The 57,671-nt window shown below is 45.3% G+C and carries 50 protein-coding genes and 2 tRNA genes (1 of these 52 running past the window's edge); 38 read left to right on the plus strand and 14 right to left on the minus strand.

Annotation, left to right across the window (positions count from 1 at the left end; translation table 11 throughout):
* Positions 1–201: 201 nt before the first annotated feature.
* From dnaA to A1sIIB60_RS00055, 10 genes are all read left to right on the plus strand, one after another.
* Positions 202–1,614, plus strand: coding sequence for a chromosomal replication initiator protein DnaA (gene dnaA, locus A1sIIB60_RS00005; RefSeq protein ID WP_095688704.1), 1,413 nt, complete (start codon positions 202–204; stop codon positions 1,612–1,614).
* A gap of 387 nt (positions 1,615–2,001) precedes the next feature.
* Entirely contained in the window at positions 2,002–3,132 is a 1,131-nt protein-coding gene (gene dnaN / locus A1sIIB60_RS00015) for a DNA polymerase III subunit beta (RefSeq protein ID WP_095688706.1), read from the plus strand.
* Positions 3,133–3,142: 10 nt separating this feature from the next.
* Entirely contained in the window at positions 3,143–4,246 is a 1,104-nt protein-coding gene (recF, locus tag A1sIIB60_RS00020; protein ID WP_095688707.1) for a DNA replication/repair protein RecF, read from the plus strand.
* Positions 4,239–4,691, plus strand: a complete 453-nt coding sequence (locus A1sIIB60_RS00025; protein ID WP_095676893.1) for a DciA family protein — start codon at positions 4,239–4,241, stop codon at positions 4,689–4,691. Before recF ends, A1sIIB60_RS00025 begins: the two co-directional genes overlap by 8 nt.
* 180 nt (positions 4,692–4,871) lie before the next feature.
* Positions 4,872–6,833 (plus strand): DNA topoisomerase (ATP-hydrolyzing) subunit B, encoded by a 1,962-nt coding sequence (gene gyrB, locus A1sIIB60_RS00030; RefSeq protein WP_095688708.1) that lies wholly within the window; start codon positions 4,872–4,874, stop codon positions 6,831–6,833.
* Entirely contained in the window at positions 6,834–9,362 is a 2,529-nt protein-coding gene (gyrA, locus tag A1sIIB60_RS00035) for a DNA gyrase subunit A (RefSeq protein WP_095688709.1), read from the plus strand.
* Positions 9,363–9,457: 95 nt separating this feature from the next.
* A tRNA-Ile gene (locus tag A1sIIB60_RS00040) sits at positions 9,458–9,532 on the plus strand.
* Positions 9,533–9,545: 13 nt separating this feature from the next.
* Positions 9,546–9,618, plus strand: a tRNA-Ala gene (locus A1sIIB60_RS00045).
* Between the two features lie 88 nt (positions 9,619–9,706).
* On the plus strand, positions 9,707–10,219 hold the full coding sequence (locus A1sIIB60_RS00050; protein WP_095688710.1) for a peptidylprolyl isomerase: 513 nt from the start codon (positions 9,707–9,709) through the stop codon (positions 10,217–10,219).
* Between the two features lie 9 nt (positions 10,220–10,228).
* Entirely contained in the window at positions 10,229–10,768 is a 540-nt protein-coding gene (locus A1sIIB60_RS00055) for a rhomboid family intramembrane serine protease (RefSeq protein ID WP_223298685.1), read from the plus strand.
* 130 nt (positions 10,769–10,898) lie between these two features.
* Here A1sIIB60_RS00055 and A1sIIB60_RS00060 read toward each other — a convergent pair whose 3' ends face one another.
* Entirely contained in the window at positions 10,899–12,944 is a 2,046-nt protein-coding gene (locus A1sIIB60_RS00060; protein WP_095688712.1) for a (Fe-S)-binding protein, read from the minus strand.
* A 177-nt stretch (positions 12,945–13,121) separates the two neighbouring features.
* On the opposite strand from A1sIIB60_RS00060, the gene dnaK reads away from it, so the two are divergent.
* The 4 genes from dnaK to A1sIIB60_RS00080 are packed head-to-tail and all read left to right on the plus strand — an operon-like array spanning position 13,122 to position 16,785.
* The gene (gene dnaK / locus A1sIIB60_RS00065) at positions 13,122–14,954 is read left to right on the plus strand and encodes a molecular chaperone DnaK (protein WP_095688713.1); all 1,833 of its coding nucleotides are present in this window, start codon (positions 13,122–13,124) and stop codon (positions 14,952–14,954) included.
* Complete coding sequence (gene grpE / locus A1sIIB60_RS00070) at positions 14,954–15,460, plus strand: nucleotide exchange factor GrpE (RefSeq protein WP_095688714.1); 507 nt, start codon at positions 14,954–14,956, stop codon at positions 15,458–15,460. Before dnaK ends, grpE begins: the two co-directional genes overlap by 1 nt.
* 9 nt (positions 15,461–15,469) lie before the next feature.
* Complete coding sequence (locus A1sIIB60_RS00075) at positions 15,470–16,393, plus strand: DnaJ C-terminal domain-containing protein (RefSeq protein ID WP_095688715.1); 924 nt, start codon at positions 15,470–15,472, stop codon at positions 16,391–16,393.
* Positions 16,390–16,785 (plus strand): heat shock protein transcriptional repressor HspR, encoded by a 396-nt coding sequence (locus tag A1sIIB60_RS00080; protein WP_095676902.1) that lies wholly within the window; start codon positions 16,390–16,392, stop codon positions 16,783–16,785. The genes A1sIIB60_RS00075 and A1sIIB60_RS00080 overlap by 4 nt, the downstream gene beginning before the upstream one ends.
* Here A1sIIB60_RS00080 and A1sIIB60_RS00085 read toward each other — a convergent pair.
* Positions 16,782–18,050, minus strand: coding sequence for a DUF1501 domain-containing protein (locus A1sIIB60_RS00085; RefSeq protein ID WP_223298686.1), 1,269 nt, complete (start codon positions 18,048–18,050; stop codon positions 16,782–16,784). The two genes, A1sIIB60_RS00080 and A1sIIB60_RS00085, sit on opposite strands and share 4 nt — an antisense overlap.
* A complete protein-coding gene (locus tag A1sIIB60_RS00090) occupies positions 18,047–19,339 on the minus strand; it encodes a DUF1800 domain-containing protein (protein ID WP_095688716.1) in 1,293 nt (430 codons plus the stop codon). Before A1sIIB60_RS00090 ends, A1sIIB60_RS00085 begins: the two co-directional genes overlap by 4 nt.
* A 44-nt stretch (positions 19,340–19,383) precedes the next feature.
* On the opposite strand from A1sIIB60_RS00090, the gene pyrE reads away from it, so the two are divergent.
* Positions 19,384–19,917: an orotate phosphoribosyltransferase gene (gene pyrE / locus A1sIIB60_RS00095; RefSeq protein WP_095676904.1), complete on the plus strand. Its 534-nt coding sequence runs from the start codon at positions 19,384–19,386 to the stop codon at positions 19,915–19,917.
* Positions 19,918–19,921: 4 nt separating this feature from the next.
* On the opposite strand, the gene A1sIIB60_RS00100 is transcribed toward pyrE, so the two are convergent.
* Positions 19,922–20,578: a DedA family protein gene (locus A1sIIB60_RS00100; RefSeq protein ID WP_095670477.1), complete on the minus strand. Its 657-nt coding sequence runs from the start codon at positions 20,576–20,578 to the stop codon at positions 19,922–19,924.
* A 23-nt stretch (positions 20,579–20,601) separates the two neighbouring features.
* Here A1sIIB60_RS00100 and A1sIIB60_RS00105 point away from each other — a divergent pair, with 23 nt between their 5' ends.
* The 9 genes from A1sIIB60_RS00105 (at position 20,602) to galE (ending at position 34,526) form a co-directional block, all read left to right on the plus strand.
* Positions 20,602–21,990: a glycoside hydrolase family 32 protein gene (locus A1sIIB60_RS00105; RefSeq protein ID WP_095688717.1), complete on the plus strand. Its 1,389-nt coding sequence runs from the start codon at positions 20,602–20,604 to the stop codon at positions 21,988–21,990.
* A gap of 163 nt (positions 21,991–22,153) precedes the next feature.
* On the plus strand, positions 22,154–23,485 hold the full coding sequence (locus A1sIIB60_RS00110; RefSeq protein WP_095688718.1) for an ABC transporter substrate-binding protein: 1,332 nt from the start codon (positions 22,154–22,156) through the stop codon (positions 23,483–23,485).
* A gap of 109 nt (positions 23,486–23,594) precedes the next feature.
* Positions 23,595–24,464, plus strand: a complete 870-nt coding sequence (locus A1sIIB60_RS00115) for a carbohydrate ABC transporter permease (RefSeq protein WP_223298687.1) — start codon at positions 23,595–23,597, stop codon at positions 24,462–24,464.
* Positions 24,461–25,285: a carbohydrate ABC transporter permease gene (locus A1sIIB60_RS00120; protein ID WP_095688720.1), complete on the plus strand. Its 825-nt coding sequence runs from the start codon at positions 24,461–24,463 to the stop codon at positions 25,283–25,285. The genes A1sIIB60_RS00115 and A1sIIB60_RS00120 overlap by 4 nt, the downstream gene beginning before the upstream one ends.
* Positions 25,286–25,311: 26 nt before the next feature.
* Entirely contained in the window at positions 25,312–27,006 is a 1,695-nt protein-coding gene (locus A1sIIB60_RS00125; protein WP_095688721.1) for a glycoside hydrolase family 13 protein, read from the plus strand.
* A 116-nt stretch (positions 27,007–27,122) separates the two neighbouring features.
* Complete coding sequence (locus A1sIIB60_RS00130) at positions 27,123–29,408, plus strand: sodium-translocating pyrophosphatase (protein ID WP_190279206.1); 2,286 nt, start codon at positions 27,123–27,125, stop codon at positions 29,406–29,408.
* A gap of 41 nt (positions 29,409–29,449) precedes the next feature.
* The gene (topA, locus tag A1sIIB60_RS00135; protein ID WP_095688722.1) at positions 29,450–32,230 is read left to right on the plus strand and encodes a type I DNA topoisomerase; all 2,781 of its coding nucleotides are present in this window, start codon (positions 29,450–29,452) and stop codon (positions 32,228–32,230) included.
* Positions 32,231–32,232: 2 nt separating this feature from the next.
* The gene (locus A1sIIB60_RS00140) at positions 32,233–33,540 is read left to right on the plus strand and encodes a hypothetical protein (protein WP_095688723.1); all 1,308 of its coding nucleotides are present in this window, start codon (positions 32,233–32,235) and stop codon (positions 33,538–33,540) included.
* Between the two features lie 17 nt (positions 33,541–33,557).
* Complete coding sequence (galE, locus tag A1sIIB60_RS00145) at positions 33,558–34,526, plus strand: UDP-glucose 4-epimerase GalE (protein ID WP_095688724.1); 969 nt, start codon at positions 33,558–33,560, stop codon at positions 34,524–34,526.
* Here galE and A1sIIB60_RS00150 read toward each other — a convergent pair whose 3' ends face one another.
* Positions 34,527–34,922, minus strand: a complete 396-nt coding sequence (locus tag A1sIIB60_RS00150) for a type II toxin-antitoxin system VapC family toxin (RefSeq protein ID WP_190279207.1) — start codon at positions 34,920–34,922, stop codon at positions 34,527–34,529.
* Positions 34,919–35,263, minus strand: coding sequence for a type II toxin-antitoxin system Phd/YefM family antitoxin (locus A1sIIB60_RS00155; RefSeq protein ID WP_095688726.1), 345 nt, complete (start codon positions 35,261–35,263; stop codon positions 34,919–34,921). The genes A1sIIB60_RS00150 and A1sIIB60_RS00155 overlap by 4 nt, the downstream gene beginning before the upstream one ends.
* A gap of 108 nt (positions 35,264–35,371) precedes the next feature.
* Between A1sIIB60_RS00155 and tmk the strand changes: the two genes are divergently transcribed.
* The 5 genes from tmk to A1sIIB60_RS00180 are packed head-to-tail and all read left to right on the plus strand — an operon-like array spanning position 35,372 to position 42,066.
* Positions 35,372–37,417 carry a dTMP kinase gene (gene tmk / locus A1sIIB60_RS00160; RefSeq protein WP_095688727.1) on the plus strand — a complete coding sequence of 682 codons (2,046 nt, stop codon included), beginning with the start codon at positions 35,372–35,374 and terminating at the stop codon, positions 37,415–37,417.
* Positions 37,418–38,572 (plus strand): DNA polymerase III subunit delta', encoded by a 1,155-nt coding sequence (locus tag A1sIIB60_RS00165; RefSeq protein WP_095688728.1) that lies wholly within the window; start codon positions 37,418–37,420, stop codon positions 38,570–38,572. It begins immediately after the preceding gene.
* Positions 38,572–40,095, plus strand: a complete 1,524-nt coding sequence (locus tag A1sIIB60_RS00170; protein WP_095688729.1) for an alpha/beta hydrolase — start codon at positions 38,572–38,574, stop codon at positions 40,093–40,095. The genes A1sIIB60_RS00165 and A1sIIB60_RS00170 overlap by 1 nt, the downstream gene beginning before the upstream one ends.
* A 58-nt stretch (positions 40,096–40,153) precedes the next feature.
* A complete protein-coding gene (locus tag A1sIIB60_RS00175; RefSeq protein WP_095688730.1) occupies positions 40,154–40,918 on the plus strand; it encodes a class I SAM-dependent methyltransferase in 765 nt (254 codons plus the stop codon).
* Positions 40,867–42,066 carry a glycosyltransferase family 2 protein gene (locus A1sIIB60_RS00180; protein WP_095688731.1) on the plus strand — a complete coding sequence of 400 codons (1,200 nt, stop codon included), beginning with the start codon at positions 40,867–40,869 and terminating at the stop codon, positions 42,064–42,066. The genes A1sIIB60_RS00175 and A1sIIB60_RS00180 overlap by 52 nt, the downstream gene beginning before the upstream one ends.
* On the opposite strand, the gene A1sIIB60_RS00185 is transcribed toward A1sIIB60_RS00180, so the two are convergent.
* Positions 42,042–43,418: an NAD(P)-binding protein gene (locus A1sIIB60_RS00185; protein ID WP_095688732.1), complete on the minus strand. Its 1,377-nt coding sequence runs from the start codon at positions 43,416–43,418 to the stop codon at positions 42,042–42,044. The two genes, A1sIIB60_RS00180 and A1sIIB60_RS00185, sit on opposite strands and share 25 nt — an antisense overlap.
* Before the next feature lie 50 nt (positions 43,419–43,468).
* Positions 43,469–44,278, minus strand: coding sequence for a class I SAM-dependent methyltransferase (locus tag A1sIIB60_RS00190; protein ID WP_095688733.1), 810 nt, complete (start codon positions 44,276–44,278; stop codon positions 43,469–43,471).
* A 114-nt stretch (positions 44,279–44,392) separates the two neighbouring features.
* On the opposite strand from A1sIIB60_RS00190, the gene A1sIIB60_RS00195 reads away from it, so the two are divergent.
* Together A1sIIB60_RS00195 and A1sIIB60_RS00200 are read left to right on the plus strand one after the other, a co-directional pair.
* Entirely contained in the window at positions 44,393–45,037 is a 645-nt protein-coding gene (locus A1sIIB60_RS00195; RefSeq protein WP_095688734.1) for a VOC family protein, read from the plus strand.
* A gap of 70 nt (positions 45,038–45,107) precedes the next feature.
* Complete coding sequence (locus A1sIIB60_RS00200; protein WP_095688735.1) at positions 45,108–46,463, plus strand: hypothetical protein; 1,356 nt, start codon at positions 45,108–45,110, stop codon at positions 46,461–46,463.
* 36 nt (positions 46,464–46,499) lie between these two features.
* On the opposite strand, the gene A1sIIB60_RS00205 is transcribed toward A1sIIB60_RS00200, so the two are convergent.
* Together A1sIIB60_RS00205 and A1sIIB60_RS00210 are read right to left on the minus strand one after the other, a co-directional pair.
* Entirely contained in the window at positions 46,500–47,099 is a 600-nt protein-coding gene (locus tag A1sIIB60_RS00205) for an FkbM family methyltransferase (RefSeq protein ID WP_190279208.1), read from the minus strand.
* A gap of 140 nt (positions 47,100–47,239) precedes the next feature.
* Positions 47,240–48,193 (minus strand): hypothetical protein, encoded by a 954-nt coding sequence (locus tag A1sIIB60_RS00210; protein WP_095688737.1) that lies wholly within the window; start codon positions 48,191–48,193, stop codon positions 47,240–47,242.
* A gap of 238 nt (positions 48,194–48,431) precedes the next feature.
* Here A1sIIB60_RS00210 and A1sIIB60_RS00215 point away from each other — a divergent pair, with 238 nt between their 5' ends.
* From A1sIIB60_RS00215 to A1sIIB60_RS00230, 4 genes are all read left to right on the plus strand, one after another.
* The gene (locus tag A1sIIB60_RS00215; protein WP_190279209.1) at positions 48,432–49,157 is read left to right on the plus strand and encodes an FkbM family methyltransferase; all 726 of its coding nucleotides are present in this window, start codon (positions 48,432–48,434) and stop codon (positions 49,155–49,157) included.
* Positions 49,154–50,194: a hypothetical protein gene (locus tag A1sIIB60_RS00220; RefSeq protein WP_095688739.1), complete on the plus strand. Its 1,041-nt coding sequence runs from the start codon at positions 49,154–49,156 to the stop codon at positions 50,192–50,194. The genes A1sIIB60_RS00215 and A1sIIB60_RS00220 overlap by 4 nt, the downstream gene beginning before the upstream one ends.
* 61 nt (positions 50,195–50,255) lie before the next feature.
* Positions 50,256–50,933: a methyltransferase domain-containing protein gene (locus A1sIIB60_RS00225; RefSeq protein ID WP_190279210.1), complete on the plus strand. Its 678-nt coding sequence runs from the start codon at positions 50,256–50,258 to the stop codon at positions 50,931–50,933.
* Positions 50,933–51,535 carry a methyltransferase domain-containing protein gene (locus A1sIIB60_RS00230; protein ID WP_095688741.1) on the plus strand — a complete coding sequence of 201 codons (603 nt, stop codon included), beginning with the start codon at positions 50,933–50,935 and terminating at the stop codon, positions 51,533–51,535. Before A1sIIB60_RS00225 ends, A1sIIB60_RS00230 begins: the two co-directional genes overlap by 1 nt.
* Here A1sIIB60_RS00230 and A1sIIB60_RS00235 read toward each other — a convergent pair.
* From A1sIIB60_RS00235 to A1sIIB60_RS00245, 3 genes are read right to left on the minus strand one after another with little or no spacing between them, the layout of a single operon-like run.
* Positions 51,532–52,338, minus strand: a complete 807-nt coding sequence (locus A1sIIB60_RS00235) for a hypothetical protein (protein WP_095688742.1) — start codon at positions 52,336–52,338, stop codon at positions 51,532–51,534. The genes A1sIIB60_RS00230 and A1sIIB60_RS00235 overlap by 4 nt on opposite strands.
* Positions 52,325–53,857 (minus strand): glycosyltransferase family 61 protein, encoded by a 1,533-nt coding sequence (locus A1sIIB60_RS00240; protein WP_095688743.1) that lies wholly within the window; start codon positions 53,855–53,857, stop codon positions 52,325–52,327. The genes A1sIIB60_RS00235 and A1sIIB60_RS00240 overlap by 14 nt, the downstream gene beginning before the upstream one ends.
* A gap of 2 nt (positions 53,858–53,859) precedes the next feature.
* A complete protein-coding gene (locus tag A1sIIB60_RS00245; protein ID WP_095688744.1) occupies positions 53,860–54,720 on the minus strand; it encodes a sugar nucleotidyltransferase in 861 nt (286 codons plus the stop codon).
* Positions 54,721–54,738: 18 nt separating this feature from the next.
* Here A1sIIB60_RS00245 and A1sIIB60_RS00250 point away from each other — a divergent pair, with 18 nt between their 5' ends.
* The 3 genes from A1sIIB60_RS00250 to A1sIIB60_RS00260 are packed head-to-tail and all read left to right on the plus strand — an operon-like array spanning position 54,739 to position 57,440.
* Positions 54,739–55,278 (plus strand): dTDP-4-dehydrorhamnose 3,5-epimerase family protein, encoded by a 540-nt coding sequence (locus A1sIIB60_RS00250; protein WP_095688745.1) that lies wholly within the window; start codon positions 54,739–54,741, stop codon positions 55,276–55,278.
* 16 nt (positions 55,279–55,294) lie between these two features.
* Positions 55,295–56,215, plus strand: coding sequence for a dTDP-glucose 4,6-dehydratase (locus tag A1sIIB60_RS00255; RefSeq protein WP_095688746.1), 921 nt, complete (start codon positions 55,295–55,297; stop codon positions 56,213–56,215).
* Between the two features lie 34 nt (positions 56,216–56,249).
* Positions 56,250–57,440, plus strand: coding sequence for a glycosyltransferase (locus A1sIIB60_RS00260; RefSeq protein ID WP_095688747.1), 1,191 nt, complete (start codon positions 56,250–56,252; stop codon positions 57,438–57,440).
* On the opposite strand, the gene A1sIIB60_RS00265 is transcribed toward A1sIIB60_RS00260, so the two are convergent.
* Positions 57,425–57,671, minus strand: the final stretch of a protein-coding gene (locus A1sIIB60_RS00265) for a hypothetical protein (protein ID WP_095688748.1). It continues 719 nt past the right edge of the window; the window shows 247 of its 966 coding nt (coding positions 720–966); its start codon lies off the right edge, out of view; it ends in the stop codon at positions 57,425–57,427. The genes A1sIIB60_RS00260 and A1sIIB60_RS00265 overlap by 16 nt on opposite strands.

A 57,671-nucleotide genomic window follows, 5' to 3' on the forward strand; every position in this document is an offset into this window, starting at 1 on the left:
AACGGTAGAGGTGTGGATAGAGTCGGGTCAAACTGGATCCTGGGTTGAGGGTTGTGGATAACCGCTTGCTTTTCTTAGGAAAGAGCCTTACTTTTCACCTCTGTCCACAGGCATCCGTCAAAGTGGCTCTAAATGAAGGCTAAAGCCCTACTTTAGACCACAGCCTGTGGATAACATTGTGGATAGTCCAAGGGGGCAATTATGGCAGTAGTTGAGATCGAACTCGCCGACCTCTGGGACCGGGTTATCGAGCATGTCTCACTCGGAGAGCCACAACACCGCGCCTTTCTAACAATGACTAAGCCTCTCGGGTTAATCCAGAGCGATGGTGGAATCACAAACCTACTTGTCGCAGCCCCAAATGTTTTTGCAAAAGATGTTCTCGAGTCCCGACTTCGCGTTGTTGTAAATGAAGTCCTTACTCGCGAGCTCGGCGATAAAACAAATATTGCAGTGATGGTCGATGAATCACTTGAACTCGCAGATCACCCAGCGCCGGCGGTTGTTATTGAAGCTGCGCCATCACGTCCTGGCACCGGCCGCGACAACACCGAAACTGGCACTCGTAAAAACGATGAGCCTTCGCAATTAAATCCTCGTTATATTTTTGAAACTTTTGTTATTGGTGCATCAAACCGTTTTGCTCACGCCGCTGCTGTTGCAGTAGCAGAAGCTCCAGCGAAGGCTTACAACCCGTTGTTTATCTACGGGGAATCCGGTCTTGGAAAAACCCACTTGTTGCACGCTATTGGCGCTTATGCGAAAGAGCTTTATGGCAGCGTGCGAGTTCGCTACGTTTCATCTGAAGAATTTACCAACGACTTTATTAACTCTATTCGCGACGATAAGGCATCAGCTTTCCAGCGCCGTTACCGCGACTTAGATGTTCTACTTGTCGACGATATTCAATTCTTGGAAAATAAAGAACGTACCCAAGAAGAGTTCTTCCATACTTTTAATACGCTTTATAACGCCAATAAACAAATAGTTATCTCATCTGATCGCCCGCCAAAACAATTAACAACTTTGGAAGATCGTCTGCGTTCACGTTTTGAGTGGGGTTTGATTACAGATATCCAGCCACCTGAACTAGAAACCCGTATTGCTATTCTGCGCAAGAAAGCTGCGCAAGATAAATTAAATGCACCGGATGATGTTCTTGAATACATCGCAAGTAAAATTTCTACAAATATTCGCGAGCTAGAGGGCGCACTTATTCGCGTTACCGCTTTTGCAAGCCTCAACCGTCAGGGCGTTGATTTAGGTTTAGCGGAGATCGTTCTTAAAGATTTGATTCCAAGTGGCGCAGGTCCAGAAATCACGGCGCCGACAATCATGGCCCAGACCGCCGCTTACTTCAGTTTGACGATCGACGACCTTTGCGGAACTTCACGTTCTCGGGTTTTGGTAAATGCGCGCCAGATCGCGATGTATTTGTGCCGCGAGTTAACTGAGCTTTCACTACCTAAAATCGGCCAGACATTTGGCGGCCGCGATCACACAACTGTTATGCACGCCGACCGAAAGATCCGCCAACTGATGGCTGAACGCCGGTCTATCTATAACCAAGTAACCGAGCTAACCAACCGGATCAAATCTCAAAATAGGGGTTAGGTGGTTTGTCCGATTTCTTACGCTTTGGGGTGCTTACCCCCAACTGTGGAGAAATTGTGGATAACTGTGGATTTCAACGGGAAATCTGTGGTTAAAGCCGAGTTAAAGAAGTTTCGTTTTTAGGAAAAGGGAGTTTGCGATGAGAGAAGCGCTCAATACACACAGAAAAGCTGGGTTTGTCCACAACTTTCCAACAGGTAAAAACGCCTCTAAGCAGGACTTTTCGTCGTTATCCACAGATATCCACGGTGGTTACTACTACTACCTATATATACAAGAAACCCGCCCCCAAGCGAACCCCACAGCTTTTAGATCTTTAAAAACCCAACTAACTAAAAACCTACCTGCTGTGCAAGACTTTCAACTAAAGAAAAAGAGGGTTACGGCGTGAAATTCACTGTAGATCAAGGCGCGCTCACAGATGGCGTCAACTGGGTATCCCGGAGCCTTTCAACCCGCCCAATTAAAACCGAGCTTCTTGGAATCGTTATCGACGCCACTGGCGATGAGGTAATTCTCTCCGGTTCCGATTTAGAAACATCAAGTAAATCTTTCTTTAAAGCAGATATCGCACAACCCGGAAAAGTATTGGTTCCCGGAAAGTTACTCGCGGAAATCTCTCGCTCCCTTCCAAATAAACCAATCACAATCACCTTAGATGGTTCTCGTGTTCTTGTTACTTCAGGTTCAGCAAAGTTCACGCTGCCAACCCTTTCAATCTCTGAATACCCAAACTTGCCTGAACTTCCAGAAACAACCGGAGTTGTTGCAAGTGATGTTTTCGCAACCGCAGTTGCACAAGTTGCAATTGCAGCAGGGCGTGATGATTCACTACCAACACTCACCGGTGTTCATATCGAAATCAACGAAGAGACTGTCACGCTAGCTGCAACAGATCGCTACCGTTTAGCAGTCCGCGAATTTAACTGGCAACCAACTTCACCCGGAGTCTCAACAACATCACTGTTGCGCGGTCGCACAATTGCAGACGCCGCTAAATCTTTAACTGGTTCAAAGAACGTTTCACTATCTTTCGCACCGGCAACTAGCAACGATCGCCTAGCTGGTTTCTCAGGCGAAGGTAAGTCGATGACATCGCGCATGTTAGATGGAACATTTCCCCCATACCGCCACCTATTACCACAAGAGATAACAACCACTGCAATCGTTGAAGTTGCACCTTTCTTAGATTCAGTTCGCCGCGTTGCACTCGTTACCGATAAAACAGTTCCACTTCGCCTCGAGTTTGCAAACAACTCTGTCTCCCTCGAAGCTGGCGCCGGTGAAGAAGCGCAAGCAACCGAAGCAATTGAAATTCTATTAAATGGCGAAGCGATCTCAATCGCCTTCAACCCAGTCTTTTTAGCGGATGGCCTGCAAGCCGTCGGAACTTCATTTGTACAAATTTCATTCACTGGTTCAAATAAACCAGCGATCCTCATGGGCAAATCAGAGCGCGATGGCAAGGTAATCGAAAACTATCGCTACCTCTTGATGCCGATGCGCTACGCCTCTTAAGGCCACTTAAGTGCGCGTTAAAAAATTAGCGCTGACTAATTTCCGCTCATATAAATCTCTCGAGCTTGAGCTAGCTCCTGGGCCAACCACCTTTATCGGCAATAACGGCTCCGGCAAAACAAATATCGCTGAAAGTTTGATCTACCTTGCATACCTTTCTTCACACCGCGTTTCTCAAAACCTTCCACTTCTACACCTCGGCACCAATCAAGCAATCATTCGTGCTGAGATCGAGCGGGATGATCGCACCCTGCAGGTAGACCTAGAGATAAATGCCAGTAAAGCTAACCGCGCGCGGTTAAATCAAAACCCAACTAAATCGCAACGCGAAATTCTGGGCGCCCTGCAGGTTATTTACTTCTCACCTGAAGATTTAGATCTAGTGCGTGGTGAACCAACCCACCGCCGTGATTTTCTAGACAAACTTTTAATTATGCGCAGCCCTCGTCTTGCGGGAGTTATCTCTGATTACGACCGCGTTGTTAAACAACGCAACACCTTGCTAAAAACTCGCGCTCCCGAAAATGCGCTGGCGCCTTGGACAGAACAGTTAATCACTTTAGGTGCTCAATTAAGCGCTGAAAGAATTGCCTTGGTTGAAGAGTTAAGCCCATATGTAACCGCAAACTACGCCAATTTAAATGAAGTAAAACTTGCGTCAATTGCTTATAAATCAGCAACTGATGGCTTAACCACAAATACCGATGAAAACATCCAAACCTTAACCGCGCGCCAACTAGAAGTAGCCCGCCAAGAAACCGAACGCGGGGCTTCACTAATTGGCCCGCACCGTGATGACCTGCACCTACAGCTCGGCGATTTTCCAGCAAAAGGTTATGCCAGCCACGGCGAATCCTGGTCGATGGCTATTTCACTTCGCATTGGATCTTTTAACTTACTGAAATCTGAGGGCGCAGAACCAATTTTAATCCTCGACGATATCTTCGCCGAATTAGATACCGCTCGCCGTGCACAGTTAACTTCAGTTACAAAAATGGCTGAGCAAACAATTATTACCGCCGCAGTTGAAAGTGATCTGCCCCCAGAGTTATTATCAAGTAAGTACTACGTATCTCCAGGTGCAGTAAGTAAAGAAAGGGCGACCGATGTCTAAACGCGACCTTGCCCTGGATTTATTTCGTAGCTACAAAACCGGATTTATAAAGAAAACAAAAGTTGTTGAAGAGCGCACCTCAAAACCCGGCGACCCAACTCTTATCAATGAAGTAATTGAAGATTTAATAACGCAGCGCGATTGGCATTTAGGTATCGCCGAAGGAACGCTCTTCTCAAATTGGAAATCAATTGTTGGCGACGAGATCGCATCTCACACAACACCGCTCTCACTTCTTGAAGGCGCACTACTTGTGCAATGTTCATCAACTGCATGGGCAACACAATTAACTGCTGTTGGTTTAGATCTTCTGCACTCGGTTCAAAAAAGCGCTCCTGATGCCGGCGTGGAATCTTTAAATTTCATCGGGCCACAAGCGCCTTCCTGGAAGCGCGGACTTCGGACCATCAAAAACGAACGCGGCCCGCGCGACACCTACGGCTAGAAAAAACCCCCACCCACTAGGAACCCTCACCCCTGCGCGGAAAACGGCGCATTACCCACACCTAAGGCTTATTGTGGCTAGCGCCTTTTCTTTTTACCGATAGGATTAGAGCGCTTAGTTAAGGAATTCCCCTTCTAGGTGCCTTTTAAGACCAGAACCTGATTTTGTGAGGAGCCTTTAGTGTCCGAGAAGTCCGGCGGTTACGACGCCAGCTCGATCACCGTCCTTGAGGGCCTCGATGCTGTCCGCAAACGCCCCGGCATGTATATCGGCTCAACTGGCGAACGCGGCCTCCACCACCTGGTCTACGAAGTCGTAGATAACTCGGTAGATGAAGCTCTCGCAGGTTATTGCGATGAAATCAATGTGACTTTGATGCCTGATGGCTCACTGCAATGTATCGACAACGGTCGCGGTATCCCAGTTGATATCCACCCAGTTGAAAAGAAGCCAGCGCTCGAAGTTGTTCTTACAGTTTTACACGCCGGCGGAAAATTCGGCGATGGTGGTTACTCAGTCTCTGGCGGTCTACACGGTGTAGGTATTTCTGTAGTTAACGCGCTTTCTACCGATCTTTCAGTTGATGTACAACGCGATGGTTTCTTCTGGTCGCAAAGTTACAAACTTGGTGTTCCAACCGCGCCAGTTAAAAAAGGCGAAGCATCAACCAAAACCGGTACAACAGTTCAATTCTGGCCATCTACCGAAATCTTTGAAACTACAGATTTCTCATTTGAAATTTTATCTACCCGTTTCCGTGAAATGGCTTTCCTAAATAAAGGCTTACGTTTAACCCTCACCGATATGCGTCCTGGCCACGTTGACGATAAAGGCGAGCCTTTATATGTAAATTACAAATACGACGGCGGTATTGCAGATTTCGTAAAACACCTCAATTCAACTCGTGGCGAAACCCATAAATCAATCATCTTCTTTAACGCCGAAGATAAGAAAGCAAAACTCTCACTTGAGATCGCTATGCAATGGAACGCCGGATTCTCTGAATCTGTCTACACCTTCGCAAACACTATTCACACCCACGAAGGTGGAACTCACGAAGAAGGTTTCCGTACCGCACTTACATCAGTTGTAAACAAGTTTGGCGAAGAAGCCGGATTCATTCGCAAGAAAGAAGATCGCCTAACTGGCGATGATGTTCGCGAAGGTTTAACTGCAATTGTTTCTATCAAACTTGGCGAGCCACAATTTGAAGGCCAGACAAAAACCAAACTCGGCAACACTGAAGCAAAGTCATTTACCCAAAAGGCTGTAAACGAATTTTTAACCCAATGGTTTGAACAAAACCCACAAGAAGGTAAAGACATTGTTCGCAAGAGCATCGATGCCGCTGCAGCTCGTGTTGCAGCGCGCAAAGCGCGCGATCTATCCCGTAACCGCAAAGGTTTACTCGAAGGCCGTGGCATGCCCGGCAAGCTCGCAGATTGCCAATGGACCGATCCATCAAAGTGTGAGCTCTACATCGTCGAAGGTGACTCAGCGGGTGGTTCCACAAAAGGTGGACGCGATTCGCGTAACCAAGCAGTTCTGCCAATTCGCGGCAAAATTCTTAACGTTGAGAAAGCACGCATCGACCGCGTACTACAAAACAACGAAGTGCAAGCTTTAATTACTGCACTCGGCACTGGCGTTCACGAAGATTTCGATATTGAAAAACTTCGCTATCACAAGATTATTTTGATGGCCGATGCTGACGTCGATGGACAGCACATCCGTACATTGCTTTTAACTTTGTTATTCCGCTTTATGCGCCCACTTATTGAAAAAGGCTTTGTTTACTTGGCGCAACCACCACTTTATAAAATTAAATGGGGCGGTAAAGATCCGATTGAATACGCATTCTCTGATCGCGAACGTGATGGCATGATCAAGATCGGTCTTGATGCCGGAAAGCGTTTACCAAAAGATGACGGTATCCAACGCTTTAAAGGCCTTGGCGAAATGCCAGCGAAAGAACTTTGGGATACAACAATGGATCCCGAACACCGCGTGCTAATTCAAGTAACTCTTGAAGATGCATCTGCAGCTGATGATCTCTTCTCCGTTCTTATGGGTGAAGATGTAGAACAACGCCGCGCATTTATTCAACGTAACGCTAAAGATGTTAGATTTTTGGATATCTAAATGGCTGACGATAAAAAACCTAAAGATGTAACTCCAGTCGATCGCACTGGCATGGTTAACCCTGGTGATGATTTCGATCGTATTGAAACCGTTGATCTACAAGTCGAAATGGCGCGTTCGTACCTCGACTATGCAATGTCAGTCATTGTTGGCCGTGCTTTGCCAGATGTGCGAGATGGATTAAAGCCTGTTCACCGCCGCGTTTTATATGCGATGTACGACGCTGGTTATCGACCAGATAAGGGTTACTACAAATCTTCACGTATCGTCGGTGATGTCATGGGTAATTACCACCCACACGGTGACACCGCGATCTATGACACCGTTGTTCGCTTAGCCCAGCACTGGTCACTTCGTTATCCATTAGTAGATGGCAACGGAAACTTTGGTTCTCCCGGCAACGATCCAGCTGCAGCAATGCGTTATACCGAAGCCCGCCTGTCTCCTATCGCGATGGAGATGATGCGCGATATCGATGAAGACACCGTTAACTTCTCACCAAACTACGACGGCCGTTCACAAGAACCAGATGTTCTACCAAGTCGTTTTCCAAACCTGCTTGTAAACGGTTCTGCCGGTATCGCAGTTGGTATGGCGACAAATATTCCGCCCCACAACTTACGTGAAATCACCGAAGGCGTTATCTACGCTCTTAAAAATCCCGATATCAAACCTGAAGAGTTATTAACCGAACTTCTAAAAATTGTTAAAGGCCCAGATTTCCCAACCAAGGCTTTAATTGTTGGACGCACTGGCATCGAAGAGGCTTACCGCACAGGCCGTGGTTCAATCACGATGCGCGCAGTTGTGCAGGTTGAAGAAATCAATAAGCGCACCTGTCTTGTAGTTTCCGAACTTCCTTACCAAGTTAACCCAGATAACTTAGCCCTTAAGATCGCCGAACTTGTTAAAGATGGCAAGATCAAAGGCATCGCCGATGTGCGCGATGAAGGCAACGAGCGTCTTGGCCAACGTCTAGTAATTGTTCTTCAATCTTCTGCAATTCCTAAAGTTATTTTAAATAACCTTTATAAACAGACTCAATTACAAGATACCTTCGGCGCAAATATGTTGGCACTTGTCGACGGCGTGCCACGCACCCTGCGTTTAGATGAATTCATCAAGTTCTACATCGAACACCAAGTAGAAGTAATCATCCGACGTACTAAATATCGTTTGGCCGAAAAAGAAAAACGCGCCCACATCTTGCAGGGCTACCTCAAAGCACTCGATGCTCTTGATGCGGTTATCGCTTTAATCCGTGCATCTACCACCCCTGAAGAAGCGCGCACCGGTTTGATGAAATTACTTGATGTCGATGAAGTGCAAGCAAATGCAATTCTCGATATGCAACTTCGCCGCATCGCAGCGTTGGAACGCCAGAAGATCAACGACGAATACAACGGGCTTATGACCGATATTGTCGAGTTAAACGAGATCTTGGCCAGCGAAGCAAAGCAGCGCCAGATAATCATTTCAGAGCTCACTGAACTCACTGCAAAATATGGCGATGAACGTCGCACCCAAATTGTTGCTAGCGAAGGTGATTTCTCGGCTGAAGATTTAATTCCAGATCAAGATGCGGTCGTCACAATTACTCGTGGTGGCTATGCCAAACGTACCAACGCAGATCTTTATAAATCACAACGTCGCGGTGGCCGCGGCGTAAAAGGTGCAGCGCTAAAACAAGACGACGTTGTCGACCACTTCTTTGTTGCCAGCACACACGACTGGTTATTGTTCTTTACCAACCAAGGTCGCGTCTACCGCGCCAAAGTGCACGAACTCCCAGATGCAGGTCGCGATGCGCGCGGACAACATGTTGCTAACTTGATGGCCTTTAAGCCAGATGAGTTAATTGCACAAGTCTTGTCATTTAAGGATTACACCGCATCCCCTTATCTAGTCCTTGCAACTAAAACTGGTTTGGTTAAAAAGACTCCACTTACCGAATACGACTCACCTCGTACCGGCGGACTCATTGCAATCTCACTAAAACCTGGTGATGAAGTTGTATCTGCAGCGCTTGTCAATAAAGGCGATGAATTGTTATTAGTTTCTAAGAAAGCGATGTCACTTCGCTTTGCCGCAGATGACGAATCCCTTCGCCCAATGGGTCGCTCAACAAGTGGTGTTATCGGAATGAAGTTCCGTGCCGATGATGAACTTCTAACAATGGCGCGCATCGATTCACAAACAGCAACAGCATTTGTATTTACTGCAACCGACGGTGGTTACGGAAAGAAAACCCCACTCGATGAATATCGTTTACAAGGTCGCGGCGGTATCGGCATTAAAGCTGCCAAGATCGACGAAAATTCACGTGGCTCACTCGTTAGCGCACTAGTTCTTGCTGATACCGATGAAATCTTGGCGATCACATCTGCAGGAACCGTTATGCGCACACCAGCTGCTGAAGTCCGCCAAACCGGCCGCGACTCAATGGGTGTTCGCTTGGTAAACCTCGATGAAGGCGTTGCACTGGTCTCTGTTACACAGAACCAGGAAGATGAGATTTCGGGCAAATAACGCTAGTCTTGCCCACCTGCGCTAAGGCGCGTTTTGGTCTCTTGAAGAAGTTCAAGTAACCTAGCGCTTCTGCATTAAAGAGAGATCTTTCTTGCGGGCCCATAGCTCAGCCTGGTTAGAGCGCTTCCCTGATAAGGAAGAGGTCGGTGGTTCAAGTCCACCTGGGCCCACCCGTTCTAACACGGGGACCTAGCTCAATTGGTAGAGCACCGCCTTTGCAAGGCGGGGGTTAGGGGTTCGATTCCCCTGGTCTCCACAAATTTTTAATTTCGGAACCAGTAAAACTGGTCTCCACACAGTTCTTATTTAATGTAATTCATCCACTTAAACGATTGGCTACATATATGTCATCAACAGCAACTCTTCACACAACACTCGGCGACATCGTTATCGAGCTCTACCCAAACCATGCACCAAAGACAGTTGCAAACTTTGTTGAACTAGCAACTGGTGCAAAAGAGTGGACCGATCCACGCGATGGCAAGAAGACAACTGCAAAGTTATACGACGGAACAATTTTCCACCGCGTCATTTCAGGTTTCATGATTCAAGGTGGAGATCCACTAGGAAAAGGTTTCGGCGGACCTGGTTACCAATTCGCTGACGAATTCCACGGCGAACTTCAATTCGATGCGCCATACATTCTTGCAATGGCTAACTCAGGCCCAGGAACAAATGGTTCACAGTTCTTTATCACTGTTGCACCAACAACTTGGTTGAACCGCAAGCACACCATCTTCGGAGCAGTTAAAGACGCTGCTTCTCAGGCTGTTGTAGACAAGATCGGTTCAACACCAACAGGTGCACAAGATGTTCCTGTTACACCAGTTGTAATCAATAGCGTCACAATCGCTTAACTTTTAAATATGTACCAAATGAAGCGTTCTGCAACGCTCTCATTAATTACAGTAATTTCAGGTGCGTACTTATTAAATCTGGTCTATCCAGAGTTTTACGATTACACAGCGCTCTTCAGGCCATTTGTAGATTCAGGTGAATACTGGCGACTCTTTACTGTCGCTCTCGTTCACGGCGGACTCACACATCTATTTTTTAATATGTTCTCACTTCTAGTTTTAGGAAATCCCATCGAAGCTGCTCTCGGCAAAGCGCGCTTTCTTGTAATTTTCCTTATCTCACTCTTAACCGGTTCCCTCGCTTCGATCTATCTGACAACCGAGCTTTACGTTTCTGTCGGCGCATCAGGTGCAATCTTTGGTTTATTCGGCGCCTTCATCGCACTTCGCAAGCGGATCAACGACGGCGTACGCGATATCTATGTAATCGTCGGACTTAACTTCGTATTCGGCTTCATCCTGGGCGGCGTCGACTGGCGCGCCCACCTTGGAGGCCTTGTTGGGGGCTACCTAACCACCGCGGTATTGCTTCGAATTACACGCGTGTAATTCCTCCACACTGTGCACAAACCCTGTGGATAAGTTCGTTCGAGCAATTGCCCTCGTTTATACCCGTGAAAGGGATTTCGAAGTGCAAGGACTGTAAAAGGCTTTTCCCCAGTCCTTAGCGAGAAATCCCTTAAACGTTTTTAACGTTACGCAACAACACCTGAGCTACATCCAAAACCTCAACATCGCTTTGTCGCGCAACCATCCCATCGCCAACCATCACGCGACAGAACGGACATGCAACTGCAACTTCATCAACACCGGTTGAGATTGCTTCATCAACGCGACTTAAGTTAATCCGCGTTCCGATCTTCTCTTCCATCCACATACGTCCACCGCCACCACCGCAGCAGAATGAACGCTCCTGGTTACGTGGCATCTCAGTGATGTCGCAACCGGAAGCTTCAAGCAGTTCGCGTGGTGGTGCATAGATCTGATTGTGACGACCCAAGTAACAAGGATCGTGATAGGTAAGTTTCTGTTCGCTCTTATGTGGACTTGGCTTTAGACGCTTCTCTTTAATCAAAGTGTTAAGTAATTGAGTGTGGTGGATCATCTCAAGTTCAAAACCACTCTGGGCGTAGTCACGACCGATAGTTGTAAAGCAGTGAGGACAAGTAACAACAACTTTCTTCTTACCCTTTGGACGCCCTGCAAATACTTCATTAAATGTTTCGATGTTTTCGCGGGAAAGTATTTGGTACAAGAATTCATTTCCAGAGCGGCGTGCTGGGTCTCCTGTACACGTCTCGCGCTTGCCGAGAACTGCGAAGGTAACACCCGCCATATGGAGTAGCTCTGCAACAGCCTTAGTTGTTTTCTTCGCGCGTTCTTCATAAGCACCCGCGCAACCGACCCAGAATAAATATTCAACTTCATCTGGCAACACACCTTCAACTACACGGACAGGGAAATCACACTCTGCGATCCAGCCTTCGCGATCTTGTTTATTTGCACCCCATGGGTTGCCGGCCTTTTCAAGATTTCGGAATGTGCCACCGAGTTCTGATGGAAATTCTGATTCAACTAATACTTGGAACCGGCGCATATTTACGATGTGATCAACGTGTTCGATATCAACCGGACATTCATTTACGCAGGCACCACACATAGTGCAAGACCAGAGAACATCAAGTGAAATAGGGCTGTCCTCACCAACTAGCGCTTCAGTTTCAACTACCTTAGCAAATGCGTGATCGCGCATCGCCATAATCAATAGCTTTGGCGAAAGCGGCTTATCTGTATGCCAAGCAGGACATTGCGATTGGCAACGTCCACACTCGGTACACGAAGTCATATCGAGCAGACCCTTCCAAGAAATATCTGCGCGATTTCCTAAACCAAAGACATCATCTTCGGCAGGATCTTCAAAGTTAACCGGCTTACCGTGTGACAACATTTCAGGAAGTGCGCCAAGTGAATTGCTGCCATCGCTATTGCGCTTGTAGAAAATGTTGAAGAAGGCAAGGAAGCGGTGCCAGGCAATACCCATTGTCAGGTTGCTTGCAATAACAATGAACCACGCCATCGAAATTACAATCTTTGCTGTCGCCACCCAAACGATTGCAGTTTCAATAGATGCAACACTCAAACCTTTAAAGGCGAGAACTGCTGGCCAAGAAATTGCATAATGCCAGTTCCAGTTTCCTTCACCAGCAAGTGCGCCTTCGAGTCCACGCAGCGCAATTACACAGAAAACAATTGCAAGGATTGTTGCCTCAACGTAATATGCCTTACCCATACCCGAACGAGCAAAACGGTTAAGCATGCGAAAACGGGTAACTTGGCGAATTCCAATTAAGGTAACAATTCCAACGCCAGTTGCCATCGCGATAAATTCAGCGAAGAGTTCGTAAACAACCCAATGCCCAATAAACGGCAATGCAAACTCCGGATTGATAACTTGCCCATACGCGGTAACCAAAGTTCCAAACAACGCACCGAAACCGATCATGACAAACCAGTGTGCAATTCCAGTTGCAGTGAATTTGAGCATCTTGGTGTGGCCCAAAACTTCCTTCAACATATTCTTAAAGCGCGCGCCCTGATCATTGCTGCGCGTTGGATCAGCTTGGCCCTTGCGGTAAATCCCAATCAACTGGCGCACCCGAACCGTCAGCAAAACCAGAGCGACAACGGTGATCGTGTACGAAAGTGTGGCTAGGGCGATACGCATAACGCGAGGTTACCGAGCGGGGCGGGAATAAGTAGGCAGGCCGAGGAGTTATACGGGGTGCCCCAACCTTGAGTCGCACCTACTCAACCTTTTGAGTAAGATGGACTCAGGTTAGAGCAGCCTCAACCCCAGATCGGGCTTGAGATGAGCTAAGAAACATAAAAAGGAGCAATACACATGGCTAGAGCAGTCGGAATCGACCTCGGAACTACAAATAGCTGCGTATCGGTACTCGAAGGTGGAGAGCCAACGGTTATCGCAAACGCAGAAGGCGCTCGCACAACCCCATCGATCGTCGCCTTCGCAAAGAATGGCGAAGTCCTTGTTGGTGAAGTTGCTAAGCGTCAGTCAGTGACAAACGTTGAACGCACAATCCGTTCCGTTAAGCGTCACATGGGTACTAACTGGACTATCGATATCGATGGCAAGAAGTACACCGCACAAGAAATTTCTGCACGCGTTCTACAAAAACTAAAGCGCGATGCCGAGGCGTACCTCGGAGAAACAGTTACGGATGCAGTTATTACTGTTCCTGCTTACTTCTCTGATGCAGAACGTCAAGCAACAAAAGAAGCCGGCGAAATTGCGGGCCTCAATGTTCTTCGCATTATCAACGAACCAACTGCAGCAGCGCTCGCATACGGTCTTGATAAAGCAGATCAAGAACAAACAATTCTCGTATTCGACTTAGGCGGCGGAACGTTCGACGTTTCACTTCTTGAAATCGGCGATGGCGTTGTTGAAGTTAAAGCAACTGCTGGTGATAACCACCTCGGTGGCGATGACTGGGATCAAGCTCTCGTTGATCACTTGGTACAAACATTCGGTTCTAAGAACGGAATTGATCTAACCAAGGACAAGATGGCGATGCAGCGCGTTCGCGAAGCAGCTGAAAAAGCGAAGATCGAACTCTCATCTTCACAGCAAGCTTCAGTCAACTTGCCTTACATCACCGTTGATGCAGAGAAGAACCCACTCTTCCTTGACGAAACAATTACACGTGCACAATTCCAAACACTTACTGCACCACTTCTAGATCGTTGCAAGAAGCCATTCCAGCAAGTTCTTAAGGACTCCGGAATCGCAATCGGCAATATCAAGAGCGTTGTTCTTGTTGGTGGTTCAACCCGTATGCCAGCGGTCGTTGATTTAGTTCGCGATCTAACCGGCGGAAAAGAGCCAAATAAGGGCGTAAACCCTGATGAAGTTGTTGCAGTTGGTGCATCACTTCAAGCTGGTGTTCTTAAGGGTGAAGTTAAAGATGTTCTCCTTCTCGACGTAACACCACTGACACTTGGTATCGAAACCAAGGGTGGCGTTATGACCAAGATGATCGAGCGCAACACAACTATTCCTACAAAGCGCAGCGAAATCTTTACAACTGCTGATGACAATCAGCCTGCTGTACAGATCCAGGTTTACCAGGGCGAGCGTGAAATGGCTGCTTACAACAAGAAGCTAGGCATGTTCGAACTAACCGGAATCGCTCCAGCTCCACGCGGAGTTCCACAAGTTGAAGTTACCTTCGACATTGACGCAAACGGAATCGTTCACGTTGGTGCAAAGGATCTTGCAACTGGCAAAGAACAGTCAGTCACAATCAGCGGTGGATCTGCTCTTTCAAAAGAAGAGATTGATCGCATGATGGCAGATGCTGAATCACACGCCGCAGAAGATAAGCAGCGTCGTGAAGAAGCAGAGATCCGCAACAACGGAGACTCACTTGTCTATCAGACTGAAAAGTTCATTGCAGATAATGCAGAAAAACTTTCAGAAGGCGAAGCAGCCGAGAAGAAGACCGAAGTTGAGGCAGCACTTGCCGAACTAAAGACTTCACTCGGTGGCGCTAACTTCGAATCAATTAAGTCAAACACCGAAAAGGTTGCAACGCTTAGCCAAGCACTTGGTTCAGCAATGTATGCCGCCGCAGGAGCCGCAGCCGGTGATGGTGCAGCAACTGAAGATGGTGTTGAAGATGCAGAGGTAGTTGAAGACGAAGGCGCTAAGTAGTGTCAGACTCGACAACAGAAGCGGATGACGCTTTGCTAACAACTGAAGAAGCAGTGGAGGCTGCCCCGGATCAGGAGACTGATCCGGTGGCAGTGCTCACCGCTGATTTACAACGACTTCAGGCCGAATACGTCAACTACCGCAAACGTGTAGAACGCGATCGCGCACTTGCTCACGAGCTAGCGATTGGTGGAGTTTTAACCGAACTCCTTGCAACTCTCGATGACATTGCCCGCGCAACCGAACACGGTGAGCTAACTGGCGGATTTAAATCTGTTGCAGATCAAATTGCAGCAGTGACAACACGCCTTGGTTTGGAAAAGTACGGCACCGCAGGTGATGAATTTGATCCACAAATTCACGAAGCGCTTCTGCACGACACAAGTGCAGATGTGAAAGTGCCCACCGCCACAAAGATTTTGCAGCCAGGATATAAATTTAAAGAACGTATCTTGCGCCCGGCTCGCGTTGCAGTTACAGATCCAGCCGAAACGCCTGCGGAGTAACAACTTTCCATGGCCGCTAAAGACCTTTACGAAAAGGATTTCTACAAGATCCTCGGAGTTGGCAAATCTGCCAGCGGCGATGAGATCAAGAAGAAATACCGTTCTTTAGCGCGCGAATTGCACCCTGATAAAACTAAGGGCGATGCCGCAATGGAAGAAAAGTTCAAAGCAGTTTCTGAGGCTTACGACATCTTGTCCGATGGCAAGAAGCGCGCTGAATACGATCAAGCGCGCGATATGTTCGAACGCGGTGGTTTCCGCGCACCACAAGGTGGACAAAATTTCCAAGGTGGAGATTTCTCCGACATTTTCGGTGGCGGCAACCCTCAAGATATCTTCGCTAACTTATTTGGCGGCGGCGGACGTCGCGGCCCACGTAAAGGACAAGATCTACAGACCGAAGCAACTATTACCTTTAAAGAAGCAGCATTCGGTACAACTTTAGAACTTCGCTTATCTGCAGATGGTGGGCCATCTCAAACTATTTCAGCGCGCGTTCCAGCTGGAGTAAACGATGGCGCAAAAATTCGCGTTAAAGGAAAAGGTTCCAGAGGCGAAGCAGGCCCCGGCGACTTATTTATCTTGCTACATGTAAAGCCCCACGCTGTTTTTTCACGTAAAGGCGAGAACATTGCGCTAACCGTTCCAGTTACATTTACTGAAGCAGCACTTGGTGGAGACATTAAAGTTCCAACGCTTGCCGGCGATGAAGTTACCTTGCGCATTGCCCCCGGAACTTCTAATGGACGTGTCTTGCGCGTTAAGGGCCGTGGGATTACCAAGGGTGCAACCGTCGGAGATTTACTAGTAACTATTGAAGTGCAAGTTCCACAACGCGTTGAAGGTGAAGCACTTGATGCGCTCAAGAAATATGCCGAAGCAACTGCTGATCAAGAAGTTCGTAAAGAATTTAACACGAAGGCGCTGCAATGAGCGACAAAGAAAATTTAGATAACCAACAACCTGATGACGAAGCAGGTCTATACGTCATCTCTGTTGCCGCCGAACTTTCAGGACTACATCCACAAACACTTCGCCAATACGATCGTTTAGGTTTAGTTTCACCAAACCGCACCGTTGGTCGCAACCGCCGATATTCATTGCGCGATATTGCATCTCTGCGCATGGTGCAGCGCCTAACAGGTGAAGGCATTAATCACGCCGGCATTAAACGAATCATCGAACTCGAATCTGCAATGGCCAATATGGCGATTGAGGTTGCACAACTTCGAATCGAAGTAGATGCACTTCTAAAGGAAAATCCACCTAAGGCACTTGCTACACGGAAGAAGAACGAAGTAATCGTTTACGAGGATGAGAACTAAGCGCTCTTAAAAGCGTTAACTCTTCCCTTCCAACTACTTAAAGTCTTTTCTGCCGGAGATTGCAAGACCTTCTCTAAAACAGTTGCATAAACATCTCTAAAATCTGTAGTAACCGCTAAATCACCATCAATAAGTTTTGTCAGCGATGGTTGATCACCATAGAAACCACCTTGTACGCGATCTCCAATCAAGAACATTGGGCCAGCAGTTCCATGATCTGTACCGTCTGAACCATTTGCCTGCACACGTCTTCCGAATTCGCTGTAGATCATCACAGTCACATCTTTATCTCGCCCGGATGGTTTTAACTGGCTCAGGAATCTTGTGATGCTCTCCGAAACCGTGCCGAGCAATAGCGCCTGCGCATTCGCTTCATTGGCATGGGTATCAAATCCACCTAAAGAGACCGACCAAACTTTTGTCGGCGAACCTGCCGCAATTAACTTAGAGACAATATTTAATTGTTGACTTAGGTTTGAATCTCCGCCTGCGTTGCCTCCAGAAACCGTGGGTAAATCATCGGCAAGTGGCGCAGGTTTAACTAGAACCGATGTTATATTTCCTGAGACGCTAAACAAATTGCGCATTGAAGTAGCTGCTGCGGCAAGTAGCGGAGAGTCTTTCTGCGACGGAGCGGACAATCTTGAAAATGCCTTTGCCATCGCACCTCCAGGAATGATTAATCCACCAAGTGGCAGCGCTGAACCGCTTTGCTTCTTTCCCGCAAGAAGTGGAGGAAGAACCGAGCCCAAACTTATTGAAGTCAGTGGATCAATTGGCTGTGTATCTAACCAACGCCCCAACCATCCCGTATTTAAATGGTTCTGAGGTGAACCGCTCTGCCAAATTGCCATAGAGGAGAAATGAGAACGATCCGGCTTTGGATAACCAACACCGCGGACGATGGCAACCTTCTTCTCATCCCACAACTTTTTTACCCCAACCATTGAGGCGTTAAGTGCAAGATCATCGGACAGCGGCAACAAAGACTCTGGTTTGTAATTTAAATCAGGACGCGCAGAATAGTAAGCAGGATCCTTATATGGAATTACAGTATTTAAACCATCGTTGCCACCATAAAGAGTGACTACAACCAAAATTGGTGTACCTGGGGCGAGCGGTCGTGTGATCGCGGCGTTAGCAACATCGTCTAAAGATAGAACTGAAGAAGCAACCGCTGTTGCACCCGAGTACTTTAAAAATTGTCGGCGCGTAACAGTGCGCATTCCCAGTTGTTCGCAGGACATTGTCGGTTTTTCGTTCATACACTCACCACATATTCCGGGCTACAGATTGCTAAAGTAATTAGACGTTGCGGATTATCACGAACTTCACGTAAAGCAAAAGTTGTCCGTGGACTCCATTCGACAACACCCAATAGATCTGCGAGGTAATTAACTCGTCTTTCCGGCGCCAATTCGATCAGCGCAGTTAATTTCGCCTGGCCTGATAGCCATGTTGCGAAAGCGATTCGGAACTGGGCGCTTGCAGAACTCAACCACGCCTCATCAACTGGCCAACCACCTACATTTGGTGGAGATAGCGGAATCTGCGCGAGCTTATCTAAATAGCCATTTAACTTTGAAAATGATGGGAGAAGAGATGGTGTTAATTCAAGTGCGCGACATACCGCAACAAACCACTCGACCGGAGACTTAACCATCGAGTTCTCAGAACTAGCAACATCACCCGAGGATATAAAAGCGGCAACCAGCTTTGATATATCTCGTTGTGAGAATGCACTTATGGCCGAATGGCTAACTGGTAGTGGATTAGCCGAAGATATAAACCGGTACCAAACTCTTTCAGCGATAAACTTTGCGCAATTTTCCTGATCCACCAAATGGCTAATTACTTGATCTGGAGTGAAAACTCCGGTCTTACCTAAAACCGTTACTGCGCCAGCATCTCTGCGTCGCGGATTGAGAACGATCTTTCCTGTGCTTCGAACCATCTGATAACCAGTAAAGGCGCGAGCCAGCTCCTTAACATCTGTTTCGGTGTAACGATTTACCCCAAGAACAAATAGCTCCATCATTTCGCGAGATAGGTTTTCATTAGGCGCCTTAACAGTGTTTTCACCGCCATCAAGCCATATCTGAAGTGCTCCATCTGCAAACATCTCTTGCGAGAATTTACGAAAATCACCCAACGCGTTACGTCTAAAAGTCTCTAGTTGATTAAACATCGGCAAGGCGTAATTAACTTTGCCAATTGATGTTGCCCAATGCCCGTGCCAAAACCAAATCAACTTCTCTTGTAGTTGATTATCACCTTGTACCATTTGATCGAGCCACCACAGAACTAAAATCTGATTTTGATTTCTTAACGCTTTGGAAAACTCTAAAACATCTGGGCTATTAGCTTCGGGGCGCTTACCAAGATCAAGCATCACAGGAGCAGGAAGTACTGAACCGGTGCGCGAAGTGTTTGATATCAACTCTGACTTTTTAGCGCCAACTCCAGCGTTCAGTGCAGCAGAGAATTCTCCAGGCTTAGGTCCAAATCCAAAGCGATGGAAGAGGCGCGCAGTTTCTAACCGCTGCTGATTCATGTTGTGAGAGTAGGTCTATTGGGTTAACAATGTAAGGTTGCCACATGAACTCACACGAACTTCTCCGAGAAGAGATAAAAAACAAGGCCGTTGTTCACGGAAAAGTCATACTTTCATCCGGAAAAGAAGCTGATTACTACGTTGATCTGCGTCGTGTGACCCTCGATCATGTTGCTGCCCCACTCGTCGGCGAAGTAATGCTGGAGCTAACCAAAGATCTTGATTACGAGGCAGTTGGCGGTTTAACACTTGGCGCCGATCCAGTTGCAACGGCGATGATGCATGTGGCGGCGCGTAACGGCAAAAAAATTAACTCGTTCGTAGTCCGCAAAGCAGAAAAAGCTCACGGATTGCAGCGCCGCATCGAAGGTCCAGATGTTGTTGGAAAGCGCGTCTTGGCAGTTGAAGATACTTCCACAACAGGTGGCTCTGTTTTAACTGCAGTAGAAGCCCTTAAGGAAGCGGGCGCAATTGTGGTCGGTGTTGCCGTAATAGTAGAACGCGGCGCCAAACAAGCGATTATTGATGCTGGATACGAATACCGCGCAGCATTTCAACCCGCAGATTTAGGTCTTTAAGGAATTAACTTAAATGGCGTTTAGTGCGCCATTCGCGCAGAATTTCTAGCGCAACCGGCAAGACGCTTATTGCAATAATCAAACCAACTATTGGAAGCAGATATTTATCAACGCTTCCCTCGATACGTTCGCCTAGAAAAAATCCCAAGCCAATTACCGATTGCGTCCAAATAACTGCGCCAACTACGTTCCAGAGGAAGAATTTCTTTGCAGGCACTCCCACAATTCCGCACATCGGATTTATCAACGTTCTTACAAATGGAATAAAGCGCGCTAAAACCAAAGCCTTACCGGTGCCATATTTATTTAGCCATTTCTGCGTTGCTTGCACTTTCTTCTGATTAAAAATGCGACCATCGGGGCGATCAAAGAGCTTTACCCCGTATTTTGCGCCAATCCAGTAGCCGGTCTGTGATCCGATAATTGCAACAAGTGGAGCTGCAATTAATAACGAAATGATCTCAATTTGCACACCATCGAAGACTTTTGCAGCCGCACCCGAAGCGCCGACACCTGCTAGAAATAAAAGTGAGTCTCCTGGGAAGAATAAACCGATCAATAAACCAGTTTCCATAAAAATTATGGCGAGAATGCCTATTAGGCCAAGTGTTGAAATTATCGAATGCGCATCAAAGAGATTAACCGTTTGGGAAAAATGCATACCTAGAGGATAAGGTACGCGCCATGTCTTCGCACTTAAGCCCAGGGTTGCACTTCTCACCTGAGCGCAACTGGATGAACGACCCAAATGGGTTGATCTTCTACAAAGGTAAATACCACCTCTTCTTCCAACATAACCCTTTCGAAAATATTTGGGGCAATATGTCGTGGGGTCATGCAGTAAGCGAAGATTTGATTAAATGGAATGAGTTACCAGTTGCTATTGCTTGCGATGATTCACACGCAATTTTTTCGGGTAGCGCGGTAGTTGATTACTTCAACACATCAGGCTTCGGCACTTTAGAAAACCCGGCCATGGTCGCTATCTACACCGCACATAAACATGACGATTCACATCAAGCGCAAGCCCTGGCGTATAGCCTCGACGAAGGTTTGACCTGGGTTAAATATGAAGGCAACCCCGTTCTTGATCTACAACTAAACCACTTCCGCGATCCAAAAGTGATGTGGGATAGAACAACAGAAGCTTGGTTAATGACCGTTGTTCTTCCCAAGGAAAGAAAAGTCTCTTTCTATTCATCAAAAGATCTAAAGAATTGGGCGTATTTAAGTGACTTTGGCCCAGTTGGCGCCACCGATGGCGATTGGGAATGCCCGGATCTATTTCCTTTATTTGTAGACGGCGATGAAAGCAGAACCAAATGGGTTCTGCTAATTTCAATTAACCCAGGTGGTTTAACCGGTGGATCCGGAACACAATATTTTATTGGTGACTGGAATGGAAAAGAATTCATTGCCGACGATGTAAAAACTAATTGGTTAGATTACGGCCGCGACAATTACGCCGGTGTCACATTTAACGACGTACCAAACCAGCGCCGCGTCTTTATCGGCTGGATGAGCAACTGGGAATATGCACACAGCTTTCCAACATCACCATGGCGCGGTGCGATGACGCTTCCACGCGAGCTAACACTAATAACCAAAGATGGAAAGATTTCACTCGCTGCAAAACCAGTTACAGAGCTAGAAAATTATCTTGGTGAGAAGTTAACGGCAGGAAACAAAGCGGAGCTCTTACAGATAATGGCAACTATTTCGACAAGCGAAGGTCTTTCAACAAAGTTTCGCGTAACCGCTGATGCCGGAAGCTATTTCGAGTTTGGGTACGACGCCAAAAGTAAATCTATTTTCGTTGATCGCAGTAACGCTTGGAATGAAATCCCCTCAACCCATATTCATAGCGCACGCCTAACCGGCGATGAAAAAACTTTTGATATCTGCGCAATTGTTGGCAGCGCATCAGTTGAAATCTTCGCGGCAGGCGGAACTCTTGTAATAACGGATCTTTTATTTCTATCTGGGGTGAGCCGTAGCGTTTCCTTCGAGATCGCCGAAGGATGCCAGCCACCCCGTTCGATCGCCGTTCGGGCTATCGCGCCACGCCGTTAAAGCCCCGCATAGCACTGCAAAAACCTGCAAAAAACCCTGAAAATGTCATTACATCGTTACGAGCAAAGCACCAATTGTCCGATTTTGGCTTGCGCGGCTCGTGTATTTTTCCCCTCGAATCAGCTGGTAACTCTCTGCCGGCTGCCCCTTTGAGAGGAAATATATGAAGAAGACAAAGCTCGGAGCGCTCCTTGCCGCTTCAGCAGTTGCTCTTTCACTTGTTTCAGTAGCGCCAACAGCGTCAGCTGCAACATGTTCAAAGAAGACAACTGTCACAATGCTCGGAACAATCAAGCCTGAAATTCAGGATCAATTCCTTGCAGCAGTTGCTTCTTACAACAAGAGCCAAAACTGCTACACACTTAAGTCGATCCCTGGTGATCGCAACATCACATTCCTACAGAACGTAACCCCAAAGTACGCTGCAAATGATGCACCAACAATCATGTACACACTTCAAGAGATTCCTGACATGGCTGACAAGGTCATGGACTGGAAGGGAACAAAGCTTGTAAAGCTAGTTTCACCAGGACTTCTTGAAGCTGCAAAGGTTGGCGGCAAGCAGGTTGGTGTTCCATCAACAGCTGAAGCTTTCGGTCTTCTTTACAACAAGAAGGTAATCAAGGCTGCTGGTATTGATGTAACAAAGATCAAGACACGTGCAGATCTAGAAGCAGCATTTAAGAAGCTTCAGGCAGCTGGAAAGAAGCCACTTCACTTCTCAGCTATCTGGTGGTCACTTGGTGCACACTTCACAAACATCTTCCATGCAAACGCTGGCAAGACACACGAAGCACGTCTAGCAGTTCTAGATCAGCTTTCAGATGGAAAGAAGAACCTTTCAGCAGATCCAGCATTTAAGAACTGGCTTGCTACATACGATCTTCTAAAGAAGTACAACTCATCACCCGCTAACCTCACAGACACTGAATACGATGCTTCAATTGCAGCACTTGCAAGCGGAGATTTCGGATTCATGTTCCAAGGTAACTGGACTGAGCCAAACTTGATGACTGCTGCAAAGGGCACCGATTTCGGAATCATGCCTCTTCCAACAGGCACAACTGCATCAACATACGGAAATGATTCAATTCCAGTTGGTGTACCTGGTTACTTCATGATCGATGCAAAGCAGTCAACAAAGGCTGAGCGCGATGGTGCAATTGACTTCCTTACATGGCTCTACACATCACCAACCGGACAGCGTTTCGTTGCTGATCCTGTAACTGATGGCGGAATGGGATTCATTCCTGTTTACAAGGGATTCAAGGTTCAGCCAGCTACAAGCATGGCTCGCGATATCGCGAAGTATGTTGATGGCGGAAAGACACTTGAGTGGATCAACACCTACTACCCAGCTGGTCTCCAAGAGACAGTTGGAAAGGTATCTATGCAGCAGTACTTCACCGACAAGATCAGCGCAGCTGACCTTGCTAAGGCGATCCAAGATGCATGGAAGGGCTCAACAAAGACTTGGCGTGGAGCAGCGAAGTAATTTCGCACACCCATATCTAAGTTAATAAAAAGTAAATAAAATCATCCTGAGGCGGGGCAACCCGCCTCAGGATGATTTACTTAAAGCGAGAAAGAATTAGGAGATCCAAGTGAAATCAGCGAGATCCATGAAGCGATTCATGAAATTTGCTGGCGTTCCACTTGCCATCTTTTCTATTGTTCTCGTAGTCCCTTTTGTAAACGGTGTCTATTACACCTTTACTGATTGGGATGGATTTGAAACAACAAAGTTAGTTGGATTTAGCAACTATAAAGAATCTTTTCAAGACCCAACATTTTGGTCGACTCTTCGATTTACCGCACTCTTTGTAATCGTCTCTTTAGTTTTAGTAAACGCCGTTGCATTTGGTCTCGCACTTATCGTGACCTCAAAACTACGCAGTGCAAACTTCCTGCGCACATTCTTCTTTGTACCAAACCTCGTCGGTGGCGTTGTCCTCGGCGTTATCTGGCAATTTATCTTTAACAGCGCAATTGTCGCCCTGGCAAATAAATACGATTGGGAGCTCTTTAAACAATCGTGGCTGCAAGATACAAATAAAGCATTTTGGGCGCTGATCATCGTTACAGTTTGGCAGTCATCTGGTTACATGATGATCGTTTACATCACTGGACTTATCTCAATCGAAAACGATGTCCTTGAAGCATCGCAAATCGACGGCGCTTCACCTCTGCGCACTCTATTTACAATTAAAATTCCTTTGATGGCTCAGGCATTCACTATCGCGCTCTTCTTGACGCTGCGCGGTGGCTTTATGGCCTACGACGTAAACGTCGCGCTCACCGGCGGCGGCCCATTCCGTACAACTGAATTGATTTCGCTTCACATCTTCCAAGACGCTTTCGCCAACGGAAACTTTGGCACTGGTCAATCAAAGGCGGTCGTAATGTTCTTGATCGTTGCCCTTGCAGCCTTAGTCCAAGTGACAGTCTCTAAGAGATACGAGGTTCAGCGATGAGTACACGCGCTCGTTGGGGCAAGCGGGCCACATTCGCAGTTGGCTACACACTGGCTTTTGCCTATGTTTTCCCATTCTTCTTGGTCTTCGTAAACTCACTCAAGCTCAAATATGACATTTTGGCTAACCCGCTGGCGATCCCTCTTTCAATAACTTGGGAGAACTTCCAGCAGGCCTACACGAAGATGAACTTCTTCAGATCTCTAACGAATTCAATAATCATCACCGTCTTTAGCGTTTCACTACTAATTATCTTTTCATCGATGTTGGCTTATTACTTAGCGCGCACCAAAACAAAGCTAACTAAGTACATCTTCCTAGTACTTGTGGCATCAATGATCGTGCCTTTCCAAGCGTTGATGATTCCATTTATGGCGCGCTTTGCTCAATTCGTATCTTGGAACAACCGTGGAGCACTGATCTTCTTCTACATCGGATTTGGCGTTGCTCTATCTACATTCCTTTATCACGGCTTTATTTCAACGATCCCAACTGAGATCGATGAAGCAGCATCAATCGATGGCGCATCGGATATGGTCGCATTCTGGAAGATCATCTTCCCGATGATGCGTCCAATCACTGCAACCGTTGCAATTATCAATGCGCTCTGGATTTGGAACGACTTCTTGCTGCCGCGCTTGGTACTGACCAATGAAACGCAGACCTTGCCGCTTTCTACCTATCTCTTCTATGGCCAGTACTCTATTGAGTACGGACAAGCCATGGCCGGACTTGTTTTGGCTGTAATTCCAATTGTTATCTTCTACTTAGTTCTACAGAAGCAATTTATCTCTGGTATTTCGCAAGGCGCAGTTAAGTAACCCTTAAATAAACAAGAAAGAGTCAAATGTCTTTATCTAAAGATAAAAATTGGTGGCGTCAGGCTGTCATCTATCAGATCTACCCACGCTCTTTCAAAGATTCAAATGGCGATGGCCTTGGCGATATCAAAGGTATTACCTCAAAGATCGATTACCTATCTTCACTAAGTCTTGATGCAGTTTGGTTATCTCCATTCTTTCCGTCAGCGCTAGTTGATGGTGGATACGATGTTGATGATTATCGTGATGTTGATCCAAAACTCGGTTCACTTGCTGACTTTGATGAAATGCTTGCAAAATTACACGAGGCCGGAATTCGTATCTTTGTGGATGTTGTTCCAAACCACTCATCTAATTTGCATGCTTGGTTTAAAGAAGCGATCGCCGCTGAACCTGGTTCTGCAGCGCGAAATCGCTACATTTTCCGCGATGGCAAGGGCGCAAATGGCGAACTTCCACCAACTGATTGGCCTTCACACTTTGCACCAAGTGCTTGGACCCACGAATCAAAAATGGGCGGCAAGCACAACCAGTGGTACTGCCACTTGTTCGCACCAGAGCAACCCGATTGGAACTGGGATAACCGCGAGATCGAAGAAGATTTCCTAAAGACACTTAAGTTCTGGGCCGACCGTGGCGTAGATGGATTCCGTATCGATGTTGCGCACGCGATGAAGAAAGATCTATCGGAACCACTTAAGAGCCAACCACGTTTTGCGAGCCACAAAGAGCTTGATGCAGCAAAAGGTACAAACGTGTTATTCGATCGCAATGAAGTCCATGAGGTTTACAAAGAATGGCGCAAGCTATTTAACCAATACGACCCACCACGTGTGGCAGTTGCAGAAGCAAATGTTTCGGCCGAAGCGCTCGTTAAATACGCGAGCACTGAAGAACTCGGCCAGAGCTTTAACTTCGAATTCTTGGATGCTGCATTTAACGCATACGAATTCAAAACCATTATCGATCGGGCACTTGGTTATGCCAAGAAAAATGGTTCATCAACCACTTGGTGTTTAAATAACCACGATCAGATGCGTCCAGCGACAAAGTTTGGTTTATTACCAACCGTCGATCGCATTCGTTGGCGCAACTCAAACGGAACATCAAGTCCACTCGATGAAAAACTCGGAACCCAATCTGCAGTTGCCGCATCGATGTTGATCATGGCACTGCCTGGTTGCACATATATTTACCAAGGTGAAGAACTCGGAATCCACGAAGTTATGGATATTCCTGAAGATCAGATTCAAGATCCGCAGTACCTGCGCAATCTAAAGGCAGATAAGGGTCGCGACGGATGCCGTGTGCCACTTCCTTGGACAAAAACTGGCTCATCATTTGGATTCGGTGATGGCGGTGCGCATCTGCCACAACCAAAGAACTTTGGCGACTACTCAATCGAAGTTGAAAGCGCTGATCCAAATTCACCACTTTCCATCTTCCGCAAAGCTTTGGCGCTTCGCAAGAACTTGATCACCGCAGAGGAGATCACCTGGCACGAAACCGGTGACAACTCAGTTCTGCACTTCTCCCGCCCAAATGGTCTGCATTGCATCACCAACTTTGGCCGTAACCATTACAACTTCGACGGTATTGGCGAAGTCATCCACGCATCTGGCCCGCTGGCCCAGGCTGGGGTTTACCTCGTCCATGGCGTTGAGACCACCGGCAACGATCTGCCTCCAGCCACCACCGTCTGGGTCCAAGCCAGCCTTTAAGCCAACGGGCCAACCCTCGCTTTTCGTCGTAATAGATATGTATATGTAGACTCACGCCCATCTTCGCGTCCTTACCCTCGAAAAGGACGCACTGACTCTCCAACGGAGGAGAACCAATGCGAGCATCTGCCGCCCTGTCCAATGTGCAAGTAACCGGCGCAAACCTAAATATCACCTACGTGGTCCTAGCGATCTCCCTTCTCGCTCTCGCGATCGCCTGGGTTTTGCGCGCCCAAGTCTTAGCTGCCTCTGACGGCACCGAGAAGATGCGCGAAATCGCCGCTGCAGTTCAAGAAGGCGCCGCTGCATATCTCGCACGCCAGTTCCGCACACTTTCATATTTCGTAGGAATTGTTTTCTTCCTACTCTTCGCACTTCCTGCTGATACAACTTCAATCCGTATCGGCCGCTCAATCTTCTTCCTAATGGGCGCAGGTTTCTCTGCACTCGTTGGTTACAACGGTATGTGGCTCGCAGTTCGCGCAAATGTGCGCGTTGCTGAAGCTGCTCGTCAGAAGTCAGCCGAGAAGGCAGTGCAGATCGCATTCCGCACGGGCGGCGTTGTCGGTATGACAACAGTTGGTCTCGGACTCATCGGTGCAGCTGGCGCAGTTGTTATCTTCCGCGAAAACGCACCAACAGTTCTTGAAGGTTTCGGTTTCGGCGCAGCGATGCTCGCAATGTTTATGCGCGTCGGCGGCGGAATCTTTACCAAGGCGGCAGATGTCGGAGCTGACCTTGTCGGTAAAGTTGAAAAGAATATTCCTGAAGATGACCCACGCAACGCAGCAACAATTGCAGATAACGTCGGCGATAACGTCGGCGACTGCGCTGGTATGGCCGCTGACTTGTTCGAGTCCTATGCCGTAACACTTGTTGCCGCACTTATCTTGGGTAAGGCTGCTTTCGGTAACGAAGGTCTGATCTATCCGTTGATCGTTCCTGCAATCGGTATCGTCACAGCAGTTATCGGTATCTTCCTTACCAAACTTCGCTCAACAGATAAGTCAGCGATGAGCGCAATTAACCGTTCATTCTTCCTATCAGCAGTTATCTCTGCAGGTCTTACAGGTCTTGCAACATTTACCTACCTACCTGCAAAGTTTGATCAACTAACAAACTTCTCTCCAAAGGTTTTGGAAGATGCCGGAAATATCAACCCACGCGTTCTTGCATTTGGCGCAGTATTAATCGGTATCGCACTTGCTGCAGCAATTCAGGTACTAACTGGCTTCTTTACTGAAGTTGGCAAGCGCCCTGTTAACGACGTTGCCGCTTCATCACAGACAGGCGCTGCAACAGTGCTTTTGGCTGGTATCTCAGTTGGTTTCGAATCAGCGGTTTATTCAGGTCTGCTAATCGCAGCATCAGTATTCGGCGCATTCTTACTCGGTGGCGGATCAATCGTCTTGTCACTCTTTGCAATCGCTATCGCCGGAACTGGTTTGCTAACAACAGTTGGTGTAATTGTTGCGATGGATACCTTTGGTCCGATCTCAGATAACGCACAAGGCATCGCTGAAATGTCAGGCGATGTTAAGGGCGAAGGCGCACAGATCCTTACCTCACTCGATGCAGTTGGTAACACAACTAAGGCGATCACTAAGGGAATTGCAATTGCTACTGCAGTTTTGGCCGCAACCGCGTTGTTCGGTGCATTCACCGATGCAATCAAGGAAGCAGTTATCAAGGCTGTTGGCGAAGGCCAAGAAGTTGCACTTCAATACCAAGGCGTACTCGATGTTGCAGATCCACGTAACCTCGTGGGCCTAATCATCGGCGCCGCAGTTGTATTCCTCTTCTCTGGTCTTGCAATCAACGCAGTTTCTCGCGCAGCAGGTGCAGTGGTTATGGAAGTTCGTAACCAGTTCAAGATGCACCCAGGAATCATGAACGGAACTGAAAAGCCTGAATACGGTCGCGTTGTTGATATCTGTACTCGCGATTCACTACGCGAGCTTGCAACACCGGGACTTCTTGCGGTGATGGCACCAATCGCAGTTGGCTTCGGCCTCGGCGTTGGCGCACTCGGTGCATACCTTGCAGGTGCAATCGGCACCGGAACGCTTATGGCTGTCTTCCTCTCAAACTCAGGCGGAGCTTGGGATAACGCAAAGAAGATGGTTGAAGATGGAAATTACGGCGGCAAGGGCTCAGATGCTCACGCTGCAACCATCGTTGGTGACACTGTCGGAGATCCATTTAAGGACACTGCCGGCCCTGCAATCAACCCACTTATCAAGGTTATGAACCTCGTTGGTCTCTTGATTACGCCTGCAATCGTTGGCTTCGCACTTCCAACACAGCAGTCAACATCGTTGATCATCGCACTCGTTGCAGTTGTTTTGATTATCGGTGCGTTAATTCGCAGCCGCCGCCAAGCAACTTCAATCGAATACTAAGAGAAGCACTTCCCCGCTCTTAGGTAACCGCGAATAAATAGATGCCAAACGAAAAGCAAAAAGTAGACCTAAAGAAACTGGTGATCGTTGAATCACCAGCGAAGGCGCGCAAGATTGGCGACTACCTCGGCGATGGTTACATCGTCGAGGCTAGCGTCGGCCATATCCGCGATCTTCCACAGCGTGCAGCAGATATACCTAAAGAGGTAAAGAAGCTCGCTTGGTCTAAAGAAGGCGTTGATATCGAAAACGATTTCGCACCTTTATATGTCATCAACCCCGATAAAAAAGCCAAGGTCGCCGAACTCAAAGAGTTAATGAAAGGCGCCGACGAGTTATTACTGGCAACGGATGAAGACCGCGAAGGTGAAGCCATTGCTTGGCACTTGGTTGAAGTCCTTGAACCAAAGATTCCAATTAAGCGCATGGTCTTCAATGAAATCACCAAAGAAGCAATTCAAGCAGCTGTAGATAACACTCGCGATCTTGATTACAACTTAATTGACGCCCAAGAAACTCGTCGCGTACTAGACCGCTTATACGGCTACCGACTTTCTCCAGTTTTGTGGAAGAAAGTTATGCCACGTATTTCGGCCGGCCGTGTGCAATCAGTTGCTACAAAGTTAATCGTTGAAAAAGAACGCGAACGTATGGCCTTTATCTCATCTTCTTGGTGGGATCTGAATGCAGCATGCGAACTTGGTTTCACCGCTCGCCTATTGTCAGTAGAAGGCAAGAAAGTAGCCTCCACCAGTGACTTTGGAGCCGATGGCGCCGTTAAAGAAAAGTCCCTTGAAAACATCTTGCTCCTTGATGAAAAGTCAGCGCGCGCACTTGTCGATTCGCTTAAATCAACTGCGCTAACTGTTAAATCAATGGAGGAATCTCCACGTACCGAACGCCCTAAGCCACCATTTACAACTTCAACCATGCAGCAAGATGCTGGCTCACGACTTGGTTGGGGCGCACAGATCACGATGCGCGTTGCACAGCGTCTGTACGAAAACGGTTACATCACCTACATGCGTACCGACTCAATCAATCTTTCCGCACAAGCGATCAACGCGGCACGTGCCGCTGCTAAATCACTTTACGGCGCCGACCATGTTGCCGATGCCCCACGCGTTTACCAAGGTAAATCAAAGAACGCCCAAGAAGCACACGAAGCGATTCGCCCAGCAGGAGACACCTTTAAAACTCCCGGCGAACTTGCACCAGAACTCTCTCGCGATGAATTCGCACTCTACGACCTCATCTGGAAGCGCACTGTCGCATCCCAAATGGCCGATGCCAAGAAGATGCAGATGCGCGTTGACTTCGATGCCAAAACTTCAGATAACAAAGACACAATCTTCCGCGCCAACGGCAGCGTAATTACATTTCCAGGATTCCTTGCCGCATACGACGATATCGTCGATGAAAACACCAAGGTCGATGAAGAGGCAACCGATAAGCGCCTTCCTGCAATGTCAGTTGGCCAATCAATCAAGGTCAGCGAATACAACTGCGAAGGCCACGACACCAAGCCACCTGCGCGCTACACCGAACCAACTCTCGTTAAAAAGTTAGAAGAACTAGGCATTGGACGCCCATCAACATTTGCTTCCATCATTCAAACAATTCAAGATCGCGGTTACGTTTACAAACGCGGTCGCGCACTTGTTCCAACATTCTTAGCCTTCTCAGTTACTGGCCTTCTCGAAACCCACTTCACCAAGCTCGTGGATTACGACTTCACAGCGTCAATGGAAGAAGATCTAGACAAGATCGCAGCGGGTGAAGCCGGCCGCGTTGATTGGCTCCGCGATTTCTATTACGGCGTAGACGGACAACCAGGACTTGATGAACTTTCACTCGATCTCGGCGGCATCGATGCCCGTGCAACAAACACCATGAATTTATCTGACACCATCGAAATCCGCGTTGGTCGCTATGGCGCATATCTACAAGAGAATATTCCAGATCAAGATCGCAAACTCGCAAATATTCCTGAAGAACTTGCCCCAGATGAGTTAACTCTGGAAAAAGCAATTGAACTTCTTGCTGCCCCATCTGGTGAGCGCGAACTCGGTACAGATCCAAACACTGGCCTTGAAGTTATTGCCAAGTCCGGACGCTTTGGTCCTTACATCACCGAAGTCTTCCCAGAAGAGCCTGTCGAACTAGATGACAAAGGCGAACCAAAGAAGAAGCGCAAGAAGAAAGATGCTCCAAAGCCAAAGACTGCTTCCTTACTTTCTACAATGACTCTCGACACCATCTCAATCGATGATGCGCTCAAACTTCTCTCACTTCCCCGCATCCTTGGCACTAACTCTGCCGGCGAAGAAATCACAATTCAAAACGGTCGCTACGGCCCATACCTAAAGGCCGGAGCTGATTCGCGCACGCTTACAAGTGAAGACCAACTCTTCTCACTTTCACTTGATGAAGCACTTGAGATTTACTCAAAACCAAAAGAACGCCGTCGCGGTGTTGCCAAGCCACCACTTAAAGAACTTGGTAAAGATCCGGCAACAGAGAAAGAAGTTATCGTGAAAGATGGTCGCTTCGGTATGTATGTAACCGATGGTGAAACCAACGCAACGCTTCGCCGTGGTGACACACTTGAAGCGCTAACTATTGAGCGCGCTCTTGAACTTCTTGCTGGCCGCCGTGCTTGGGAAGCCGAAAACGGCCCATCGCCAAAGAAATCACGCAAAAAAGCAGCGAAAGTTAAAGCAGGGGATAGCGCTCCATCGCTTACTAAGAATACGATTAAGAAAGCAGCTACAAAGAAGAAAGCCGCCAAGAAAGCCACCGGCAAAGCGAAAAAGGAGTAGAAATGAAGAGAACCGCAGCGATTCTTTTCTCGGTTCTATTTTCAATTCTGACGCCTATTGAATTTTCGCACGCTAATACTCCACTGATTCCTTATGAACCGTGCGAAGTAATTAATCAAGCTCCTTGCATAGAGTCCCTCACTCTGATCGACTCAAATGGAAAGAGGACTAAAGCGATCCCAGGTGGGCCGATTACACCTTTAACTTATGAATTCGCGGGACAGAAATCCACGCCAACTATGACATACCAGTGGTATGCACCAGGTATTACTCATGAAAACAAGATTGAGTTAATGACGCTCCATGTTTATCACTTTCCTTTAGGAGCAAAATATTGCTGGAGTGCGACCGATTGTTCAACCAATGTTGATGAAACAATAATTTATTTATTTGCTTCAGGGTGGGGAGTGCCAGCACCGACAGTCGATTTTGTAGACAGAGAAAACGACCTCCTCTGCGGAACGGTAGATAACCCCGAAAAGTGCATCCGCATGTGGGGTTTAAACGAGAACTACCGTTATGAAATTTCGATACGCCCACTACCCTCATTCGACTTCAGTCATGCGAATGGCGAAGCGAGGAACGGTCAAGTTAGGGTTGGCACTAACGGAAAAGGTAATCGCATTGTTACTTTTACTGGAGAACCAGTGAATTTCTCTTACAAAATCGAAACTCCACTCAAACCCAAAGATCCAAAGCAAGATAGAGCAGATGCTACTTATGCCTATATTGGCGTCTATGCCCATACAACGATTTCAGGTCAGTCTGAATGGTTGAAACGCTGCGATTATGGACGCGAAATGAGTCTTTGGTATAGCGGTCAGCTGCAATCAATGCCCATGTGGTTGCCAGCCGAATCCGCCTTAACTCTTCAAGTTTCTAGTACTCATTACAAAGCAGACAACTCAAAAAATTTAGGTGTTTTTAACATAGATATGCCTATTGAGACGGCAAAGTGTTTATGGGGAGTTGACTTAAGTAGAGCAGTGTCGGCAACCGTAGCGGCTACTTATCCAGAACTTGGGATAACGGAACTCGTAACTACCAGTTCAAGAGTAGAAGGTAATTTCTTTAAGGTTAGCGCTTCAGGCTTTCACTATTCCGCACCAACAATCAAAATGAAACTAACCCAAAGCGTAAATGCTAAACCAGTGCCAGCAGAGAAGACTGAGGTAACCACACCCGCCCAAGTCGAAAAACCAGCTGCTTCAGTATCCAAGAAATCAACAATCACGTGCGTTAAAGGAAAGACAACCAAGAAAGTAACTGCGGTTAAACCGAAGTGCCCTGCGGGATTTAAGAAGAAGTAAAGGGCTAAACTCCAACTATGACCCGCGAGAAATGGCTTATCACTGGCGGTGCGGGGTACATCGGAACACATATCGCTGATCTCTTTATCGCAGATGGTAAAGATGTAGTACTACTTGATTCGCTCTACCAAGGACTTTCTTCACGCGTTGATTACCTGCGCAAGAAGCACAACACCGAAATTCCACTTGAAGTTGTAGATATCCGTGATTACACAGCGATTGAAAACATTCTAGAAAACAATAACTTTGCCGGCATCGTTCACACTGCAGCGCTAAAAGCAGTCGGCGAATCTGTTGAGAAACCAGACGAGTACAAAGAAGTTAATTTCACCGCTACAGCCGGGCTGTTAAACCTTGCACAGAAGCATGGCGTTAAGAAGTTCTTGTTCTCTTCAACCGCTGCTGTTTATGGCAGCCCAGACACTATGGATCCTTGCAAAGAAAACGGACCACTTGCACCGATCTCTCCATACGGTTCTACAAAGTTAGATGCTGAAAGTAAAGTTACAGAATTTATAAATACTCCAGGTAACTCTGGAACGTCTCTTCGCTTCTTCAATGTTGTCGGAACCTCATCGCACGAGCTCCTAGATAACTCGGTTGAAAATTTGGTTCCAATCGTCTTGGGTAAGTTAAGCAATAACGAAGCACCGGTTATATTCGGAACTGATTACCCAACCGAAGATGGCACGTGCGTGCGTGATTATGTAGATGTTCGGGATATCGCTGCAGCGCACTTGGTTGCAGCTAATGCCACCAAGCCAATCCCAGCAATCATCAACGTCGGCACAGGACGCGGAGCATCAGTGCGCGAAATCGTGAAGTTAGTGCTGGAGGCTATAAACAAGAGCGATGCTCAGGTAATTGAAGCGCCACGTCGCGCTGGAGATCCAGCATTTCTGTGTGCAAACGTTGATTTAGCAGCGACAGAACTTGGATTCAAATCAAAGTACAGCTTGGAAGAAAGTATTCGTAGCCTCTTCTAATTAAACCTTGGCACCAGGCGATAAAACGTTGATTCCCATTTTCTTCGCATTTTTTGCCATCTGTTTATCGTAAGTGATCAGCCCTTCGATTCTTTCGCCCAACAATAGCGTTGTAGCTACATGTATGGCATCGAGTGAACCCAAGGATATATTTTCGCCAAACGATCCAGCCATTCTCAAAACCGTTCCTGAAAGATCGGCGAAATTAATTTTGCCAAGCTCTTCATCTGCTAATTCAATCGCGCTTGGCTGCATTTTAAAGACCGCTCTTCTTACTTCAAGTCGTGAGAGCTCAGAAGAGATCACCCCACCCGAAATCTCTTTTACAAGCTCAGGTCGCTCTGGTTCTGCAAATATGAATTTTAGAATTGCCGAGCTATCTAGATACCAGCTCAATATCTTTCCTTAGCGCGCATCTCCATCAAAATCTCAGTAGAAGTCTTCTTACCAGTAATTTTTGCGGGGTTTTTTGTTGGACGCCAATCGGGATTTCGTGCCGGTTTAATCAAGCCGCTTTCAATATATTCATCGTAAAGCGATTTGGTAATTGGTAAGATACGGGCAACTGGCACACCATGTTCGGTGATTTCGATAATTGCACCATCTTTAACTTGATCTAAAACTTTTGATGCATTTTGGCGAAGTTCGCGCACACCAACAGATTCGATAGCCACAACTTTCTTTGCAGGTTTTTTTGTGCCCGAAGTCGGCTTTGGTTTGCGAGCAGCGGTTGTCATGCCGCAAAGGTAGCACAAACGGTAAAAGTGCTACATCGAATTAATCACCCAGTTAAAGCCCTTTTCGCCCCTATTTAGCGCCTCGATTGCGCCCGATAGACTTCACACATGCCCGCTAGCCTGCCCACCCCTGCCGCCCCGGCGCAGGATGCAACGCGCAGCGTTCTGGCGATTCCCGCATTCCGCAAGCTCTGGAACTCGATGGTCTTTTCATCTCTCGGTGATTGGTTAGGCCTGCTCGCAACCACCGCACTTGCCGCACAACTTTCTGGCGGATCTTATGCAACAGCAAACTTTGCAATCGCTGGTGTCTTTATTGCTCGCCTTTTGCCTGCAGTTTTCTTAGGCCCAATCGCCGGAGTTATCGCAGATCGCTTTGATCGCCGCAAGTTAATGGTCACCGCCGATATTTTCCGTGCCGGACTTTATATCTCGATCCCAATTGTTAATACATATTTCTGGTTGTACGCCGCGATGATCTTGGTCGAGTGCTTAACGCTCTTCTGGTCACCGGCAAAGGAAGCAACGGTTCCGAATTTAGTTGGCAAGGATAAGTTAGAGAGCGCAAACCAAGCATCTCTTCTTGCCGCATATGGAACGGCGCCAGTTGCTGCGATCTTGTTCTCACTCTTAACTCTCTTTGCATCCGCTATCGAATCGCTCTTCCCATTCTCAATTGGTACATCGGTTGATATTGCACTCTATGCAAATGCTGCAACCTTCGCATTCGCCGCATTTACGATCTGGGGTCTGAAAGAGATTCCAAAGGGCGCAGCTGCTGAAAAAGCTAAAGATGAAAATATCTGGAAATCACTTCATGATGGCTGGAAATCGGTAAGCGAAACCAAATTAATCCGCGGCCTTGTCGTTGGTATGATCGGTGCTTTCTCTGCAGCTGGTGCTGTTATTGGTCTTGCGCGCACTTTCGTGGGCGATCTTGGTGGCGGAGATGCGGCATACGGTGTTTTATTTGGCGCAGTGTTTACCGGTCTTGCAATCGGTATCGCCTTTGGCCCAAAGATATTCGCACAATTTTCACGCCGCCGTTTATTCGGCGCATCCCTTACAACCGCTGGCATTTTCCTAGTTCTTCTTGCCTTAATCCCAAACCTTGTCCTGGCAGTCTTTACGGTGATCTTCCTCGGCGCATTTAGCGGCATCACCTGGGTTACCGGCTTCACGATGCTGGGCATGGAAGTTGCCGATGAAGTCCGCGGTCGCACATTCGCATTCGTGCAATCACTTATCCGCATCACCTTGGTTGCAGTTCTTGCCATCGCACCCGCAGTTGCCGCAGCTTTCGGCGTTCATACCTACAAAATTCAAAACGTAACCTTCGACTTCAACGGCGCACAAGTAACCATTCTTATCGCAGGTTTAATTGCAGCGCTCATCGGCGCAATTTCATATCACCAGATGAAAGATCGCCCAAGCGTTTCACTCTGGTCAGATATTGCAAATGCACTTAAGGGCGAACTCGGTGGCATCACCGGTGCACCAACAACCGGCGTCTTCATCGCATTCGAAGGCGGCGAAGGCACCGGCAAATCAACGCAATCCAAACTTCTTAAAGAGTGGCTAGAGACCCGCGGTGAAAGCGTTGTCTTATCGCGCGAACCCGGTGGCACAGATTTAGGCCAAGGCTTGCGCAAGATTTTGCTCGGACATGAAACCGGTGTCATCAGCCCACGCGCTGAAGCACTTCTCTATGCCGCAGACCGCGCACACCATGTCTTCTCAATCATTCGCCCAGCCCTTGCCGAAGGCAAAGTTGTAATTACCGACCGTTACTTTGATTCATCAATTGCCTATCAAGGCGCCGGTCGCGTACTTGCACCAGGAGAAGTTGCACGCATTTCTCGTTGGGCAACTGAATCACTCTTTCCAACGTTAACAATTGTTATCGACTTGCCAGCTGAAATCGGCATCGGTCGTTTGCATAACCCAGATCGCTTAGAAGCAGAACCACTTGCCTTCCACGAGCGCGTGCGCCAAGAGTTCTTGCAACTTGCCCGCCTTGATCCAGAACGTTATTTAGTTGTTGATGGCAAACAAACAATTCAAGAAATCCATGCCGCGATCATCGCGCGCGTTGCTGAACTTCCTGCGTTAAATAAAACAGATAAGCCAGCTAAGAAAATCTTTAAACGTTAAATGACCGCATCCGTCTTTGACTCTTTAGTCGGCCAATCCCACATCACCGAAATCTTGCAAGGCGCAGTCGTGGCTTCTCGTACCAACGCCGAGTCACAAGAAATGACCCACGCTTGGATCTTCACCGGCCCACCCGGTTCTGGTCGCTCATCAGCAGCCAGCGCCTTCGCCGCAGCCCTGATCTGCCCAAACGGTGGCTGTGGCACCTGCCAGGAGTGCCGTAGCGCCCTGACCGGGGGGCATCCCGATGTCGAGATCATCCGCACCGAAGGCCTTTCCATCAAGATCGATGAGGTCCGCGAGCTCCTGACCCGCACATCATGGGCGCCCTCCATGGGCGGCTGGCGCGTAGTCGTTATGGAAGATGCCGACCGCATGACCGAATCCGCCGCCAACGCACTTCTCAAAGCGATTGAAGAACCCGGCGCTCGCACCGTTTGGTTGCTTTGTGCCCCAACGCTTCACGACATCTTGCCCACCATTCGCTCACGCTGTCGCCACCTGCAACTGCGCACACCATCAACCCAAGATGTCACCGCAGTTCTTGAAAACCGCGATGGCATTTCTCCGGTCATGGCAGATTTCGCAGCCCGCGTTTCACAAGGCCATATCGGCCGCGCTCGCTACATCGCAACGAATGAACACGTGCGCAGCAACCGCGCCCAAATCATGAAGCTGCCACTACAACTTTCCTCAATCGCCGCCGCCTTTCAAGCAGCACAAACACTGGTCGACCTGGCAACGCAAGAAGCGAATGCTTCAAGTGAAGAACGAGATGAGAAAGAAACTGCAGCCCTGGCTGAGGCATATGGCAAAGGCGCAACCGGTCGCGGCATGGCAACCGGTGGATCAAAGGCGATCAAAGAACTTGAGAAAGAACAGAAATCCCGCGCCACCCGCATGGTGCGCGATTCACTAGATGGCGCCCTACTTGATATCGCCACTTTCTATCGCGATGTCATGATGGTTCAGGCTGGCGCCACAGATTCCATTATCAACATAGATATGACCGATCAAATAACCGCTTATGCGCATAAAACACCCGCTCATGCGACGGTAAAGAAGGTCAACGCCATAATGGAAGCCAGGACCAACTTGAGCCACAACGCAGCACCACTTTTAACCATCGAAGCCTTGATGTGTCGTTTGGCCTAATGAAAAAACGCACCCCTTTTCTCACCGCTTTAACTCTCACCTTTGCACTGATTGCAACGGGATGCGCTTCCAATGTAGCGATTGAAAAACCACTCTCTGATTTAGCTGCCTATGAAAACCAGAAACTCGACTGGGCAACTTGCTACGAAGATTTCGAATGCACCGATCTTCGCGTGCCAATTGATTACGCCGACTTAACCGTTGGAACTTTTAAGTTAGCCGTACTTCGCTATAAAGCCCAAGATCAAAAGAACCGCATCGGCTCGCTAATCGTCAACCCTGGCGGTCCCGGCGGTTCTGGCGTTGACTATGCCTATAACGCCGAATACGTCTTTGATCCCGATGTCCTCGATCGTTATGACATCGTGGGCTTTGATCCACGCGGTGTTGACCGCAGCGCACCAATTGAATGTTTAACCGATGAAGAAACCGACGCCAGCTACGCATCTGATGCTAAGCCCGATACCGAGGCAGAACTCGAAAAGGCGCTCGCCGATTCAAAAGATTTCATCAAGAAATGCGAAGAGAAAAACGAGTTCCTAACCCATTACTCAACGGCAGAATCCGCCCGTGACATGGACATCCTGCGCGCAGCACTCGGCGATAAGAAAATTAACTTCTTCGGTAAATCCTACGGAACATACCTCGGAACACTTTATGCTCAGTTCTTCCCTGACAAAGTCGGCCGCATGATTCTCGATGGCGCACTAGATCCAAATATCTCAATCCTCGAACAAAACATTTCCCAAGCAGTCGGCTTCGACATCGCTCTCGATGCATTCCTTGCCGACTGTGCAAAACAAGATGATTGTCCACTTCCTCCCAATAGACAAGAAGCAACCGCTGCAATCATCGCCCTCTTCACAACAGCAGCGACTAATCCACTTCCACGCAAAACAAAAGTTGAAAATGACGAACGCGTCGCCACCGAATCACTTATCGTTCTCGGTACCGCATCAGCCCTTTACGATGATGTCGACGGTTGGCCAAAACTTCGCACCGCATTCCTCGAAGGCCAAAGCGGTTTCGGTGACACATTCCTCGATCTTGCCGATCAATACAGTGGCCGTTCATCTGATGGTACATACGCATCCAACGAACTCGATTCCGGCGCCATCATCGACTGTCTCGATTGGCCCGACACGCGCAGCATTGAAAAAACCAAAGCCGAAGCCCAACGCTTCGCCGACCGCGCCCCAGTCTTCGGACCATATCTTGCCTACACAAACATCGCCTGCAAGTTTTTAACGCCAGCGCCAAAAGATAAGTTAACGAGAACTACAAATAAAATTACGTCGATTAAAACCTCACCGGTCCTTGTCATCGGCACAACCCGCGACCCAGCAACCCCTTACGACTGGGCGGTTGGCCTCCATGAAATCTTCACCACATCCAAACTAATCTCCCTCGATGCCGACGGCCACACCGGCCAAGGTCGTGGCAGCGCCTGCGTGGACAACGCAGTAGATTCCTACTTGCTTCAAGGCAAAACCCCTAAGAAAAACTTAACCTGCACCCTTTAACAAATTAGAGATTCTTTCACTACAGTTAGCCAATCGTTTATCTAGAGCAAGGGCGAAAATGTCGGACAAACTTTTTGGTTTCTATGAGCGGAAGACACTTTCTGAACCGGCAAATGCCGTAGCTAGAATACTTAGGGATGGTTACTTAAATCGATTGTTTTCAGACGAATTAGAAGCAATTCGCAACGCAATCACGATAAATAATCCAACAAGAATTATTGAGATTGGTGCAGCGGGAGGAATTACTAAAGCAGTATGGCCAGGAGTTGAAACGACAGATGTTCGAGTAAGTCCCGGAGTTGACTATGAAATGTCCGCTGAAGCAATTTCCGCCCCGGATAACTCCGTAGATGTAATCTTCGGGATGGATGCGCTGCACCATGCAAGAAGTCCGCGTAAACATTTTGTGGAACTCAACCGCGTACTCAAGCCAGGTGGAAATGCTATTTACATTGAACCCAACTGGAATTTCTTCTCGAGACTCTGCTTTAAAGTACTACTTAAGTATCTGCATCCAGAGCCTTATGACACACGCCAGCGCGAGTGGGAAATTAATAATGACGATCCGATGATGGGCAATCAAGCTCAAGCATTTAATATTTTCGTGCGCGACATTAAAAAGTTTGAATCTGAATTCCCCTCTCTCAAAGTTGAAATCCTGCAACCCCTAAAAGGCCTTTCATTTTTGCTCTCTGGCGGAGTCCATACCAGATTGCCTATACCTAGCGCTTTTCTACTCCCAATTTACAAATTTGAGGAAAGTACAAATGCATGGATATGGCGATTTGGTCTGGGCCGAGTAATTCGACTAACAAAAATATAAAAATGTTGAAATACACGGTAGTTATGCCATGCTTAAACGAGGAACTCACACTCGAAAGATGCATTATCGAAGCTAAATCTGGGGCCGCACTCGCAGGCGCCGAAATCGAGATCATAATTGCAGACAATGGGTCTACCGATAACTCTAAAGCGATTGCGCGTAAATTAGGCTGTAAGGTTGTAGAGGTTCCGATTAAAGGTTATGGGGCGGCCTTGGACGCAGGAATTAAATCTGCGGCAAATTCATTAATAGTTATGGGTGATTCAGACCTAAGTTACGCTTTTGAAGACGCATCAAAATTTGCAAAAGCTCTTGAAGAAGGCGCAGACATCGTTATTGGAAATCGATTTGCGGGTGGGATTCACCCTGGAGCAATGCCTTGGCACCACAAATACATAGGGAATCCCATCCTTTCCCTGTTAGGAAGAGTTTTTTTCTCAATTCCAATAAAGGACTTCCACTGCGGGCTCAGGGCCGTTAGGAAGGAAAAGTATATTGAGGCAAACCCGGTTACTACTGGAATGGAATATGCAACAGAAATGATTGCTCGCCTAGCAAATATAGGTGCAACATTTGTGGAAATTCCAACGCAATTGCGAAAAGACGGTAGAGATAGAAAGCCACATCTTCGAAGTTTCCCCGATGGCTGGCGGCATTTAAAGATGATGCTTTTGTTCTCGCCACAGTATTTTCAACTTCTCCCAGGTATTTTGCTCTCTGTGATTGGGGTAACCGGTCTAGCAAGTTTTGCAGCCACTGGAAAAATAAAGCTATTTTTTGCGGAGGGCAGTTTGCAAACCGCACTTTTCTCAACCGTTTTTCTCATCGTAGGAACTCAGTTGATTAGTGCAAGCTTTGTCACTATGGCGTATGCAACATCAAAGAATGTAGTCAGATTTGAACCTTGGGATTCAATTCAGAGGGTAGTAACTTCTAAGAGTTTTTTAACTATTTCATTAATCGTATCTTTGCTTAGTTTTGCTTCTTTGTTAAGCATTGGAAGCCTATGGCTCAGTGCGAATTTTCCTGCAGTAGATCCATTAAGTGAATCAAGGAGAACATTACCGATAATTTCGTCTCTTATCGTTGGGGTCCAAGGATTGATGTGTTCAGTCCAAACCCGTCAAATACTTTCTAAATTCTGGTGAACAATCCTCTCGACTAATCTAGACGTCTGGGCCATGGCGGCATGGGTAATAGGCCCCGGGACAATTTGAGGTAGCGCGAAAGAACCTGCAACAGCTATACGGCTATCAATTCTAAGAAACCCGAAATCATCCAATAGATCTTCAGCGGCACCAAGGTGATAACTCTCGCCAACCTTCGCCATCATAAAGCTCGGCAATAATTGCTTCAGACCTAAATCCTTGAGCTTTAGTCTGATTAGCCGCTTTAAAGAGTGACAGTCAGATTTAGCTTTAACAGTTTGGATATTCAACTGGCGTAAAGATTCATTAATGCTTAGGGTTAGAGATTCGGACATCTTCGAATTAATGTAAAAAAGAGAAATACCCATATGGGGAGATAGCACAGTTACGAAAATTCGAGAAAAAAATCCAAAAAACTTAGGGAATTTGCCTTTGATTCGATCAAAGTAGAGTTCAGAGTGGGGATAAAGTTGCACGTGCGCCAAAACTTCTTGCTTAGAATTTTTCAAATCCAGCCTGTACTTACTAAAGGCAAACGCTCCTTTATGACCCGTATTTAACCTATACTTGAAAAAAGGTGCATACCCCATGCGAGTCTCGGATAGATGAATTTCTTGAATCTCTTCGAAGGAATTTAAAAGTATCTCTGAAATTCCTAGAGGACCAGATGCCAATATTACAATATCATATGCCGATTTGATGTTATCGGCTGATTCTATTTCTAAACACTCTGAACTAGAAATTGCCTTGACATCCATACCTGAAACTAATCGGAAACCTTCATATTTCTTGCATTCCTCAACAATAGATAAAGAACTCCATACCGACCCGTGATTACAAAAATTCTTCCCCTCAGTGATGCAGCCGCATTTTCCATACGCGATTGCTAAATCTGTTTTCCGCGTTTCATCTAACGCGAACGAAGATGATTTTTCAATAAATGTTAGACAATCACATTCAAAATTAACGTCTTCTGAGGCAATTAAATTTTTAGTGGATGAGCCTAGAGATGAACGCATGAATTCTGTAGCGATTTCGTAGTGTTCACCCCACGAAGGTTCGTCTCTTGCAAAACTACTTTCCCAGGTGGCGCCCCACACCTTAGAGAATCCGCCCAAAACTTTAGAACGAAAAAAAGTCCCGGGTTTGCCATCAACTTGAATCTTTAGGAGCTGATTCATATCGTATGTACTTGAATCTCCGTTATTGAGTTTCAATTGAGTGTGTAAATCATCACTGTTAATCTGATCTTTATTGTCTATTTCGATCAAATCAACATTAAAGCCATTTTGTAAAAGAATAAGGGCCGCAAGAGCACCACTAGGGCCAGATCCAACCACTCCGAATTTCATATTGTTAAGACTACTGCAGACAAGGTTTTCGTTCAAAAGTTTGTATAAATCTATTCAACATTTCTTATGACTAAATCTCTCACCATAAAGCCAGAATACTTCCTACCTTCGTCAATAACTAGTAATTTCCAATTCGGCAAGTTGTTAATGACATAATCATTCAGTTGATCCGTGACGTCATCGACAAGCAGATACTCCAGCCTTGGCAAGCTTTCGATTGCAGCTTTAATTTCAAATTTTTGCCATTGAATTGAGTGATCCGAGTCGTGTAGGAAAATACTCGCATCCGAATTTCTCTGTAAGAGATTAATGAAACCTTTTTTCTTTGACAAATTAGGCAGAATATTTAATTCCCACCTACGCTTTAGATTATCTTCAATTAACTCCCCAACATTGGGTGTTATATCAACACTAACCAAGGCTCCATTTTTATTGATATCTAAACAGTAAAGAATTATGTTTGATGATGCTCCAGCAGCAACACCAGTCTCGATAATTTTGTTAGGACATGTTTTGAGGAGTAAATGAAAAAGAATTAGGCTTAATCCAGGACCTAGATCGTAGATTTGGTCAAAGAATCCGGTCCTAGAGAGTTCATCTTTCATCTCTCTGCGGAGTAAATACTCTTTATACATTTCAATATCTGATACGCCCGCTTTATCAAGATTGCATTCCTTCAAGAATTGCAAATTTGGATCAGAAAATTTTACAGAAGGTAGAAAATTGTTATACGACTGAATTTTCAGGGACTGCCCACTATTGCGGCTTCGATACTTTCGGAGAAGAAGCATGAAAATCTCAATGGAACCGAAGTTTTTCCACACCCTAATGGCAGTTTTGGACTTTTCTAGAAACTTCACCAAGTCATATTAGGCTAAATTACCTATAATTCCGAGAAAGTCATCAGATTTTGGTCGCAAATAGAGGACTCGGATTGGTAATGAGCACTCCAATTTATAGTGCAAAATTGTCCTATGCGCCTAGATCATTTCTCCTATGTAACCTCACACGAACAACTTGCCGACACCGTACAACGTATCGGTTCGCTAATGGGTACAACTTTTGTTGATGGTGGCATTCATCCAAGATTTGGAACTCGTAATTTTACTGCGCCGCTTCTTGGAGGTATGTACATTGAAGTAGTTTGCCCACTTGATCATCCTGCAACCGAACAAACACCCTGGGGGCGCGCTGTGGCAAAAAAAGTGCAAGAAGGCGGTGGATGGTTAACTTGGGTATTCAGCACAGAAAATATCTCGATAGTTGAAGATAAATTCGGTCGCAAGGCGGTCGAAGGACATCGGACACGTCCTGATGGAACTGATTTAAAGTGGAAACAAATTGGAGTGAAGGAAATACAGGAGTCACGCGAATTCCCATTCTTTATTCAATGGTTAACGACGGATCATCCTTCTAAAGACGGTAGCGCAGTGGCATCGGTAGAAAGTGTTGTAATTAATGACGCCGATCAGTTAGCGGATTCGTGGTTTAAGGATGAGATAATTGATTCTCTAAAAGAGGTCGAAATCAATTGGGCAGAAATGTCGGCTGACGAAAACGAAAAAGGGATTGTAGGTCTAATCGTTAAAACCCCCAAAGGGGTTGTCTTAATCGACTAATCGCAGTTCAGCCGCTAAAGCCTCAACGTCGGCCTAACATAACATTCGTTGGAAGCGGTATCTTTACTTTATGGAAAAAGATGCTAATCGCATAAAAAAGAATTATTTGATCCTGGGATCACTTCCAGGCCTTGTATATTTCTACGGTCTGTTTCCCGGTCGCATTTATCGAGATTCTGCCTCACTAATTGAACTTATGAAAGATGGTCAAAGTTCAGATCAGTGGACTGCACTTTATTTTAGATACCTTCAGCTTTTAACAATTAACGGCAGATTTCTCTTCGCTGTATCAGCGGTAAATTTAGCCATATTGACGTACGGGATTTATCGACTTATCCAGTCACTTAATCTCGAAGAAAAAATCAAAAGAAGAATTTTTGTGATATTGGCCTGGAGTCCATTTATTGGTGTTTTTGGCATGACAGTTGGGCGCGACACGGTAGCAACTGCAGGAATATTAATATTGACTAGTCAGATAATCCAATTAAGCGATAGTAGGCGAATTAGCGGTTGGACGCAAAAAATAGTCCTTTCATTTTCAATCATTCTTTCTTGTATGTCGATCTTGGGATGTGCCTTTCTTTTAGCGCTTTCTTTGTTTCTCTTTTTAAAATCACACAAATTCCTGAGTTTGGTAATTTTTATACTTGTTGCGTTTAACTTCACTTTAATGAGTTCTGTATTACAGGTTTCGCATCATTCAGAAAAACTCTATTTAGCAAATGTTTTGGGCGATATGAAATGTATAGCCCAACATCCTGATGCGGTTATTTCAGAAAAACAGTGGAATGAACTTTCTAAACTAGGCTCAATTAAATTGTGGAAAGAGCCCAAAAGTTGCTGGTTAGCCGATTACTCATATTTTGCCTTGGGATCAGCGTCAGTTAATAGCGGGAAAACGCTATCCCTTTGGAAAGAACTGTTTATTCAGAATCCTCAGATATCAATCGTATCTAGAATTCAAAGAAGTAGCGTTGCACTTCCACCCATTTTCTTTAGCCCTCCGCCAAATATGATTGAAATTAATTACTCTCTACCGGTGGGCTTGGGGACACAAGATGACTTACAAAAATTTAGTGAGCTGTTTAAAACCTCCATTGACTCGAAATATTTTGAGAATACGGAACTCCCGATGCAATCGACGCTCGAAAGCCTGCTGCTTTTCGTCGCCCTAATCTTTAATCAAAATTCTCAAGTTTGGGGCTGGGCCGGATTATGGATCTCGGTTGCTCTTTTGTTTGGGCGTAGATTAACGAGGTTAACAAGGTCGCAATTTTTCTTGGCACTATTACCTTTGATTTTTACTCATGTGGTCGTTGTGTTGGCCTCACCCGCGCCCAATCCTAGATACTTGATGGCATCCACACTTTTGGGAGTGACTATTCTAATTGCCCGAATTTCAAACAAGGATCAGCTTCTAAAGTAGCCGTGGACGGTTCAATACAAATCATAAAAAGTTCAGTTATTCAATCTTCATTAGGAAAAAATTGAAATTATCTAAATGAATTAGCTCATAACCTTTCGATTTTAGCTTCGAAACTAAATTTCTAACTTGGGCTATTTTCCTAAATCGCTGTGCAAAGTTCAAAAAAGGGATGAGTATAAGGCAGTCCATCTCAACTCCTATAAAGTCGAACTCTAGATCCGAATAAATTGCATTCAAAATGGGGAGTTCGGCACCTTCGATGTCCATTTTAAGCATTGAAAACTTTGAATTGACAATTTCTGGATACTCTTTGCATAGTTCCGCAAATGACATTACTTCAAAAATGCGAGATTTCTCAATATTCGTGTTCTGCGCGTTCGTTATAGACCAAGAGTCATGTAAAGGATTGCGCGGCGCAAAAAATCGCACTTGGCCGGATTCAATTCCTAAACCTCTGCAAATGAATGTTGCGTTCCGTGAAGAAATCTCATTTTCAGCGTAAGCCACACATTCAACTTGTTGATCAAGTCCTATAACACGGAAACCTCTTTTAATTAGCTCAGAATCGAAAGAAACGTCGTAACCTAATCCGACTGAAACCAAAACTTTGCTTTTGTCGCCCTCAAGTGCGGACAAGGGAATCCACCATCCTCCATATTCCGTTCCCAGTCTCTGCAGTTTAAAACCTTTACTTTTGAAGTTTCCGAGAATTGTTAGTTTCAGTGTGAGCAAGTTCAACCAGTTAACTAGTTTTATCTTGCAAAGGTTCGTGAGAGTCATTTTCCTATCACATCTTGATCATTTACTAAGTGCCAATTTCTCAATGGCTTGTGCCAGAAAGAAGCAGGAAAGTAGACTTCTGTTTTTGATAGTAGGCCAGCAACGAAACTCAGACTTGAACGGCTCATTATTAAGTGCTCAGAGTTTGCAAGAATTGCTATTGCATCAAGCGGACTCCCACCAGATACAACCTCTATCTCCATTCCGAGACTACCGAAAAGTTCATGCATATCTATCCCAGAAACCTCTATCGTATTCTTATCCCCACTGAATCCTGGACTACCGACCCATAGTGATTTTTGTTCTTTAGGAGGCTCGTAAACTAAAGATTTACCAGGTGCATCTGTGACGATTACTATTTTGTATTCAACACTGGAATGCAGGCTTTTGATATTCTCAACAACTTTTGAATAATATTCAAAGTCCAGTTCACGAGTTATCGATTCGCCTTTCTGGATCTGTTTTCCCCCGACTCCCCACCTATAGTGGATCGCAATTGTTGGAGATTTCAATTCAAATTTATTTAAATAATTCCTAAGGTTCTCTTCAAGTGGGTGAACAAACGCGTATGTCTTTGATATAGAATCAGTAAGTGCATATGGTTCAGAAACACGTAACAAAAAATGTTTTTGTTTAAGAATTGAAAGCAAAGAGTAGTAAATTAATGTTCTTGCTCTAAAGTGTTCTACTGATATCTCCTCCCGGACCTTCGGAATTTCAGAGCTTTTCATTTTGAATGTTGAATCAAGAAGGCTAATGAATTTCTGGTAATCTGCAGTCGATTGATATGGATCAAGCGCATGAACTGCAACATCTGAAATTGCTGTGTGGATATACCTTATCTTTGCCATTTTGCAGAGGCCACGGATCGCAAAAATTCTTTGTAATTGGGCACCAACGCCGTCAGGTTTTCGGTTCGGATCGTAAGTTAATGAGATATTTGAACTCATAACTCGTGACACCTTAAGCGTAAGCCAGACTTTTACACATCTTAATAAGCTGCTGAGCACCCTCATGGCATTAATCAAAGATCGCCCAGCCCGATTATTCTTGATAGAGGCCTTAAACTTAGGCGGGATATACATGATCGCAGTATTCTATGTCGCAAACCTCCAATCTCCAAGCAATAGGCATGAAACGAAACGTGGTGTTTAGGTGTACATACAGAAATTCAAGAGAATTCTTCACGTGCATCCAAACGGGATTCTTCACGTCGGCGCTCACAAAGCTGAAGAATTACAAGAGTATGAAGCGAATGAATTCTTTGGCAAAGGAAAAATATATTGGGTTGAAGGGCAAAGTGATTTATTCGATGAGCTTTCTTCTCGGTTAGACAGAGGAACAAATGTAGTTATTCAAGCCTATGCATGGAATTTGAATAATGAAGAGATTACATTCAATGTAACGAATAAGACCGCATCATCAAGTTTATTCAACTTAGACAAACACACAGTGAAATACCCAGAAATTTACGTTAAAGAAAAAATAAAGATTTATACCTCAAGGCTAGACACAGCACTTCCTAAAGATGCAAAGTTTGATTACGTTGCACTAGATATACAAGGATCGGAATTGAAAGCGCTGGAAGGGCTAGGCATCTTTTTGGATCAAGTGAAATGGATATACACAGAAGTTAGCCGGGAGCATTTGTACGAAAATGCTCCTCTGCTGAAGGATATAGATGACTTTTTACTCCAGAAAGGCTTCAAGAGACGTTTCACCGCATGGGATAGAAAAGCAAATTGGGGAGATGCCCTTTACATTCACAAATCTATCTTAAGAAATGATCTAATCGTATTTGTTCGATCGTTATTTTGGCAGTTTTCACGTTTTGTAAGATCATTCATACCGCAATTTATGTTCCCCCTACTTGTAAAGGTAAAACATCGATTTATTGGATCAATTCTGAAATGAATATAGTTTTCGTACATCTAAATAGCAAGATTCCAGAATTCCTGAAGTCTAATTTAGAATGTTGTTTGAAACATTTCCCAAATAGCAGAATTCACCTGATACACAATCTTATCGAAGATAACATCCAAATTCATGGCGTTGAAATGTATAGATATGTCCCACGGAAGGATTGGAGAAATTTAGAGAATAATCTGAACCATCCGAAAGATTTTAGAAGTAATTTTTGGCTCACATCGTTGGCGCGCTTCATCGCAATCGCTGATTTTATGCAGGAAATGCCGGGGCCCGTTATTCACATCGAGTCGGACAATATACTTGCTTCGGATTTTCCAATGGAAAAATTCCATAAACTCGAGTCAGAATATGCATTTCCCATCGTTTCAAAAAAACGGGGAATTGCAAGTTTGGTTTACTTCAAAACAGCACAATCATCTAGAGATTTAGCAGACTTTTCCTTAGAGCAGGCCAAGATAAATCCCTCTACCAGCGACATGTTGGTGCTGCGTAACTTTTATGATTTAAATAAAGATAGAGTTCAAGTTCTACCCACCGGACTATCGATGCAGACATCTTTTAATAATCCGATTGACAACGATGTCTTAAAAAGCATGAACCGGGGAATGGAGATACTTGGAGGCGTCTTTGACGGTTCGGATTTAGGAGTTTTTTTTCTTGGAACTGATCCTAGAAACAGAAGAGGGTTATCAATAGTAGGAAGCCCAGTCCCAGAAAATTATGCGGACACACAAAATTGGAAATTAAACCCGAATGTCAATAGAAAATTTGTTGATTTATGTGTAGAAGATTCCACAGCCAAAGTTTTCTCTCTTCATGCCACTTGTAAGAGAATCAAACTCTTTCGATCTGAATCCCAGTTTTTACGATTAGAAAAACTTTTGAAAAAGTCCAGCAGTGGACTACAAACCGTTTACTATATAGATGTTTTCTTATTGGCCCTTTTGAATTCATCTGTTAAAAGATGTAAGTTAACTATTAGTCGTATTTTCAAAGCCATGAATGGAGATAAGAATGTGTAGTGAATGTGTAACACCGTCGAACTGGCGACCAAGTTGGTTTGAATGGCAGTTCACACAACCATTGAATCTCAATGATAGAGATTCGGTTCACTTGGACTGGGGATCAGGAGGTCGCCCAACAAATCCATTTGCATCTAAAAAGCTTTTCGTTGCTGATGTGAACGAGTCCCACAATAAAGATGATGAGTTTACCTACAAGAAGATTTCAAATTTGACCAGCATCGATTTTGCGAATTCTTCAATTGATTCAGTATCAGCTTATGACCTCTTAGAGCACATTCCTAGGACTTGGCCAGACGGTGATAACGGAGCCCGCTATCCATTCATCGAAATCATGAACGAAATTTATCGAATATTAAAGCCAGGCGGAATATTCCTAAGCGTTACACCGGCTTATCCTTCGCCTCAATCCTTTCAAGATCCAACACATGTCAATTTCATTACCGAAGAAACCATTTCATATTTTGATGAAAACTCTTGGGCAAAACATCTGGGGTATGGCCTCACCGCAAATTTTGAGAAAATCCATCAATCGTGGCTACGGGGATCTGGCCCACTCATCGGTAGATTTCCTAACCACACCAACTTAAATGAAAAAATTTCTAATTCTTCGTTGGAACTAAGGTTGAAACATATAAAAAGATTCTTGCGTATGTCCCAGCGCAAAAATGCATATTCTCTACTTTGGGTATTGAGAAAGCCTTGCTTAGGAAATCAAAGTGAAGGGAAAAAGGTTTAATGAATCAGGAATCATTTGAGTCCATACACCTTGATTTTGGGTGTGGAGCATCTCCCCGAAATCCGTTCAATGCATCAATTGTAAACACCGTTGACGTCAGAGAATATTCAATACCGCTTGAAACAAGAATAATTGAACCTGGTGGACCTTTACCATTCACGGACGACTATTTTGATAGCGTTTCAGCTTACGATGTGCTGGAGCACCTGAGTAGAAGTGAAAATGGAAAGAATTTGTTCATTTTCTATATGAACGAACTTCATAGAGTTCTAAAGCCCAGCGGTAATGCTTTATTTGTATTTCCAGCATTTCCATACAAAGATGCTTTTTCAGACCCAACTCATGTTAATTTTATAACCGATGAAACAGTTAATTTTTTCATTAATAAGTCGAAAGATTCTAGTTATGAAGGAATTGAAACAAACTACTCTTTAATAAAAAATAAAAAATTGAGACAGTGGAACAAGTACATATACAGCGTTGAATTGTTTCCAAGCCAGGAATCCAAGTCAATCAGAAGAATTTTAAGCCTTCAAAAAAGATCACTATTTCGCTTCCTAAGGCCTCAACATAGGATCTGGATACTGAGAAAAGCAGATTAAGCATTCAATAACTTAAATAAAATTCGCATTAATAAGTAATCTTGACGCACGTTATTCTTTAGAAAAGGGCCGCATTTATAATGAAGCGTACCTTTATTAACCTGATGAACAACTTCTTCTGAAGAAGTGACCTGCGTCAGTGTTACGGAAGGTAAGAAAGTAGGATCTATGTTTAATTGTTTGGTCAATTTCATAAGAGCGATATCGTCTAACGCGGAGTGATCCCAAGAATGTTTGTTCATTAGAATTCTTTTGATAGTAGCTGAACTTAGAATTACAAAACTGCCAGAAATGCCTCGATTAACATCGCTCGGTAATCGTTTTCCAGCATATAGATCCACACTAGGCTCTAATCCCGCCAAGAATTCACGTATTTCAGGACAAACTGGATACGAACTTAAATTGGTAAGCACTAGCCAGTCAAACTGCTTTTGAGATGCATAATCCATAGAGGCGAGCATTTTAAAGCCTAGAAATGTTAACCCCTCCGGAATATCAACTAATAAGTTACCACCGTTCTTCTGCCAACTCGGCAAACTCCCACCAAAAGGTTTAAGAAGATATCTTAGAATCAACGTAAAATACTTGCCGAATTTACCCCAGCGCAACCTTTCAAAAATAAGCGATGCTTTATAAAGTGACTTAAACTTTCCGGAACCATTTGCGTAGATAGCTAACGATTTGTCTTCGGGAGAAAGAGTAAGCCTCCAAGTAACGTCTGCGCCCGCTTTCTGTAGACTAAAGAATGGTTCGATGTAAGATGAAGTGAAGCAATAAAGTATTCTCAAACTAACTTGCCCCATCAACTAATAAAGGTCGAACTATCTTCATTAAATCCTCTACTTCAATTTCAAACTGCCCGTTCCCCAGGCCATATTTACTAAGATTTCTTTTGTGTCCCACGATCAAAAAATGCTTAATATTGAGTGATCGACAAAGTAAATAATACTCTCGCGCATTTCTTTCTGCGGGTCCTCTTATTTCAATAACTATTGATCCGGGGTGACAAAACAAGATGTTGGCCAAACCGGCCCCATATTCGCCAATAACGATGTTCGCATCGCGAAACTGAGCAACGGCTTTTTGAAGATTCGAGTTTCCAGTGAAAATTGGTTGAAAATTGAATTCCTGCTTTAATGAGAGCGAGAGCTTGTCCACATTCGTTAATTGTCGAAAGAGCCCCCTTTCTCGCGTAATTTGAATTCTGGTTATTCCCCAACTTGTAGGGACTAATTCCTGACACTTCACTCTGGCCCATTCCATCGCAGTAGAATTGAATAAAACTTCATCAGCATCCTGATCTCCCGACATGCTCTTTCGAAGTGGGTTATTAAACTGGATGATATGAAGTCGCCCCACTGATATATCCTCATAATTATCGATAAAAATAAGTTTGCGAGAGGAAAGTGCCTCAAACATTTCACGTATCTGAATGCTTAGGTCGTTGCGGAGGATAAGCGGAATTTCTTCAGACAGATTCATTAATGAAAGTTTATAAAGTTTAGGAATTTCTTCGATTGCAAAATGCATCAAATTATTTGTACCGCCTAAAAAAATCGCCTCGTCAATCTTGGGCTTAGATCTAATACACTTTGGAAACACGGCTCTATCGTAAGAATCACGCCAGTAAGGCGCTGGAAGAGACTGAGAATTTAAGATTTCAGGAATCTTCAAAGTATCTACAGGGTAAAAAAACTTTTCATCAACAACAGCTTGGCCATGCACTATGCGCGCGTCTTGAATACACTTATGCGCTAGTTCACCCGGCTTCAACGTTCGCATTACTTCAGAAACTAGTCGAGCTTCAGTGAATTCACAGTTGACTTGACCAAATTTGGGAAAAATTTCTGAACAATGCTTGCTATAACCAATAATTACCTGCATGTCTGGCCAGTTCTTTGCTAAAGCGTAATCAAGATTAAGGTCCAAAAACTTTGTTTTTATTCCATACTGTGCCAAGTTTCTAGTGACGAAGACATCCAACTCAACGGAATTTATCCAGCACGAAATAGTTTTAATTTCATTTCTGAGAAAAAAAGACTCTGGAATATTCAAGGTAAATCGTTTCTTATTCGTCAGTCGAATGAAATGTAAATTCCGCGAAATATATAGCAGGCTTTTTCTCAACATAGAGAGCGAATGAAAACTCTCCCCACCCGTTAAAATCTTGAGCCATTTTGAAATATTTATATCTTGGAAAGTGCATTGGATCGGATCATTGCCAGCCATAAAAATTACAGAATTTATGTCTTCAATCAGAGAAGTATCAATTATCCCAAAAACTTTTACTGATTGGTGGCTCTTATTTTTGAAGTTAATCACTTTTAATCTTCGATTAAAGCAAGTAGCGCTTTGGAATAAGGACTTCCGACATAATTTTTTGCTAGCGCAGAAAGCTGATGTTCAGAAATCCACGTGTTTCTGAAGGCTACCTCTTCAGGCGAGCCAACGAGCATTCCCTGGCGCGATTGGATCACCCTAACTAACTCGGCAGCGGCAAACATATCCTCTACCGTGCCAGTATCTAACCATGCTGTGCCTCGGTCGATAATTGAGTGGCTCAATGAATTTTGGCGCAAATAAATATTGAGTAAATCTACTATTTCCAATTCTCCGCGGCTCGAAGGTTTAATTTCTTTGACAAAGTCACATACTTGAGAATCAAAGTGATAAATACCCGGGATAGCCAAACCTTTGTGGACTTCTTTCGGTTTCTCTTCTAGGGAGAGGATCTTGTCTCCATCAGTTTTCAAACTTCCAAACTTTGATACGTCATTAACTAAATAACCATAAATATGCGCACCTTTCGGATTCAAATTCTCACTAATTTTGTAGCCGATTCGACTACCGTAAAAAATGTTGTCCCCAAGCATGAGCAAACTAGGTTTATCGACAATCTTCTTTTCGGCCAAGGTAAAAACCTCGGGAATTCCATTCGCTTTTTCCTGAGAAATAAAATTTAGTTCTATACCCCATTGAGATCCATCACCAAGCAAATTCATAAATGAATCTGCTTGATTGGGAACGGTGATAATACTAAATTCACGAATTCCTGCGGCCATCATCAGCGACAAGGGATAGTAGATCATGGGTTTGTCATAGATCGGCAGCAATTGCTTAGACGTTACAGTGGTCATTGGTCGAAGCCGCGTCCCATAGCCGCCAGCAAGAATTAGGCCATACATGGTGGCATAGTAACGTCTATGGAACTTATTGACGAGATGCCTTTTGAGCGTGGGCCTAAACTTTTTCAAAGGCAAGTTTTTTCGGATGATCGAGGATCATTTGAGATGCTTTTTCAAGAAACAATTTTTAGAGCGCATTTTCATGATTTCCCCCATATTAGACAAATTAATGGAATCAGAGCAAAACGCGGTGCGTTGCGGGGATTTCATTCATCAGAAATTAACGTTAACCATTGGAAAGTTGTTACTTGCGTAAAGGGAAAAGTCCTCGATGCAATGATTGATTTACGAACAGAATCGGCTAGCTTTGGAAAAGTGCGATTTGCAGAGATTGATGAAAAAAGTGGACTGAGTCTTGTAATTCCTCCCGGGTTTGGTCACGCTGTCCAAAGTTTGACTGAAGACTCATTAACAATTTATGGAACAAACATCGAGTATGAAAACAATAAAGAGTTCGAAATAAACCCAATTGCTGGCGACTGGAGCCTAAATTGGATACAACCAACTATTCTCAGTGAGCGCGATAGAATGGCACCCGAATTAAGCGAACTTTACTAAAGATTAAGGTCAGGGAATGAAGTTAATTGTTTTCGGTGGAGCAGGTTTCATTGGATCGGAATTTGCGCGGCAAGCGGTTCATTCCGATATCTTTAATAAAGTGTCCGTTGTAGACGCCTTAACTTACGCCGGTAATCAAGAAAATTTACGCGATATCTCGAATAGCACAAAATTTGATTTTATTCACGCGGATATCCTTGACTCTAAAAAGTATGAAGGATTGATTGACTCTGAAACTTTTGTTGTAAATTTCGCGGCAGAGTCTCACGTTGACCGTTCAATTGAGGACCCGCTTATCTTTGCCAAAACAAATTTTATGGGAGTTTGCAACCTCCTAAACACATGTAAAGAAAAAGATTCCGCTAGATTCATTCAGGTTTCCACGGATGAAGTTTATGGACCGATGCCTGAAGGTACTGCTAATGAAACATTCACACTCAACCCAAGTTCCCCTTACGCGGCCTCAAAGGCGGCTGGAGATTTGGTAACTCTTTCATTTTGGGCTACGTATAAATTCCCAGTCATGATTACTAGAGGTGTTAATACATTTGGACCACACCAATATCCAGAAAAATTGATCCCACTTGCTCTTTCTAAATTGAAAAATGGTGAGGAAGTACCAATTTATGGTGACGGGAGCCAAACACGTGAATGGATTCACGTATCAGACCATGCGGCAGGAATTATGGCAGTTTTGCTAAAGGGTCGGATTGGAGAAATTTACAACATTGGAACCGATCATCGGTTAACAAATCTACAAGTGATACAGATTTTAAAAAACCAATTAAATATCGATGAAAATTTAATTAAGTTTGTGGAAGATAGAAAAGGACATGACATTCGTTATGCGTTGAATAGTCAGAAAATTCAATCGGAGCTAAATTGGTTTCCAAAGAAAATATTGGGCCAAGACTTCAGTGACTTTAGTAATTGGTAAATTCCGTGGAGACTGCACCTAAAGTGATTGATTCATGAGGATTTTACATCTGGCAACTTCACTCAATGGGGGAGCTGGGAGTGCGGCCTATCGATCGCATGAAGCACTTATAGATTCAGGATTCCATTCTAAAATATTGACATTGACTCACAACAACGAAATCCATAAAAACGGCGTGATTGCGACCAATCGAAAAAGTCTTGACCGTCTGGCCTCCGGAATTAACACCAAATTGCAGAGCCTAATTCTTCAAAGCTCTAGCAATTTACTCACACCAATTTCCATATCCCAATTAAATCTAACTGAACCAGCAATTCTCGAAGCAAACATAATTCACGCTCACGCTAGTTACAATTTCTTCAATTTGAGCGATCTCATTGCGCTATCTCGCATGAACAAAAAGATCTTTGTCACTCTCCATGATCAACGTTTTTTTACCGGAGGATGTCACTATTCATATGAATGTAGGGGCTTTCAGAATAGTTGCAAACGTTGTCCACAAGCTCGAATTGTGGGCCGTAGAGTGATCGATAGGCATTTAAGTGATAACGCTCATCACAAATCTCAAATTTCACAATTTAAGTTCATTAGCCCGTCTACTTGGCTGAGTAGGCTGGCAAAAGAAAGTCAGCTGTTAAGTGAGGCGGCCATGAGGGTAATCTTCAATCCCGTTCCAAACGATTTCTATACAGCTATTGGACGTAACAATGAAAAAAAACTTTTAACTCTTGGTTTTTGTTCAGCGGATTTAAACAATCCTTATAAAGGACTCAATTTATTAAGTGAGGCTCTTCATATTATTTCCATGACAAATCCTGATAGGAAGTTTCAACTAAATTTGATTGGCATAGGTAAATTAATTTCATTCTCAGAAAACGTATCGGTAGCGCAAATCCGGGTATCGAGTCAGGCTGAAATCGCCCAAGAACTTTCAAGGCTCGATTACTTAGTGGTACCAAGCACAGCGGATAATGCGCCGAGCGTGATTTCAGAGGCACTTATGTGTGGAACCCCAGTCCTTGGAAGTTCAACTGGAGGAATTCCTGAAATGCTAAATAATGGAAATGGAATGATATTTACGTCAGAAAATGCCGAAGATCTGGCGCAAAAAATTCTAACTTTTAACATACCTGCGACAAATGAGGCGATAGCGAAATCTGCAAAAGCAAAGTACGGTTATTCAATAGTGGCAAAAAATCTAATGGATTACTACGGTTCTAATTGATTGAAATCGTTGTTAGCCAAGTTAACTCGATCTGATAGTTTCTTAAATGGTTTTGCTCGAAATAGATCCAATAATCTTGTCACTCGTGTTGAAAAAATATTCATCCAGTTTATTCCGTAGACATTGTCTCTAATCCAGGCGTCGACATGAATAGACTCGATAAGCACAGACTTATCATCTACAAATGACTCAGCATTTTGGAATAAAAACGGGGAAGAGTTAAAAGTATGA

Source organism: Candidatus Planktophila lacus (genome assembly GCF_002288385.1).
GTDB lineage: Bacteria > Actinomycetota > Actinomycetes > Nanopelagicales > Nanopelagicaceae > Planktophila > Planktophila lacus_D.

What these genes read in the sequence shown, in the direction of transcription:
- dnaA (WP_095688704.1), top strand. Translation starts at nt 202, where the DNA reads ATGGCAGTAGTTGAGATCGAACTCGCCGACCTCTGGGACCGGGTTATC.
- A1sIIB60_RS00025 (WP_095676893.1), top strand. Translation starts at nt 4,239, where the DNA reads ATGTCTAAACGCGACCTTGCCCTGGATTTATTTCGTAGCTACAAAACC.
- gyrA (WP_095688709.1), top strand. Translation starts at nt 6,834, where the DNA reads ATGGCTGACGATAAAAAACCTAAAGATGTAACTCCAGTCGATCGCACT.
- A1sIIB60_RS00050 (WP_095688710.1), top strand. Translation starts at nt 9,707, where the DNA reads ATGTCATCAACAGCAACTCTTCACACAACACTCGGCGACATCGTTATC.
- A1sIIB60_RS00055 (WP_223298685.1), top strand. Translation starts at nt 10,229, where the DNA reads ATGTACCAAATGAAGCGTTCTGCAACGCTCTCATTAATTACAGTAATT.
- A1sIIB60_RS00060 (WP_095688712.1), bottom strand. Translation starts at nt 12,944, where the DNA reads ATGCGTATCGCCCTAGCCACACTTTCGTACACGATCACCGTTGTCGCT.
- dnaK (WP_095688713.1), top strand. Translation starts at nt 13,122, where the DNA reads ATGGCTAGAGCAGTCGGAATCGACCTCGGAACTACAAATAGCTGCGTA.
- A1sIIB60_RS00075 (WP_095688715.1), top strand. Translation starts at nt 15,470, where the DNA reads ATGGCCGCTAAAGACCTTTACGAAAAGGATTTCTACAAGATCCTCGGA.
- A1sIIB60_RS00080 (WP_095676902.1), top strand. Translation starts at nt 16,390, where the DNA reads ATGAGCGACAAAGAAAATTTAGATAACCAACAACCTGATGACGAAGCA.
- A1sIIB60_RS00085 (WP_223298686.1), bottom strand. Translation starts at nt 18,050, where the DNA reads ATGAACGAAAAACCGACAATGTCCTGCGAACAACTGGGAATGCGCACT.
- A1sIIB60_RS00090 (WP_095688716.1), bottom strand. Translation starts at nt 19,339, where the DNA reads ATGAATCAGCAGCGGTTAGAAACTGCGCGCCTCTTCCATCGCTTTGGA.
- pyrE (WP_095676904.1), top strand. Translation starts at nt 19,384, where the DNA reads ATGAACTCACACGAACTTCTCCGAGAAGAGATAAAAAACAAGGCCGTT.
- A1sIIB60_RS00100 (WP_095670477.1), bottom strand. Translation starts at nt 20,578, where the DNA reads ATGCATTTTTCCCAAACGGTTAATCTCTTTGATGCGCATTCGATAATT.
- A1sIIB60_RS00105 (WP_095688717.1), top strand. Translation starts at nt 20,602, where the DNA reads ATGTCTTCGCACTTAAGCCCAGGGTTGCACTTCTCACCTGAGCGCAAC.
- A1sIIB60_RS00110 (WP_095688718.1), top strand. Translation starts at nt 22,154, where the DNA reads ATGAAGAAGACAAAGCTCGGAGCGCTCCTTGCCGCTTCAGCAGTTGCT.
- A1sIIB60_RS00120 (WP_095688720.1), top strand. Translation starts at nt 24,461, where the DNA reads ATGAGTACACGCGCTCGTTGGGGCAAGCGGGCCACATTCGCAGTTGGC.
- A1sIIB60_RS00125 (WP_095688721.1), top strand. Translation starts at nt 25,312, where the DNA reads ATGTCTTTATCTAAAGATAAAAATTGGTGGCGTCAGGCTGTCATCTAT.
- A1sIIB60_RS00130 (WP_190279206.1), top strand. Translation starts at nt 27,123, where the DNA reads ATGCGAGCATCTGCCGCCCTGTCCAATGTGCAAGTAACCGGCGCAAAC.
- topA (WP_095688722.1), top strand. Translation starts at nt 29,450, where the DNA reads ATGCCAAACGAAAAGCAAAAAGTAGACCTAAAGAAACTGGTGATCGTT.
- A1sIIB60_RS00140 (WP_095688723.1), top strand. Translation starts at nt 32,233, where the DNA reads ATGAAGAGAACCGCAGCGATTCTTTTCTCGGTTCTATTTTCAATTCTG.
- galE (WP_095688724.1), top strand. Translation starts at nt 33,558, where the DNA reads ATGACCCGCGAGAAATGGCTTATCACTGGCGGTGCGGGGTACATCGGA.
- A1sIIB60_RS00155 (WP_095688726.1), bottom strand. Translation starts at nt 35,263, where the DNA reads ATGACAACCGCTGCTCGCAAACCAAAGCCGACTTCGGGCACAAAAAAA.
- tmk (WP_095688727.1), top strand. Translation starts at nt 35,372, where the DNA reads ATGCCCGCTAGCCTGCCCACCCCTGCCGCCCCGGCGCAGGATGCAACG.
- A1sIIB60_RS00165 (WP_095688728.1), top strand. Translation starts at nt 37,418, where the DNA reads ATGACCGCATCCGTCTTTGACTCTTTAGTCGGCCAATCCCACATCACC.
- A1sIIB60_RS00170 (WP_095688729.1), top strand. Translation starts at nt 38,572, where the DNA reads ATGAAAAAACGCACCCCTTTTCTCACCGCTTTAACTCTCACCTTTGCA.
- A1sIIB60_RS00175 (WP_095688730.1), top strand. Translation starts at nt 40,154, where the DNA reads ATGTCGGACAAACTTTTTGGTTTCTATGAGCGGAAGACACTTTCTGAA.
- A1sIIB60_RS00180 (WP_095688731.1), top strand. Translation starts at nt 40,867, where the DNA reads ATGGATATGGCGATTTGGTCTGGGCCGAGTAATTCGACTAACAAAAAT.
- A1sIIB60_RS00185 (WP_095688732.1), bottom strand. Translation starts at nt 43,418, where the DNA reads ATGAAATTCGGAGTGGTTGGATCTGGCCCTAGTGGTGCTCTTGCGGCC.
- A1sIIB60_RS00195 (WP_095688734.1), top strand. Translation starts at nt 44,393, where the DNA reads ATGCGCCTAGATCATTTCTCCTATGTAACCTCACACGAACAACTTGCC.
- A1sIIB60_RS00200 (WP_095688735.1), top strand. Translation starts at nt 45,108, where the DNA reads ATGGAAAAAGATGCTAATCGCATAAAAAAGAATTATTTGATCCTGGGA.
- A1sIIB60_RS00210 (WP_095688737.1), bottom strand. Translation starts at nt 48,193, where the DNA reads ATGAGTTCAAATATCTCATTAACTTACGATCCGAACCGAAAACCTGAC.
- A1sIIB60_RS00220 (WP_095688739.1), top strand. Translation starts at nt 49,154, where the DNA reads ATGAATATAGTTTTCGTACATCTAAATAGCAAGATTCCAGAATTCCTG.
- A1sIIB60_RS00230 (WP_095688741.1), top strand. Translation starts at nt 50,933, where the DNA reads ATGAATCAGGAATCATTTGAGTCCATACACCTTGATTTTGGGTGTGGA.
- A1sIIB60_RS00235 (WP_095688742.1), bottom strand. Translation starts at nt 52,338, where the DNA reads ATGGGGCAAGTTAGTTTGAGAATACTTTATTGCTTCACTTCATCTTAC.
- A1sIIB60_RS00245 (WP_095688744.1), bottom strand. Translation starts at nt 54,720, where the DNA reads ATGTATGGCCTAATTCTTGCTGGCGGCTATGGGACGCGGCTTCGACCA.
- A1sIIB60_RS00250 (WP_095688745.1), top strand. Translation starts at nt 54,739, where the DNA reads ATGGAACTTATTGACGAGATGCCTTTTGAGCGTGGGCCTAAACTTTTT.
- A1sIIB60_RS00255 (WP_095688746.1), top strand. Translation starts at nt 55,295, where the DNA reads ATGAAGTTAATTGTTTTCGGTGGAGCAGGTTTCATTGGATCGGAATTT.
- A1sIIB60_RS00260 (WP_095688747.1), top strand. Translation starts at nt 56,250, where the DNA reads ATGAGGATTTTACATCTGGCAACTTCACTCAATGGGGGAGCTGGGAGT.